Source organism: Virgibacillus oceani (assembly GCF_014638995.1).
In the GTDB taxonomy this organism is placed as follows: Bacteria; Bacillota; Bacilli; order Bacillales; family Amphibacillaceae; genus Virgibacillus_E; species Virgibacillus_E oceani.
Window position 1 is genome coordinate 1 of record NZ_BMFR01000018.1, and the last position, 57,671, is coordinate 57,671.

At 38.1% G+C, this 57,671-nt stretch carries 64 protein-coding genes and 1 pseudogene (1 of these 65 running past the window's edge); 20 read left to right on the forward strand and 45 right to left on the reverse strand.

The window, feature by feature from the left end; all coding sequences use genetic code 11:
* Window positions 1-92 precede the first annotated feature (92 nt).
* The 3 genes from IEV74_RS16220 to IEV74_RS16230 form a co-directional block, all read right to left on the reverse strand.
* Window positions 93-932, reverse strand: coding sequence for a glycerophosphodiester phosphodiesterase (locus IEV74_RS16220; protein ID WP_188456416.1), 840 nt, complete (start codon window positions 930-932; stop codon window positions 93-95).
* Between the two features lie 534 nt (window positions 933-1,466).
* Complete coding sequence (gene clpP, locus IEV74_RS16225) at window positions 1,467-2,045, reverse strand: ATP-dependent Clp endopeptidase proteolytic subunit ClpP (RefSeq protein ID WP_188456417.1); 579 nt, start codon at window positions 2,043-2,045, stop codon at window positions 1,467-1,469.
* 15 nt (window positions 2,046-2,060) lie between these two features.
* Window positions 2,061-2,873: an RNA polymerase sigma factor gene (locus tag IEV74_RS16230; RefSeq protein ID WP_188456418.1), complete on the reverse strand. Its 813-nt coding sequence runs from the start codon at window positions 2,871-2,873 to the stop codon at window positions 2,061-2,063.
* Window positions 2,874-3,206: 333 nt separating this feature from the next.
* Here IEV74_RS16230 and IEV74_RS16235 point away from each other — a divergent pair, with 333 nt between their 5' ends.
* Window positions 3,207-4,745, forward strand: coding sequence for a multicopper oxidase family protein (locus IEV74_RS16235; protein WP_188456419.1), 1,539 nt, complete (start codon window positions 3,207-3,209; stop codon window positions 4,743-4,745).
* Between the two features lie 88 nt (window positions 4,746-4,833).
* On the opposite strand, the gene IEV74_RS16240 is transcribed toward IEV74_RS16235, so the two are convergent.
* Window positions 4,834-4,995 carry a hypothetical protein gene (locus IEV74_RS16240; protein ID WP_188456420.1) on the reverse strand — a complete coding sequence of 54 codons (162 nt, stop codon included), beginning with the start codon at window positions 4,993-4,995 and terminating at the stop codon, window positions 4,834-4,836.
* 112 nt (window positions 4,996-5,107) lie between these two features.
* On the opposite strand from IEV74_RS16240, the gene IEV74_RS16245 reads away from it, so the two are divergent.
* Window positions 5,108-5,284, forward strand: coding sequence for a hypothetical protein (locus tag IEV74_RS16245; RefSeq protein ID WP_188456421.1), 177 nt, complete (start codon window positions 5,108-5,110; stop codon window positions 5,282-5,284).
* A gap of 109 nt (window positions 5,285-5,393) precedes the next feature.
* Here the strand turns inward: IEV74_RS16245 and IEV74_RS16250 are convergent, their stop codons facing one another.
* The 5 genes from IEV74_RS16250 to IEV74_RS16270 form a co-directional block, all read right to left on the reverse strand.
* Window positions 5,394-5,828, reverse strand: a complete 435-nt coding sequence (locus IEV74_RS16250) for a CBS domain-containing protein (RefSeq protein WP_188456422.1) — start codon at window positions 5,826-5,828, stop codon at window positions 5,394-5,396.
* A gap of 45 nt (window positions 5,829-5,873) precedes the next feature.
* The gene (locus tag IEV74_RS16255) at window positions 5,874-7,517 is read right to left on the reverse strand and encodes a hypothetical protein (protein WP_188456423.1); all 1,644 of its coding nucleotides are present in this window, start codon (window positions 7,515-7,517) and stop codon (window positions 5,874-5,876) included.
* Entirely contained in the window at window positions 7,510-8,310 is an 801-nt protein-coding gene (locus IEV74_RS16260; RefSeq protein WP_188456424.1) for an ABC transporter ATP-binding protein, read from the reverse strand. Before IEV74_RS16260 ends, IEV74_RS16255 begins: the two co-directional genes overlap by 8 nt.
* A 46-nt stretch (window positions 8,311-8,356) precedes the next feature.
* Window positions 8,357-9,139, reverse strand: a complete 783-nt coding sequence (locus IEV74_RS16265) for an ABC transporter ATP-binding protein (RefSeq protein WP_188456425.1) — start codon at window positions 9,137-9,139, stop codon at window positions 8,357-8,359.
* A 132-nt stretch (window positions 9,140-9,271) separates the two neighbouring features.
* On the reverse strand, window positions 9,272-10,273 hold the full coding sequence (locus IEV74_RS16270; RefSeq protein WP_188456426.1) for an ABC transporter substrate-binding protein: 1,002 nt from the start codon (window positions 10,271-10,273) through the stop codon (window positions 9,272-9,274).
* A 145-nt stretch (window positions 10,274-10,418) separates the two neighbouring features.
* Here IEV74_RS16270 and IEV74_RS16275 point away from each other — a divergent pair, with 145 nt between their 5' ends.
* Complete coding sequence (locus IEV74_RS16275; RefSeq protein WP_188456427.1) at window positions 10,419-11,471, forward strand: NAD(P)/FAD-dependent oxidoreductase; 1,053 nt, start codon at window positions 10,419-10,421, stop codon at window positions 11,469-11,471.
* Between the two features lie 80 nt (window positions 11,472-11,551).
* On the opposite strand, the gene panF is transcribed toward IEV74_RS16275, so the two are convergent.
* From panF to IEV74_RS16295, 4 genes are all read right to left on the reverse strand, one after another.
* Entirely contained in the window at window positions 11,552-13,015 is a 1,464-nt protein-coding gene (gene panF / locus IEV74_RS16280) for a sodium/pantothenate symporter (RefSeq protein ID WP_188456428.1), read from the reverse strand.
* Complete coding sequence (locus IEV74_RS16285; protein WP_188456429.1) at window positions 13,012-13,308, reverse strand: YhdT family protein; 297 nt, start codon at window positions 13,306-13,308, stop codon at window positions 13,012-13,014. Before IEV74_RS16285 ends, panF begins: the two co-directional genes overlap by 4 nt.
* 198 nt (window positions 13,309-13,506) lie before the next feature.
* Complete coding sequence (locus tag IEV74_RS16290) at window positions 13,507-13,722, reverse strand: WYL domain-containing protein (protein ID WP_188456430.1); 216 nt, start codon at window positions 13,720-13,722, stop codon at window positions 13,507-13,509.
* Window positions 13,723-13,826: 104 nt separating this feature from the next.
* Window positions 13,827-14,093: an atypical membrane-integrating protein (Mistic protein) gene (locus tag IEV74_RS16295; protein ID WP_188456431.1), complete on the reverse strand. Its 267-nt coding sequence runs from the start codon at window positions 14,091-14,093 to the stop codon at window positions 13,827-13,829.
* Between the two features lie 104 nt (window positions 14,094-14,197).
* On the opposite strand from IEV74_RS16295, the gene IEV74_RS16300 reads away from it, so the two are divergent.
* Both IEV74_RS16300 and IEV74_RS16305 read left to right on the forward strand, forming a co-directional pair.
* Complete coding sequence (locus IEV74_RS16300; protein WP_188456432.1) at window positions 14,198-14,530, forward strand: ArsR/SmtB family transcription factor; 333 nt, start codon at window positions 14,198-14,200, stop codon at window positions 14,528-14,530.
* Window positions 14,531-14,609: 79 nt separating this feature from the next.
* A complete protein-coding gene (locus IEV74_RS16305) occupies window positions 14,610-15,134 on the forward strand; it encodes an SRPBCC domain-containing protein (RefSeq protein ID WP_188456433.1) in 525 nt (174 codons plus the stop codon).
* Between the two features lie 41 nt (window positions 15,135-15,175).
* Here IEV74_RS16305 and IEV74_RS16310 read toward each other — a convergent pair whose 3' ends face one another.
* From IEV74_RS16310 to IEV74_RS16340, 7 genes are all read right to left on the reverse strand, one after another.
* Window positions 15,176-15,490 carry a putative quinol monooxygenase gene (locus IEV74_RS16310; protein WP_188456434.1) on the reverse strand — a complete coding sequence of 105 codons (315 nt, stop codon included), beginning with the start codon at window positions 15,488-15,490 and terminating at the stop codon, window positions 15,176-15,178.
* Window positions 15,491-15,608: 118 nt separating this feature from the next.
* Window positions 15,609-15,923: a DUF3892 domain-containing protein gene (locus IEV74_RS16315; RefSeq protein WP_188456435.1), complete on the reverse strand. Its 315-nt coding sequence runs from the start codon at window positions 15,921-15,923 to the stop codon at window positions 15,609-15,611.
* 50 nt (window positions 15,924-15,973) lie between these two features.
* Window positions 15,974-16,711, reverse strand: coding sequence for a YkgJ family cysteine cluster protein (locus IEV74_RS16320; RefSeq protein ID WP_188456436.1), 738 nt, complete (start codon window positions 16,709-16,711; stop codon window positions 15,974-15,976).
* Window positions 16,712-16,723: 12 nt separating this feature from the next.
* Entirely contained in the window at window positions 16,724-17,908 is a 1,185-nt protein-coding gene (locus IEV74_RS16325; RefSeq protein WP_188456437.1) for a peptidase, read from the reverse strand.
* 153 nt (window positions 17,909-18,061) lie between these two features.
* Window positions 18,062-19,240, reverse strand: a complete 1,179-nt coding sequence (locus tag IEV74_RS16330) for an HD-GYP domain-containing protein (protein ID WP_188456438.1) — start codon at window positions 19,238-19,240, stop codon at window positions 18,062-18,064.
* A gap of 159 nt (window positions 19,241-19,399) precedes the next feature.
* Window positions 19,400-20,266, reverse strand: coding sequence for a hypothetical protein (locus tag IEV74_RS16335; protein WP_188456439.1), 867 nt, complete (start codon window positions 20,264-20,266; stop codon window positions 19,400-19,402).
* 12 nt (window positions 20,267-20,278) lie between these two features.
* Window positions 20,279-20,962: a hypothetical protein gene (locus tag IEV74_RS16340; RefSeq protein ID WP_188456440.1), complete on the reverse strand. Its 684-nt coding sequence runs from the start codon at window positions 20,960-20,962 to the stop codon at window positions 20,279-20,281.
* Between the two features lie 205 nt (window positions 20,963-21,167).
* Here IEV74_RS16340 and guaC point away from each other — a divergent pair, with 205 nt between their 5' ends.
* Together guaC and IEV74_RS16350 are read left to right on the forward strand one after the other, a co-directional pair.
* Window positions 21,168-22,151 (forward strand): GMP reductase, encoded by a 984-nt coding sequence (guaC, locus tag IEV74_RS16345; RefSeq protein WP_188456441.1) that lies wholly within the window; start codon window positions 21,168-21,170, stop codon window positions 22,149-22,151.
* A 198-nt stretch (window positions 22,152-22,349) separates the two neighbouring features.
* The gene (locus IEV74_RS16350) at window positions 22,350-23,489 is read left to right on the forward strand and encodes a CAP domain-containing protein (protein WP_308419009.1); all 1,140 of its coding nucleotides are present in this window, start codon (window positions 22,350-22,352) and stop codon (window positions 23,487-23,489) included.
* 110 nt (window positions 23,490-23,599) lie between these two features.
* Here the strand turns inward: IEV74_RS16350 and IEV74_RS16355 are convergent, their stop codons facing one another.
* The 4 genes from IEV74_RS16355 to IEV74_RS16370 all read right to left on the reverse strand — a co-directional run bounded on the left by IEV74_RS16355 (window position 23,600) and on the right by IEV74_RS16370 (window position 27,274).
* A complete protein-coding gene (locus IEV74_RS16355) occupies window positions 23,600-24,304 on the reverse strand; it encodes a LutC/YkgG family protein (protein ID WP_188456443.1) in 705 nt (234 codons plus the stop codon).
* Window positions 24,304-25,728 (reverse strand): LutB/LldF family L-lactate oxidation iron-sulfur protein, encoded by a 1,425-nt coding sequence (locus IEV74_RS16360; protein ID WP_188456444.1) that lies wholly within the window; start codon window positions 25,726-25,728, stop codon window positions 24,304-24,306. Before IEV74_RS16360 ends, IEV74_RS16355 begins: the two co-directional genes overlap by 1 nt.
* Before the next feature lie 33 nt (window positions 25,729-25,761).
* The gene (locus tag IEV74_RS16365) at window positions 25,762-26,481 is read right to left on the reverse strand and encodes a (Fe-S)-binding protein (protein WP_188456445.1); all 720 of its coding nucleotides are present in this window, start codon (window positions 26,479-26,481) and stop codon (window positions 25,762-25,764) included.
* Window positions 26,482-26,566: 85 nt separating this feature from the next.
* A complete protein-coding gene (locus tag IEV74_RS16370; protein ID WP_188456446.1) occupies window positions 26,567-27,274 on the reverse strand; it encodes a FadR/GntR family transcriptional regulator in 708 nt (235 codons plus the stop codon).
* A 318-nt stretch (window positions 27,275-27,592) separates the two neighbouring features.
* Here IEV74_RS16370 and IEV74_RS16375 point away from each other — a divergent pair, with 318 nt between their 5' ends.
* Entirely contained in the window at window positions 27,593-28,219 is a 627-nt protein-coding gene (locus tag IEV74_RS16375) for a metal-dependent hydrolase (RefSeq protein ID WP_188456447.1), read from the forward strand.
* Window positions 28,220-28,280: 61 nt separating this feature from the next.
* Here IEV74_RS16375 and IEV74_RS16380 read toward each other — a convergent pair whose 3' ends face one another.
* Both IEV74_RS16380 and IEV74_RS16385 read right to left on the reverse strand, forming a co-directional pair.
* The gene (locus IEV74_RS16380; RefSeq protein WP_188456448.1) at window positions 28,281-28,847 is read right to left on the reverse strand and encodes an NADPH-dependent FMN reductase; all 567 of its coding nucleotides are present in this window, start codon (window positions 28,845-28,847) and stop codon (window positions 28,281-28,283) included.
* Between the two features lie 12 nt (window positions 28,848-28,859).
* A complete protein-coding gene (locus IEV74_RS16385) occupies window positions 28,860-29,918 on the reverse strand; it encodes an LLM class flavin-dependent oxidoreductase (protein WP_188456449.1) in 1,059 nt (352 codons plus the stop codon).
* Window positions 29,919-30,173: 255 nt separating this feature from the next.
* Here IEV74_RS16385 and IEV74_RS16390 point away from each other — a divergent pair, with 255 nt between their 5' ends.
* Window positions 30,174-30,521, forward strand: coding sequence for a winged helix-turn-helix transcriptional regulator (locus IEV74_RS16390; protein WP_188456450.1), 348 nt, complete (start codon window positions 30,174-30,176; stop codon window positions 30,519-30,521).
* Window positions 30,522-30,634: 113 nt separating this feature from the next.
* Here the strand turns inward: IEV74_RS16390 and IEV74_RS16395 are convergent, their stop codons facing one another.
* The 3 genes from IEV74_RS16395 to IEV74_RS16405 form a co-directional block, all read right to left on the reverse strand.
* Window positions 30,635-30,790 carry a hypothetical protein gene (locus tag IEV74_RS16395; RefSeq protein WP_188456451.1) on the reverse strand — a complete coding sequence of 52 codons (156 nt, stop codon included), beginning with the start codon at window positions 30,788-30,790 and terminating at the stop codon, window positions 30,635-30,637.
* Window positions 30,791-30,886: 96 nt separating this feature from the next.
* Window positions 30,887-31,885, reverse strand: a complete 999-nt coding sequence (locus tag IEV74_RS16400; RefSeq protein WP_188456452.1) for an LLM class flavin-dependent oxidoreductase — start codon at window positions 31,883-31,885, stop codon at window positions 30,887-30,889.
* Between the two features lie 176 nt (window positions 31,886-32,061).
* Window positions 32,062-33,213 carry a PstS family phosphate ABC transporter substrate-binding protein gene (locus tag IEV74_RS16405; protein ID WP_188456453.1) on the reverse strand — a complete coding sequence of 384 codons (1,152 nt, stop codon included), beginning with the start codon at window positions 33,211-33,213 and terminating at the stop codon, window positions 32,062-32,064.
* A 387-nt stretch (window positions 33,214-33,600) separates the two neighbouring features.
* Between IEV74_RS16405 and IEV74_RS16410 the strand changes: the two genes are divergently transcribed.
* The 3 genes from IEV74_RS16410 (at window position 33,601) to IEV74_RS16420 (ending at window position 36,377) form a co-directional block, all read left to right on the forward strand.
* Window positions 33,601-34,164, forward strand: a complete 564-nt coding sequence (locus IEV74_RS16410) for a tyrosine-type recombinase/integrase (RefSeq protein WP_188456454.1) — start codon at window positions 33,601-33,603, stop codon at window positions 34,162-34,164.
* Window positions 34,165-34,225: 61 nt separating this feature from the next.
* Complete coding sequence (locus tag IEV74_RS16415; protein WP_188456479.1) at window positions 34,226-35,719, forward strand: DUF1538 domain-containing protein; 1,494 nt, start codon at window positions 34,226-34,228, stop codon at window positions 35,717-35,719.
* Window positions 35,709-36,377, forward strand: a complete 669-nt coding sequence (locus IEV74_RS16420) for a P-II family nitrogen regulator (protein WP_188456455.1) — start codon at window positions 35,709-35,711, stop codon at window positions 36,375-36,377. Before IEV74_RS16415 ends, IEV74_RS16420 begins: the two co-directional genes overlap by 11 nt.
* A 251-nt stretch (window positions 36,378-36,628) precedes the next feature.
* Here IEV74_RS16420 and IEV74_RS16425 read toward each other — a convergent pair whose 3' ends face one another.
* From IEV74_RS16425 to IEV74_RS16475, 11 genes and pseudogenes are all read right to left on the reverse strand, one after another.
* Entirely contained in the window at window positions 36,629-38,062 is a 1,434-nt protein-coding gene (locus IEV74_RS16425) for a DUF6179 domain-containing protein (protein WP_188456456.1), read from the reverse strand.
* Complete coding sequence (locus IEV74_RS16430; RefSeq protein ID WP_188456457.1) at window positions 38,062-38,532, reverse strand: DUF6323 family protein; 471 nt, start codon at window positions 38,530-38,532, stop codon at window positions 38,062-38,064. The genes IEV74_RS16425 and IEV74_RS16430 overlap by 1 nt, the downstream gene beginning before the upstream one ends.
* Window positions 38,533-38,802: 270 nt before the next feature.
* Window positions 38,803-39,552: a GNAT family N-acetyltransferase gene (locus tag IEV74_RS16435; RefSeq protein WP_188456458.1), complete on the reverse strand. Its 750-nt coding sequence runs from the start codon at window positions 39,550-39,552 to the stop codon at window positions 38,803-38,805.
* Between the two features lie 97 nt (window positions 39,553-39,649).
* A complete protein-coding gene (locus IEV74_RS16440; RefSeq protein WP_229683221.1) occupies window positions 39,650-41,329 on the reverse strand; it encodes a methyl-accepting chemotaxis protein in 1,680 nt (559 codons plus the stop codon).
* A 330-nt stretch (window positions 41,330-41,659) separates the two neighbouring features.
* The gene (locus IEV74_RS16445; protein WP_188456459.1) at window positions 41,660-42,109 is read right to left on the reverse strand and encodes a YrvL family regulatory protein; all 450 of its coding nucleotides are present in this window, start codon (window positions 42,107-42,109) and stop codon (window positions 41,660-41,662) included.
* A gap of 209 nt (window positions 42,110-42,318) precedes the next feature.
* Complete coding sequence (locus IEV74_RS16450) at window positions 42,319-42,498, reverse strand: hypothetical protein (RefSeq protein ID WP_188456460.1); 180 nt, start codon at window positions 42,496-42,498, stop codon at window positions 42,319-42,321.
* 96 nt (window positions 42,499-42,594) lie between these two features.
* Window positions 42,595-42,751, reverse strand: a pseudogene (locus tag IEV74_RS16455) (PEP/pyruvate-binding domain-containing protein); the annotation flags it as partial.
* Window positions 42,752-42,965: 214 nt separating this feature from the next.
* Window positions 42,966-43,544 carry a peptide deformylase gene (gene def, locus IEV74_RS16460; protein ID WP_188456461.1) on the reverse strand — a complete coding sequence of 193 codons (579 nt, stop codon included), beginning with the start codon at window positions 43,542-43,544 and terminating at the stop codon, window positions 42,966-42,968.
* A gap of 48 nt (window positions 43,545-43,592) precedes the next feature.
* On the reverse strand, window positions 43,593-43,790 hold the full coding sequence (locus tag IEV74_RS20035) for a DUF2197 domain-containing protein (RefSeq protein WP_188456462.1): 198 nt from the start codon (window positions 43,788-43,790) through the stop codon (window positions 43,593-43,595).
* 150 nt (window positions 43,791-43,940) lie between these two features.
* Window positions 43,941-44,336, reverse strand: coding sequence for a VOC family protein (locus tag IEV74_RS16470; protein ID WP_188456463.1), 396 nt, complete (start codon window positions 44,334-44,336; stop codon window positions 43,941-43,943).
* Window positions 44,337-44,426: 90 nt separating this feature from the next.
* Window positions 44,427-45,146: an MOSC domain-containing protein gene (locus IEV74_RS16475; protein WP_188456464.1), complete on the reverse strand. Its 720-nt coding sequence runs from the start codon at window positions 45,144-45,146 to the stop codon at window positions 44,427-44,429.
* A 236-nt stretch (window positions 45,147-45,382) separates the two neighbouring features.
* Between IEV74_RS16475 and IEV74_RS16480 the strand changes: the two genes are divergently transcribed.
* Both IEV74_RS16480 and IEV74_RS16485 read left to right on the forward strand, forming a co-directional pair.
* Complete coding sequence (locus IEV74_RS16480; protein ID WP_188456465.1) at window positions 45,383-45,904, forward strand: DinB family protein; 522 nt, start codon at window positions 45,383-45,385, stop codon at window positions 45,902-45,904.
* A gap of 357 nt (window positions 45,905-46,261) precedes the next feature.
* Entirely contained in the window at window positions 46,262-47,818 is a 1,557-nt protein-coding gene (locus tag IEV74_RS16485; protein ID WP_188456466.1) for an ABC-F family ATP-binding cassette domain-containing protein, read from the forward strand.
* A 56-nt stretch (window positions 47,819-47,874) separates the two neighbouring features.
* Here IEV74_RS16485 and IEV74_RS16490 read toward each other — a convergent pair whose 3' ends face one another.
* Together IEV74_RS16490 and IEV74_RS16495 are read right to left on the reverse strand one after the other, a co-directional pair.
* Window positions 47,875-48,267: a hypothetical protein gene (locus tag IEV74_RS16490; RefSeq protein ID WP_188456467.1), complete on the reverse strand. Its 393-nt coding sequence runs from the start codon at window positions 48,265-48,267 to the stop codon at window positions 47,875-47,877.
* A gap of 89 nt (window positions 48,268-48,356) precedes the next feature.
* A complete protein-coding gene (locus tag IEV74_RS16495) occupies window positions 48,357-48,938 on the reverse strand; it encodes a vWA domain-containing protein (protein WP_188456468.1) in 582 nt (193 codons plus the stop codon).
* 95 nt (window positions 48,939-49,033) lie between these two features.
* Here IEV74_RS16495 and IEV74_RS16500 point away from each other — a divergent pair, with 95 nt between their 5' ends.
* Window positions 49,034-49,531, forward strand: a complete 498-nt coding sequence (locus IEV74_RS16500) for a hypothetical protein (RefSeq protein ID WP_188456469.1) — start codon at window positions 49,034-49,036, stop codon at window positions 49,529-49,531.
* A gap of 75 nt (window positions 49,532-49,606) precedes the next feature.
* Entirely contained in the window at window positions 49,607-50,449 is an 843-nt protein-coding gene (locus IEV74_RS16505) for an aldo/keto reductase (RefSeq protein WP_188456470.1), read from the forward strand.
* A 55-nt stretch (window positions 50,450-50,504) separates the two neighbouring features.
* Here the strand turns inward: IEV74_RS16505 and IEV74_RS16510 are convergent, their stop codons facing one another.
* Window positions 50,505-51,500: a M23 family metallopeptidase gene (locus tag IEV74_RS16510; RefSeq protein WP_229683224.1), complete on the reverse strand. Its 996-nt coding sequence runs from the start codon at window positions 51,498-51,500 to the stop codon at window positions 50,505-50,507.
* A 238-nt stretch (window positions 51,501-51,738) separates the two neighbouring features.
* Window positions 51,739-52,968, reverse strand: a complete 1,230-nt coding sequence (locus tag IEV74_RS16515; RefSeq protein WP_188456471.1) for an SGNH/GDSL hydrolase family protein — start codon at window positions 52,966-52,968, stop codon at window positions 51,739-51,741.
* A 288-nt stretch (window positions 52,969-53,256) separates the two neighbouring features.
* Here IEV74_RS16515 and sigV point away from each other — a divergent pair, with 288 nt between their 5' ends.
* The 4 genes from sigV (at window position 53,257) to IEV74_RS16535 (ending at window position 56,319) form a co-directional block, all read left to right on the forward strand.
* Entirely contained in the window at window positions 53,257-53,748 is a 492-nt protein-coding gene (gene sigV, locus IEV74_RS16520; RefSeq protein WP_188456472.1) for an RNA polymerase sigma factor SigV, read from the forward strand.
* 30 nt (window positions 53,749-53,778) lie between these two features.
* The gene (rsiV, locus tag IEV74_RS16525; RefSeq protein ID WP_188456473.1) at window positions 53,779-54,666 is read left to right on the forward strand and encodes an anti-sigma-V factor RsiV; all 888 of its coding nucleotides are present in this window, start codon (window positions 53,779-53,781) and stop codon (window positions 54,664-54,666) included.
* Window positions 54,667-54,741: 75 nt separating this feature from the next.
* On the forward strand, window positions 54,742-55,653 hold the full coding sequence (locus tag IEV74_RS16530) for a polysaccharide deacetylase family protein (protein WP_188456474.1): 912 nt from the start codon (window positions 54,742-54,744) through the stop codon (window positions 55,651-55,653).
* A 24-nt stretch (window positions 55,654-55,677) separates the two neighbouring features.
* Window positions 55,678-56,319 carry a YkyA family protein gene (locus tag IEV74_RS16535; protein WP_188456475.1) on the forward strand — a complete coding sequence of 214 codons (642 nt, stop codon included), beginning with the start codon at window positions 55,678-55,680 and terminating at the stop codon, window positions 56,317-56,319.
* Between the two features lie 345 nt (window positions 56,320-56,664).
* Here the strand turns inward: IEV74_RS16535 and IEV74_RS16540 are convergent, their stop codons facing one another.
* Window positions 56,665-57,671: the 3' portion of a trans-sulfuration enzyme family protein gene (locus IEV74_RS16540; RefSeq protein WP_188456476.1), read on the reverse strand. The gene runs 199 nt beyond the window's last position; only the last 1,007 of its 1,206 coding nucleotides appear in the window; the start codon falls outside the window, past its right edge; its stop codon occupies window positions 56,665-56,667.

Consider the following 57,671-nt stretch of genomic DNA (forward strand, 5'->3'; position numbering starts at 1 on the left):
ACATTATCTCGGATTTTAAGCTGGATTAATTTGATATTTGATGTCTGGGATAATGTGCTGATTTACATCCTTTAATAGATTACAAGATTCACTTAGCCATTTTTCACAGGATGATCATATACATATTCTGGAAAGTCGGTTATGATCCCATCTACCCCAAGTTCGAATAAATGATCTGCCTGTTCCTGTGTTCTTACCGTGTACGGCCAAATTTCCATTCCAGCTGCATGAATTCGATCTACAAGTTCAGGTGTCAGCAGATTCATATTTGGGTTAAAGTAATCCGCATATGCTGCAAATTCAGCCAGTTCTTCATCTGTAACATCCGCCCAGCTCATGCCAGCAAGTACACCATGGGGAACAGTTGGCAAAAGGGCTTTCGATGTTTGAACAGATTCATGGTTAAATGACTGAATAATAATTTTATTGTTTTTCGGTTTATCCATATTACGTTCCCTTAAAGCATCGGCAACTTTCTCTTCCACACCCGGATATAGTTCCGGTGATTTAAGCTCTATTAATATACCAATTTTCCCTCGAAACGCGTCAATTACTTCTTCAAAGGTTGGGATTTTCTCACCTGCATATTCTTCACTAAACCAACTGCCTGCATCCAATTGTTTGAGCTCTTCAAGCGTATAGTCCCCAACACTGCCTGTCCCATTTGTCGTACGATCCAGGGTCGTATCATGGATGATGACCATTTCACCATCCTTTGACAGCTGCACATCTATTTCAATATAATCGGCTTTCATCTCAAAAGCCTTCTGAAATGCGGCCATCGTATTTTCAGGAGCGTGTCCGGATGCCCCCCTGTGTGCAATCGTAACAACCTTTTTTGAACCTGTTTCATTATTTTGCGCGAACGCAGTAACTGTGAACATTGACATACAAACAATGATAATTAAAAATATCGAAAAAATTCGTGCCATAACGTAACCTCTCCTTTGAATTCTTATTTACCTCTATTATATGGTCCGCATATTAAATAGAGTTAAATAGTAGATTAATAGATTGTAAATACGAGAATGGCAGTAACCCTTTCCCTCCTTTGCAAAGATGTAGGTACAGATTTTAAACCATGCTAATTGTAGAATCTACGCTGTAATTGTAACTATATCGAATTTCTGAAAAAAATAACGTCGAATTAAGTCGAAACTTTATGTAATTTTCAAAATTGATAAATAATAACCATCATACAAATTTATCGTAAAGACTAATGAACCATCCACTTACCTGATTACAACAATACATATTGCATTTATAGTGAATTTGGCTAAGGGACCTTACAGCCATTTACGATTTAGTACATAAAGATAAACCGAATTGCCTATTTATTTGCTGAAGCTAGCCGAGGCAGATTCGGTAGTTTAGTTATCCATAGCATTCAAATTTTGGAGTTTTCCTAAACGACAAAAAACCACGCCAGAAGCTTCCCCACAGGCGTGGTTAGTGGAACTGATGTTTTAAATAATTTTGTCAATGATCCCATATTCTTTTGCTTCTTCCGCAGTCATAAAATGATCACGGTCTGTATCCTTCTCGACCTTTTCGAATGGCTGGCCAGTACGCTCGGAAAAGATTTCATTAATTTTCTTTCGCATTTGAATAATCCGTCTTGCACTAATCTCAATATCACTTGCCTGACCCTTTGCGCCGCCATGTGGCTGGTGAATCATAACTTCACTGTTCGGCAATGCAAATCGTTTTCCCTTTGCCCCAGCTACAAGTATTGTTGCTCCAAATGAGGCGGCAAGTCCCGTACAAATCGTTTGGACATCAGGCTTAATAATTTGCATCGTGTCGTAAATTGCAAATCCTGCAGTTACAGATCCGCCTGGACTATTAATATACAATGAAATATCCTTTTTTGAATCCTCCGCCTCTAAAAATAATAACTGGGCTACAATATTATTTGCAACAACATCATTGATTTCTGAACCCAGAAAAACGACGCGATCCTTTAACAGCCTTGAATATATATCATACGAACGTTCCCCATGTTTCGTTTGCTCAACCACATAGGGTATAGGAATTGTGGACAATGAAATTACCCCTTTCTATGCAACTGCTGAGAATTCCTGCTGCCTAAACATCGCTATCTGTGATAACACTGCAGACAATTCACTTCGATAAAATGGCATATACAGAATTCCGCCATCTTTTGTCAGAATGGATACAAGCACATAAAATGTATTGCCAGAGCCAAAGGATTGGAATAGTGGTGATACGCTTTCCTTGCCTTCCATAGACGACATCACTGGAGAATTATCTCCATTTTTATACAGCTGGATAACCGCGTCTGGATTTCCGTTGCGTAATGCAGTTATATATGTCGGCGATTCGTCATCTTCCGGATAATAGTTCTCAATAAACCCGGAATTGGCTTTTAGCTTTTTACGGGCACGGTGGAGCAAAGCTTTAATAGAGCTCTCTGTTACAGAAAGCGCATTTGCTGTTTCCTTTAGTGAATAGCCAAAGCCTTCCACGAGTATCAGTACAATTCGCTGTTTTAATGTGAATTCATTCAACAGGATGTTTATCACTTGATGAACAGTATCATTAGCTGGTACACCCTCATGTCCTAAATCATTCATATCCTCATGCAAGCGCTCATCCAATTCTCGTTTACGGTGTTTGTCGATCCACGTATTGGAGGCAATGCGTAGTAAATATGCTTTGGCAATAGGTTTTGGCTTTTTCTGCCAGCCTTTATATGCCTTAATCAGAGTATCCTGCAGTAAATCCTCTCCATCCCATTTTGTTTTTGTCAAGGACAGGCAGTACTTTCTCAAGTCGTGCATGTATTTTTTTATGGTATCTTCAAATTCTTGATTCATTGCAATTGGAGTTTTATTAACAAGCGGCCGCATGTTTTCCCTCCTTAAAATTTGTCTTTCACTATTATAAACGAAAAAGGTTTATGTAAAGATACGGGGTAAATGAATTAATTATGATTTTCTTTTACTATACAATAAATAATATTATTCCTTGAATAAAAATGCTTGTATATCTTTAGCTAAAGAGCAAGCTTGCTGCAGGTTCCAGTTCGGATTTTTACCAAACTTTAAAAATGGTTAAGCCACTGTTTGTAAGATGTCCATTATCCTGTATTTGAAAAAAATTACATTTCCGTTAAATACGCCCTACCATTTTCCTTGTGTTTATCATCTACTGTACTAACACCTAATGCGGGAGTTGAGCCTATGAAGCTAAGAAAATTTGTTGACCGGTTACCGATCATGGAGACGTTAAGACCAAAGTCAAAAAATAATAAAGGAGCCTATTATGAAGTCCGAATGGAGGAATTCACACAAAAACTGCATAGGGACCTAAAGCCTACACGTTTGTGGGGATACAATCGCCAGTTTCCAGGTCCAACAATTGATGTTAATCAGGGAGAGCCAATACAGGTTAGATGGATGAACAACCTTCCACATAGACATATTCTTCCAATCGATAAATCCATACACGAGGTAGCACATCATCCAGAAGTCCGCACAGTTACACACCTACATGGAAGTGAAACGATGTCTGTAAGTGATGGCTATCCAGAGGCGTGGTTTACTAAAGGTTTCAGAGAAGTTGGACCATTTTTTGAACGAGAAATATATGAATATCCAAACCATCAACGAGGTGCAACACTTTGGTACCATGATCACGCGATGGGAATTACAAGGCTAAACGTGTATGCCGGACTCACTGGCATGTATATTATTCGTGACAAACAAGAAAAAGGATTAAATCTGCCAAATGGCAACTATGAAATTCCGCTTGTTATCCAAGACAGGTCATTCCATGAAGATGGGTCACTAAAATACCCAATACAGCCGGATGACCCAGCTGCTAATCTGCCTAATCCCTCTATTACACCATTTTTTATTGGGGATACCATTGTCGTGAATGGAAAGGTATGGCCATATGTTGAAGTTGAACCGAGAAAATACCGCTTCCGAATACTTAACGCTTCAAATACTCGAGCATATCAGTTACAACTTGATTCAGGCCAGCCTTTTTATCAAATCGGGTCGGATGGTGGTTTATTACAAAATACAGTAAAAATAAACAAACTAGCAATTGAACCGGCAGAACGGGTAGATGTTATACTTGATTTTTCAAAATATGAAGGAGAACGAATTATTTTAAAAAATGATCTCGGACCAAATGCCATCCCTGAAGATGAAACGGATGAGATAATGCAGTTTAACGTGAATTTGCCCTTATCTGGAAAAGACAATAGCAGCCTTCCGAAACGATTATCCACCATCCCTTCCCTAATACACAACGAAATTAGCACAATCAGAAATTTAAAATTAGTTGGTTCAACCGATAAGTATGGACGTCCATTACTTTTATTGGATAATAAAAAATGGAAAGATCCAATAACGGAAAAACCCAAGCTAGGAACAACTGAAATCTGGTCATTACAAAATATTACCGGATTTACCCATCCAGTTCATATTCATTTAATCCAATTTCAAATTTTGGATCGACGCCCATTTGATTTAGATCTCTATAATAAAGATGGAAAAATAGTATATACAGGTGAAGCCAAACCTCCGGAACCAAATGAACGCGGATGGAAAGATACAGTCGCAGCCCCGTCTGCGCATATCACGCGCCTTATCGTAAAATTCGCTCCATACACTGGCGATTATGTTTGGCATTGTCATATTCTGGAACATGAGGATTATGACATGATGCGGCCGTTTACAGTGATTGACCCTGATAGGGATGGTAAATAATCTAATGTGGGTGGTACAAAAGTTGTTATGCAACATTTTGTTTTGCTCCAGACTATTGTTTATACATTTTGGACCTAAAAATACATCACTAGTATTCAATTTCATCAAAATCTTTTGGCTGCGGAGTGGGCTGTCTTTCTTTTAATTCAGGCTTGGCAGCTATTTCATCAGATATTTCCTGAAACGATTTTCCTTTAAAAGATTGCTCATGCATTGTCTTTTGCTTTTTTTCATTAAATTGATTATCCATTAATTTTACCTCCATAATGTATATTGTTTCCTCAATTTTGTACTATTTATTGAAATGTATACATGCTTTAACAGTAATTAAGCAAACTAAAATAAAATGGAGGAATCATACTATGACTAAAAAGAAAAGAAACGAACGAATTGCAGACAGCATTGTCGCCCCGGGCATTGACCCGGAAGCTTCTTATGGAGATGATGCAACACAGTCCGATATTGAAAAGGGTGATACTACCACCGTTACCAGACTAATTTATGATGAATATGATCCAAGTGAAAAAAACGATACTTAATCCTGGATATATAGAGAAAGGCTGCCTATTTTCATTTATTTTTTCCGTAAAGCTGATAATTTTTTGAAACTAAATATCCTTCATGCAACAACATGAAGGATATTGCTACCTATTTTTGAGGTGCAGAAGGGGCAGAAATAGTAGAAAGCGCTTGGTCCGCACCATCCTTTTGATTATCTGTAGCAAGGTCACCTAATGCAACCATTCCGACAATTTGACCATTTTCAACAACTGGCAGACGGCGAACCTGCTGCTGGGCCATCAGCTGTGCTGCCTGCTGTGCATCCATTCCAGGGTCTGCCTGTACAATTTGCTGCGCAGTCATTACCTGGGACACAGGTGTTTGTGCATTTTCCCCTTGAGCTGTGGAGCGAAGTGTAATATCACGGTCTGTAATCATCCCAACCATTTGACCGGTATGATCAACAACTGGAAGTGAGCCAATATTTTTTTGACTCATAATAGCTGCTGCCTCTTGAATCGATTGTGTATCCGTTACCGTCGCTACATTCTGTGTCATGATATTTCTAATTTGCTGGTTCATATATAACCTCCCCTTTCTAGAATAGGATTGGTTAATTAGGACATTTTATTTGCGGTAATTATTTCTTTTCCAAACAAATTTCCAAGCAATTATTGTAGCGATACTTAACACAACAAGGTAAATATAAACTCCATATTCCATTTTTGACATGAAATAGTGTATTGCCGCAAACACGCCTACCAGTGCCATTAGTATAAACAGCACAGCCGTATTTCCACCCTGCATCTGCATGGATTCAATCGGTTTTGTAAAGGCAAAATCATCATTATTCAGCAATTTATAAGAAATAAGTGTAAATAAGATAACAGTAACAAGCACAATTACTAAATCCGGTAAAATTCGCACCGAAAAAATCGAAACGAAAATAACAGACAAAAGAATATATACCGGCAGATACAATTTAACAATAAATGCTTTTAAAGTAGCTTCATACATTGTGGACGGATTGTGTATAGGTGCTACATAAAAAATCCATCCACCTTTATAATTCTCCGAAAACTTCAGCATGTAAACGACTGAGCCTATCATGATACAGGAAAAATAAATATTAAAATATGCATTGCTCGCTGCAAGTTCAGCAAATGTACCATTATTCAGCTCATTGAACAGGAAGATGAATGGAAATATGAAGGCCATTCCAAGTGATGGGTAAACCTTCAATTTGAAATCCCTTTCCTGTCTCATCATGGCAGATGAAAACCGGAAGAACAGTTTTTCCTCTTTACTGGAGCATAATAATTTTTCAAAGACTTGCTCTGCCAGCCGCTTCCTCCTGCCTGTTTTTGCTGTAGAATCGAGGAGCTTTTGCAAATTCCGTTCAAATGCAGGCATCATCCGGTAATAAACGGAAATGGATAAAAACGGTATAATAACCGCACATAATGCTAAAACAATGATGGAAGCGGCAGAATTTCCATTTATAAAAAATTCAAATGGTGCTGCGAACCAAGCTGGAGGAAGCAAAAGATGCCAATAGCTGAATTGATAGCCAATATCAAATACATCGAAATCGAATACACGAATAACAATTTGATAACCGACCACGATTCCAACAGAGAGTAGTATTTGCACATAATTAATGATATCCTTCAGTCTGTCACCACTGAAAAAACGCAAAATAAAAATATAAATCAGCGCGGTAATAGCAATAATAAATAAAAGCAGAAAGACCATATCTATAAGGAACACTAAAAAATAAAGAATTCCCTGTGTAAACAGCATAACGATTGCCGGAATTCCAATAAAAGCACCTGTCAGCATGGACATGTAAATCATAATATGAATCACTTTTGCAGTATTAATCGTTCGTGCGTTTACTGGTTTCGTGTTCAATATCGCCTTATCTCTGACATCCAGCAGCACCGCAGAGAAATCCGAAATCAATGATGTCATTAGAATAAACATTGCAATGCCAAAGACAATGCTCATCTGAAACATATAATTATCACCGATAAAAAGAAATGGGATAAGCACCAGGCCATATAATGCATAAATCCCTAATGACTTAAGAAATTGGTTCCCTTCTTTTCGCTTTTTAGACATATCATTGCTGAAAATAACCGGAACTCGTCGTTGATCCATTAGAAGCTTCATTTCAAGAATTTTTCGCATTACACTGTAATCAATATGTATCGATCGAAATAATGATTGAAAAAGGTCCAAAAACTTCAACGAACGGAATTCATGCATGACTGTCACCCTCTGAAATAATGCTGACAAAACGTTCGGCAGTGTTTTTATGTTCATCGAAGCCTGTCAATTGATTGAAAATATCCTCCAGAGACCCTTTTTCATTCGCTTTTCGCAATTCTTCAAACGTGCCATCAGCGGCTATTCTTCCATCCTTTAGCAGGACAATTCGGCTGCTTATTTTCTCAACAACATCCATAATATGAGATGAGTAAAATATCGTTTTTCCTTGCTTAACTAATTTTTCTAAGATATCTTTGATAACCATAACACTATTTGCATCCAAGCCGCTTAATGGTTCATCAAGAAATATTAGATCTGGATCATGCAATAAACTCGAAATGATAATTACCTTTTGGCGCATCCCTTTGGAAAATGAAGAGATCCTTGTATGAAGGACATCTTCCATATTGAACTCTGCCATCAACCTTTCCGCTTTGTTTTCAGCGGCTTCTCGGTCCATCCCGTACAATTCACCCATGAAGGACAAATATTCTGCTGCTGAAAGATTTTCATAAATCTCTGCATTTTCGGGAACATAACCAATTTTCCGTTTATAAGCATGATCGCTCTTTTTAATATCTTCACCAAAAATCTCTACATTTCCGCCATATCCGTCAACTAATCCAAGCATAATTTTTAATGTCGTACTCTTGCCGGCGCCGTTTGGACCAATGTATCCAATTATTTGCCCTCGGTATACATCTAGATCAATCCCTCTTAAAACAAAATTGCCATTAAAATTCATCGTTAAATCTTGTAATGATAATATCTTTTCACTTGTAAGTTCCATCAAATCCCCCATTTCATTCATCCGGGACATAGGGACAGGTCAGTGTTTAATCCTGTAATGTCAACCACGCCCGATCTTTATGCCATTCAATCCCAACAGATATATCAAAAAAACGTGATAAATTCTCGGCGGTTAACACATCAGCTGTTTCACCTTTATCAAATACAGTTCCCCGTTGCAGCAATATAGTGTGTGTGAAAACAGGGAGAATTTCCTCTAGATGATGTGTAACAAAAATAATGGTTGGTGCATTTTTTTGCAATGCCAGCTGGTTGATAGCAAACATTAATTCTTCCCGCGAAATGAAATCTAATCCATTACACGGTTCGTCTAGAATAAGCAATTCCGGTGAATTCATTAGCCCTCTAGCAATTAGAATTTTTTGCCTCTCACCTTGAGAACATGTTTGATAGGTGCGTCCCGCCAATTGCCCACAGCCAAGTTGATTCATCAATTTTAATGCCTTTTGATAATCCTCTTCAATTGGATTTTCATATAAACCAATTGATGCATATTTTCCACTTACGACAACATCCTCTGTAAAATCCGCTGTTTTAACCTTTTCTTGTAATGAAGAACTGACCCATCCTATCGATTTTCGCAGTTCTCTGATATCTGTTTTACCAAATGCTTGATTTAAAACACTGATTTGCCCGGCAGTTGGCCAAAAATAACCGTTTACCATATTCAGCAAGGTCGTTTTCCCGGATCCATTCAGTCCAAGTACAGCCCAATGTTCACCTTTCGATACCTGCCAGTTTACATTAGATAAAATCAATTCCTCCTGTCTTTTCCATGAGACATGCTGCAAATCGATAACGTGTGACAATACGTTTCGCCTCTTTCATGTTTACAAAACTATTAACCTTACTTTACTAGATATCCTATTAATTTCCAATGGCATTTGCAAAATAAAAAGCAATAAACCTAAAAAGATTCATTGCTTCACATTTATTTGTTATTATTTCTTTTCCAACATAGAATCAATAAGTTCATTTGCTAAGACCTTTGCGGATAATACTCCGCCAAATACTGGTGTATCTCCTGGAATCTGATGTGTATTTCCTGCTTTTACAAAGCTTAATTCTTCCCATACAGGATTTCCTTTAAGCTGATTTTCGAAAACATTATCATCACCTTGCACAATATAGAGAAATTGCAGGTTATCTTTCTGGAAATTTTGCAGTGTTTCCACTCCAGCCTCGCTAAAACCATATTGTTCCACTTTATCTGATTCAAATGCGTTTTCAAATCCTAGTCTGCTCATCACCTGTGCAACAATAGAATTGTCCGTGTACAATCGTAATACTGGCGAGTTTTGAGTGGTAAATGCCAATGTTGCAATATATTCCGACCCTTTTAAACCGGCATCCTCCACGCGTTGCTTTTGCTTCTCATAAAATTGGTCAAGGTCATTGATTGCTTTATCAGCCTTTTCCTCTTTATCAACTATTTTTGCAACAGTTTTAAATTCATTCATCATTTCCCCATACAGATTTTTCTGCGCTTCTTTGCTGTAAGGTGCAAATGTTACAGTTGGTGCAATTTCTTTTAACTGCTCCAAAATATTCTCATGTCTGAATTTAGCGGCGATAATCAAATCAGGATCCAAACGGGAAATCGCTTCTAAATTTGGCTCCTGCCGAGTACCGACATCCTGCACACTTTCGGCTAATTCCGGTTCAATATTTATCCAGTTATTATATTCATCGATGTTTGGAACACCAGCAGGCTGCATCCCTAATGCCAGTAAGTGTTCTGCAAAAAACCACTCCAGAACAACGATATTTTTCGGTGTCCCCTTAATTTCCTGTTCACCTATTGCATCTTCAATTGTAATCGTCCTGTTTGTTTCGTTGTCATCCTTACTGGCATCGCCCTTTTCATTATTGCCAGCGCCCTCCCCACAAGCAGCTAAAAATGACAGGGTGATTAAACTAATCATCAAAATCCATTTCTTCATATGTACTTCCCCCAACTTTATTTTTTTAAAAAACAGTTGATAATGATTATCAGTTTCATTTACAATGTAACTATAATCATATCCGTTTTTAAAGTCAACAGCTTATTAACATAGAATCCTTTGAAAAATGAATGGAGTGGGGAAATTGACACAAAATGAATGTTTTGATGTAACGATTATCGGTGGCGGGCCAGCGGGATTGTTTTCAGCTTTTTATAGCGGATTAAGGGAAATGAAAACGAAAATAATAGAATACCAGCCAGAGCTTGGAGGAAAAGTTCATGTTTACCCGGAAAAAATTATATGGGATGTTGGTGCATTAACACCGGTATCCGGTTTACAATTAATGAAGCAGCTGGTTCAGCAAGGTCTAACATTCGATCCAGAGGTTGTTTTACAGGAAAAAGTAACGTCGATTTCTAAAAATGCGGATGGATTATTCGTTTTAGATACAGCATCTGGGCGAAGGCATTTCTCCAAAACAGTTATTTTGGCAATAGGCGGAGGTATTCTTAATCCAACGAAAATCGAGATTGAAGGTGCTGAAAAATTTGAAGTAACGAACCTGCATTACACAGTAAAATCGCTAGCACGTTTCCGCGGAAAAAAAGTAATCATTTCGGGAGGCGGAAATACGGCAATTGACTGGGCAAATGGGCTTGCTTCAATAGCTGAGAAAGTATATCTTACATATCGGAAGGATCATTTAACTGGACACGAGGCTCAAATCTCGAAGGTTCTGAACAGTTCTGTTACGTGTATGCCCAATACAGCTATTACGAGGCTGATTTCGATTGAAAACCATGAATTGATCGAAAAGGTGGAGCTGACCAACCATGATAGTAAAATGAAAACAGAGGTACCTATTGATGAAGTCATTGTTAACCATGGCTATGATCGTGATATTGGTTTGCTGGATAATAGTGAAATAGCTGTGGAAAGAATGAATGATTACTTCGTTGCGGGTAACCCAATGAGTGAAACATCGGTTGACGGACTTTTTGCTGCTGGAGACATCCTTCATCATGAAGGCAAGCTTCATCTGATTGCTGGTGCATTTCAGGATGCCGCAAATGCTGTAAATAAAGCGAAACAATACTTAGAAGCTGATGCAGAGGTAACAGCCATGGTGTCCTCGCATAACGAAATTTTTAACGAGCGCAATCGGGAAGTTATTCAGCAGATGATGAAAATTTGAATGGATAAATCCCAAGTTTAGACCACAAATGGTTTACCTTGGGATTTTTTTTGAAGATAATAGAATAGTATATTTCCTCTTCAAGCCCCTATTTTCCGATGTGGAAAAACATAGGCTTTCTGTTTTAATAGCAAACTGACAGCTACGAACACGATTAGTGATAGAATAACAGGGATAGTCACGGTATGAACACCAAATAGGTTTCCATATGCCTCATTATAAAAATGTATGCCAATATAGGCACCTATCCCAGTAATCATGGAAGCAATTGCACCATATTTATTAGCAAATTTCCAGTAAAGTCCCAATACAATTGGCCAGATAAATGCTGCCTCCAACCCGCCAAATGCAAACAAATTCAAAAAGATTAACAGCTCTGGCGGATTGATTGCTAAGATAAATGCCACAATCCCTACAATTGCTGTAACACCCATACTCACATTTTTCACATGGCTATGTGAGGCATTTGGTTTCATATAGTTTAAATAAACATCCTTCACAACAGACGAACTGACCATTAATAATAACGAATCTACCGTTGACATCATGGCAGCAAGCGGAGCCGCCAGCACAATTCCAGCTAGCCATGATGGCAAAACATCCAACGCAACAAGCGGAATAACCCTATCCGCCACTTCAATACCAGGTAAAACCGGTCTTGCGAAAACACCAATTAAATGCATATTCAGCATGATAAATCCAACAACAATTGTGCCTATAATCAGTGCGCGGTGCATCGATTTGGAATCCCGATAAGACATAGCCCTTACCGCCACTTGGGGCAATGCGACTACACCAACTCCTACTAGTATCCAAAAGGACGATACATATAACGATGACAATTGCCCGTCCTGCCCATATGGTGTGACAAGGTTGGGGTTTTCAGCTATCAAATCAGAAAAAATAGCAGATACCCCACCACCCGCAACCACAATGGCAATCAGCAAAATTAACGTACCTGTGAACATGACAACGCCCTGAATCGTATCAGTTAAGGCAACAGCCCGGAATCCGCCAATAATTACATAGATTAATACAGAAACAGTAAAAATAAACAGTGCCGATGTATAGGATATGCCTGTTACCGTTTGAATAAGATACGCACCGCCAACCCATTGTGCCGCCATAGCAGAAAACAGAAAAACGATAATACTTAACGCTGAAAGCAGGACAACGGACTTGCTCTGATACCTTTCCTTCAAAAAATCAATCAGTGTAATAGCGTTATAGCGTCTTGTCACAATCGCAAATTTCTTACCAAGTATTAGTAATACAAAGTACCCTGTCGCAACCTGCGTCATGGCAAGCAAGACCCAGCCAAGTCCGATTGAATATGCCGCACCTGGTCCCCCGAGAAAACTTGACGCACTTCCATATGTGGCAACCATCGTCATTGCCAGAACAAGACCGCCTAATTCCCGGTTTCCTATAAAATAGTCACTGATAAATGATGCTGAACCTGACATTTTTCGATTCGACCAAATTCCTGCCAGAAATACGATAACAAGAAAAATGAATAACGGAATGACAACACCCCAGTTCATACCGAATCCACCTCGTCTTCCTCCCCATCATCCGTGAACGGCATTTCTTTTAATACAAATTTCACGACAACAGCAACTAGTACTGCCATTACAATAAATCCGACAATACAGCTGTAAAAGAACCACGCTGGAAAACCGAATATATATGTATACTCCTCAGGGGATTTAGAACCCATTCCATAGGCAAATCCATACCACCATAGGATATTGAACGCTGCCAATAAACAGCCAATGATTGCTTCCCGATTTGCAATGGAAAACCGCCGATCAGGTTTTATCTTTTTATCTTTCATTTCAATGTTCTCCCTCCATTTAAAAAGAGATTTCTATATTAACACATTTTGTTATATGTACAGAACATTTATAATTTACTTTACATAGTATAATACACACTGCGTCATGAGACATTCAACTATTTAAAACAAAAAAATTCCCTGTCTTATATTAAGTGACAGAGAATCATCTGTTTTACTATATACATTTATAACCTGCTATGCCCCTAAACGCTTCCTAACCGATCCTGCAGATAGAATATTATCCAGTTTAAATGTTCGCACTTCCTTCTTAGAAAAACAATAAGCAAGAACCGTGTCATCTTTTACCCTAATTACCTTAATGACTCGCTGTGAAAGCTGGTTATGATCAGACAGGTAAATAATTTCAAGTTTTTGATTGGTTTCAACCGAATTTACGAGTAATCGCTTCATGTGGAATACCTCCATTCGGAACGTTTGTTCGTATTATATCACAAAGTTTTTATAACATACAATATACTATATACTATATATGGTAAATAGTATTAATTTATGCTTTATGTGTCATCTTCTTCCTCATTATTTCCTTCTTCCTCCCCGTCAATATCGTCCAGATCAAGCCAGGAAAGCATTTCACGTACAACCGTATTTATTTTCTCATCAACCATATCATCTCCATACTTTTTCTTTGCACGCTCAATATTTTCAATAACATCATCACCAAAATGGATAATCGGATCATCACGTTCAAGGTTATTAAATAGGTCAAGAATTTCATCCAATGCCTTATCAAACCGCTTTGTTTCTAATTCCGTTGCTTTCATTTTCATCACCTGCTATTAGCGTATCCATATTTTCATACGTTAACCGATAAATTTTTTATAAATATTCCTTTGAAAGAATATTCCTTATGGTGTATATTAGATACATGAAAATAATTAGAGTTCTTTCCGAGCCAAACAGATTACACATTGTCGAATTATTGCGCGATGGACCACTCACTGTGGGAGAAATCGCAGCTAAACTTGGGATGCGTCAGCCCCAAGCCTCTAAACATTTGCGTGTACTTAGTGATGCCGGGCTCGTTGAAGTGCATCCAAGCGCCAATCGACGTTTCTACAAGTTACGGTCTGAGCCATTCAAAGAGCTTGACACGTGGTTAAATTCATTCCGTTCCATTTGGGAAGATCGATTCGATCGTTTGGATGATTATCTTCATGACATACAACAGCAGGAAAAAAATCAAAGCAGCAAGAAGTAGTTCCATATTTCACTTATAAAAAGGAGGATCGTTCGGTATTAAATCGTTAAATAAATAATTTTTTAGGAGGAGTTTTAAAATGACTGAAAACAACACTACAAGCAAGGTGACATCTTATGCTGAAGGCAGAGACCTGATTATGGAGCGCACATTTGATGCTCCAAGGGAATTAGTATTTAAGGTGTTTACAGAACCAGAGCATCTGGAACAATGGTGGGGACCAGAAGGATGGCAGACAACAGTTAAAAAGTTTGAATTAAAGCCAGACGGCATATGGCACTATTGCATGCGCTGCGAGGATAAGGACCAAGGGGATTTCTATGGTCAGGAATCATGGGGCAAATCTGTCTATCATGAAATTGTGGAACCTGAAAAAATTGTCTATACCGATATGTTCTCTGACGCGGAAGGAAATACGAACGAGAATATGCCAGGAATTAAAATTACAATGACTTTTATTGAACAGTCAGGAAAGACAAAAATTGTAACACGTTCAGAATTCCCTTCAGAAGAAGATCTTAAAAAAATTATGGAAATGGGAGTTGTTGAAGGTACAGCCTCCCAGTATGAATGTCTTGATGATTATTTGAAAGAAATACAGTAAAAGGAACAATGGCCCATTCTCTAAAGGATGGGCTTTTCATATTATCCCTCTTTTAAACCCTTTCCACCTATTGGGGATATGGTACTGATTCTTTCCGTTCCAGCTATTATCGGTTTGGCATGTTGAATTAATGTCTGTGTTGCTTCCAGTGATAATGAGGCCTGATGTGCTTTTTCATCACTCCATACTTCATAAACATAAACCGAGTCAGGATCGGTATTATCTATACTTACAACATATAATTCACATTCATTTATTTCCTCCATAGCTTTCGACGCCTCAACCAATATTTCTACTAAAGTATCACGTTTTCCATCAGCAGCAGTAAATTTGCCATACAAACCGAATTTAGTCACCAGCAATCACCCTTACGTAATTTTTTTTACACTATTTAGTAATTTGACATTATCTTTAATAATCCTTTATTTTTAATAATATGTAAAGCCTGCACACTACTGCACAGGCTATGGGCATCTAAAAACTCTCCAAATTGTCCAGGTTGTTCTCCTTCACACCATCCGGTTCACTGCGAATAATATCCCTGCCATACTTATGAAACACATCCACATGTGCCAGCTTGCCAGCTTTTGCTTCATCCAAGGCCGTCACATAGTCCAGTTCCCTGCCGCTTTCCGTTTTTAAAGCAATGATATCACCATCATCATTTTTTCGTACAGCAACAATCTGTTCTTTTCCTTGTGCAGCCGCATTTTCTACCTCCGACTGTGCTTGACTTTCACCTTGATTCTTATAATCATTATAAATTTCCTCAAAGTTTTTATTATCCATAAAAAAACACCTCCCAAACATATGTTTAGTATGTTCGGAAGATGCGGTATTTATGTGATGCGTTCGTAACTCCTGAACCAATTTGGCAAATAATCATGCCTGTAGATATCATCCGGATAATGGATAAAAGCTGTATCACCCTGATCATATAGGAATTGAACAAATTCATTTAACGCTCCCATATATTCTCGATACAAAAACTCAAAGCTGATGGTTTCCTTTGGCATTGGATTTTGCTCACAAACCTTGGGATCCGTATAATTAACATATGTCCGGCATGGGATTGGACGAATTTCATAGGCCATGCATTGATTCGTTTCCGTATTTAACATGATACACGGAACTTGACTCATCTTATAGGTATATTTGAAGTCACCATCCGCCTCAAAGTCTAAAGCTGTAATCTGATCCAGTTTCTCGCCATATTGTTCAAAGTACTTTGTAAAATGTGCCTGTAATTCTTCCCTTCTTTCATCTGGAAAATTCTTAATTGCCTTTTTCATTAATTTTGCTTCCATCTCATTTATGATAATGGGAAAATAACAGCAAAAAGCACAGCCTAAACCACAGGTGGGCTTCATATCTACTGCAGCTTCCATTCCAGAAATCTCATCGCTTACTATCTGTAATAACTCTGAAAAACTAGCTACCAGCTTTTTTTCAATGGAAACTTCGCTGTCTGCCCACTTTTCTGCAATCTGAAAAAACTTTTCCTCATCTATTTGATATACTTCATTTAATTGTTCACACTTGTTTTGAATTTCTTCAAAGCTTAGAAAATTCCCCACTGCAAAAGCTCCCTACAATGAATTGTTAACACGGTTTTTCCACTTAGAATAACATAATAACCCTATAATTACGATGGTTTGCCCAAGAAAAACGATCGCATCCCAGAAGTAAGGATTTCCAACAGGATGCAGTAATTCCGGCAGTGTTTTGGAATATGCATAAAAAGCCTGTGGTACAAAATAAACAATGAATAACCCAAACGTTAACAGTACTCCACAAATATAAAACACACTATACAGCCGAACAAATTTCGCCTCATTCTCAAATATCTCAGTCGTCTGATCTGTTTTCATAAATGGAATCCACCTGCACAGAAATTGTTTTCCGTTTTCCATAAGATTATAGCACCCTGTCACATTTTCACAAAGATAGTAAAGATCTGTTTTCATGTAAAAGCAGCATTGGTAAACCGTTTTGATACTAATATCAAGGATAACGATTCCCGCTACTCCTGCAAAAAGTGTATCACCTGCAGGCAAAAACGTTTTAACGCTAAATGCCAGAAATAGTATCAGCTGGTCGAAACAAATACCAGCTAAATATAACACATTCCGTTGTTTCGGCTGCAATTTCCACGCTGTCGACAAATCCGTTTCAAATACAACCAAAAACAGGCGGTTGCCAATATCCAGCTTTGCAGGCAACCCATATGAACGAACAGCCAAAATATGTCCGAATTCGTGAAACAATATTAAAGACAACGTGATCACTGTATATGTAAGGACATTCAGCATCATCGCATCAAACAAAAATAAGTCTTGATACGATGGAAATAATTGCGGATTGACGATAACCAAAAGAATGTTTAGGCATATGAGAGCGATAAAAAATTTGGTGGTTACTTTATTGAAAATGACGCGTGCTGCTTTAGTTGGAATCCAAGTAAAACCGCTGGGAGATTGACTTTTTTTCTTGACCTGTATCTGTTCACCATCGACAGCTTTAACTAGACCCAAATCAAGCAGCTGTTCAGCGAAATCTATTAGGTTCACATCTTCATCTGGATACGTACACTTCAATTTCTGCTCAATGTACTCAAGTGTCTTCCCACTATTTATTAATTGAATAGCATCAACACAAATCTTGGGCATTTCAAAAAAATCACCAGAAAGGGTCTCTTCTACTATGTAGTGTTTTTTATCTTGACGGATTGTTAGAGGGTATAAAATTAGTTGAGATTTTAAAGATAGATTCATATTTTGCACCACCAGTGAAGTAAATGGAATAGGATGCTAGGGAGCTAGCATCCTAAGTTTTTAAAATTATAAACGACCAATCCAACTGCACCACCAACAGGTAACTTTTATTTTTTTTAGCTTACGTATTTTCATATGTATTTCACCCCCTTTTTAATATATTGCTGCATCCTTATCAATACTTGAATTTTGCGCATAATAATTTCTATGAAAATCTACCCATAACGGATAAATTTTTTTAAATGTAGCTTCTAAATTAGGATCGAATTGGGTTCCCATCCCTTTTATAATACGTTTATACGCCTCCTCTAAAGGAAGAGCTGACCGATATGACCTGGAAGAAGTCATCGCATCGAATGCATCTGAAATTGCGGTAACTCTTGCAAGGAAATCAATACCCTCAGCTTTTAACCTATCTGGATATCCATTACCATCCCAGCGTTCGTGATGATGGCGAATCACATTAATATTATCCGCGATTCCCTCAACCTGTTGTACTGCTTTTGCGCCAACATCGGGATGTGTCTTAATTACATTAAACTCCTCTTTAGTTAACCTCCCAGGTTTTGTCAATATCGAATCTGGAATATGGATTTTTCCAATGTCATGCAATAGACAGCTATAATAAAAAGACTTTAGCTTTTCTTCCTTAAATTTCCCTGTTTCCCTCGCTAAAATCATTGCATAATGAGCAACCCGTTCACTGTGGCCACGAGTATATGGATCCTTAAGCTCTAACGTAGCAATAATGCCCTTTACAATACCCTCTAACTGTTTATCATAAGAATATTTAACAGCATCAATGTAATTCAAAAAACGGTGAAGAAAAATGTATCCTATCATTGCCAAAATCACAATTATAAGTAAAGGGAATGAAACAACAGGATCTTGCAGAATCAAGCCTATAAGAAGGTATTTTAGGATTGTTCCTACAGAGACCAAAGTAAAGAACCTTTTGTTTACAAATATAGGTGAAAACATTACGATAACTAATTCTACTACATTTCCATTACTATAAGTAGCATCATATCCATAATAAATCCATATGTCATTAATAATATTTAATGATGTATACGTTATAAAGTAAACGTATTTTACTAACCAAGTCTTGTTAACTTTTATTAAATAAATGGATAAAGGTAACAGTCCAAACATTATAAAATACATCCAAATATTTAAACTAAAACTACCAATTCCTGATTCCCAGGAAAATCCGGGCAATATGTAATAAATTATATCGTATGCCAAGTATATAGTATAAAATATCCATAAAAACCATATAGTTGTCCTTTTTTCCTCATTCAATAACGATGTCTTAACACGTTTCTGCATGGCAATTCCTCTCTAATTCTATTATTCTTTCTATACTATATAATAAAATTCATTTTTTTGAAAATGTTTCCTATCCATAGTCAATTTTACTTATTTTTTTCAATAAAAAATCGGAAAGTAATCTAGATACCTTCCGAATTTGCTTTCTCATTATTTTTATTACGATTCCCTATAATAAACCTTACTCTCAGCATCATCCAGGGTCATCGGTACAATTGAGATTGTTCCGCCAACCTTGATTAGTCCATTTTCATCAAATTCAGCATCAGAATTTAACACTACTGAAAAAGAAGGCTTTCCCTGATCCTGATCAACCTGAATTACAAGTGAAAAAATCCCTTGCTGTTCCGTATCCTCAGCATTGTAATAAAACAGCTTGCCATTTTCTGCGTATACTATTTCACCCATATCATACATGAAGTAATTATCAGGGTTGCCTTTTTCCAGCCATTTGCCATTCAGACTGGGTGCTACATATTGATAGCTGATGTAATCCGATTTTCTATAATTAAAAGCATTTTGCTGTAAAGTACCATTATCACTAGCCTGATACGTAACAACAGCAATGTCTCCACTAACCCAGTTTATTTTGTACGTTTTTTCTTCGATCGTTTTATATTTAGAGCTTCCAGTTAATGTAGCTGTTTTCCTGCCAAAGATAATTCCTCTTCGCTTTAGTCTGACAGTCTCCGTTTTCATCTTTTGATGCTCTTTGAGAATTAGTTCATGCTGATTATCTGGTGACTTGGAAACTATCACATTTACATCACCCATATAATAGAAAAATGTTGTATTGGCCACTAATAATAGTAAGCCAATAATCCATTGAACCCATCTTACATAACGGTTCTTCGTATAGATAATGCATATTAAAATGATAATTGCATAATTAATTCCATAAAAGATCCAATCATAAATAAGGTAGTACCCTTTTGGGGCCGCAACTCCTATGCATAAACCTTGAAAAACAATTAGTAATACTGCCACTGCACCAAGCACTATTTTCACTTTCTGATTCTTAACCATAACAAACATCTCCTACAATCCAAACCTGTTCATAATCTCGCCATAAAGCGTATCCCGGTTTTCGATATGATCCCATGTCACACCAGAATTCACACTCCGAAAAGCTAAAGGAGCTTCATCATTACGAATTGCCGCAATATATCCTGTTTTGCCATCATCAATAAAGTCAATGTACAGTTTGTCATAGCCTTTTTGCAAATCATGCGTAGCCGTCTTGGATATGCTGCCAACACTCCAAACCTTACCATCGCTATCTGTCGTTATAATGCTGATGTTTTCAGAACCGCGCCCGCCATATACAATCGTCAATTCTTCATTAGAAGTGTATACATTGCTTTGTGTAACAGTATCTATGTACTCACTAATCCTTGCATACCCCACTTTATCATCATCAGGAACCATGAGCCATGACTTCCCTTGATTATTTGTCACGTAAAGTTTTCCTTCATATACAATAAAGTTTTTATCTGACTTTACAGGCAAGGTTGTCTTGCCTGTACCTTTCACGATATGCGAAATCAATTTGTCAATATCTTTTGGCGGTGTAACTTTTTCCTGTGTTTTCTCCTTAACAAATGGAGTTTCAGGAACATAATCGAGGTTTTTATTGTCTATTATTGTTTTGCTGATTTTGAATGTGAAAAAACATGCAGCCATAATGATTATACATGTTGATATTATTTTTAATAGTTTCATTTAAACCCTTCTTCCCTGGGTACACTAATTATGTTAGGTTTACAAACTTATTTTAAACTAAATGGAAGTGTTATCCAAGCCTTCCCGATTAATGAAATCACAATCCTGTATCCTTTGACATCAACACAAAAACAATGTATATTACCAATAGACGAACATTTTAATTAAACTATACTTTAATATTCGTATTTTAGGAGTGTTAAGAATGGAAAATGTATTTGATTATGAAGATATTCAATTAATTCCGGCTAAATGTGTAGTAAATAGCCGATCAGAATGTGATACAAGCGTTACATTAGGCGGATATACATTCAAATTGCCGGTGGTACCTGCAAATATGCAAACGATTATTGATGAAAAGATTGCACTCCATTTGGCGGAGAATGGTTATTTCTACGTTATGCATCGTTTCGAACCTGAGACTAGATTGGCTTTTATTGCAGATATGCATTCTCGGGGATTGTTCGCTTCTATCAGTGTTGGTGTTAAAGCAGAGGAATATCAATTCATTCAGCAACTTGCGGATGAACAGCTTTCACCGGATTACATTACCATCGATATCGCTCATGGACATTCAAATGCCGTGATCGAAATGATCAAGCATATTAAGAAGCTTCTGCCAAATAGTTTTGTAATTGCCGGTAACGTTGGAACTCCAGAGGCTGTAAGGGAATTGGAGAATGCAGGTGCAGATGCGACAAAAGTTGGCATTGGACCAGGTAAGGTTTGTATTACGAAAATTAAAACCGGGTTCGGAACTGGTGGCTGGCAGCTCGCAGCACTTCGCTGGTGTGCCAAAGCTGCAAGCAAGCCAATCATTGCGGATGGTGGAATCCGTACACACGGCGACATAGCGAAATCCATTCGTTTCGGTGCTTCCATGGTTATGATTGGATCCTTATTTGCAGGTCACGCGGAATCTCCAGGTGAAAAAATTGAGATAGACGGAAAGCTTTATAAAGAATACTTTGGTTCAGCATCGGAATTCCAAAAAGGTGAAAAGAAAAACGTAGAAGGCAAGAAAATGCATGTTGCATACAAAGGTCCATTGCAGGATACGTTGAATGAAATGGAACAAGATCTGCAATCCGCTATTTCTTATGCTGGAGGAAGCAAATTAGAAGCAATCCGCAATGTTGACTATGTTGTAGTTAAGAATTCTATTTTTAATGGCGACAAGGTATATTAAGTTTGTATAAAGCTTTAACTCTAAACGCAAGTACTATTTCGTTAATAAATAGTATTTGCGTTTTTTATTGTATTGGTTCCCATTTTTAAAAAAGTATTACATTATCTACCAGACTGAATTTGTTGTTTCAGCTTTGTTCATACTAGTAATACTTGCTACAATTATAGTAGATTGCTTAATCAGTAAGAAGTAACAGGAGTGTTGTTTTTGCGAAAAATACGAACTATCATCATTTTATTACTTGTCGCAGGTACATTTTGGCATTTCTATGGTGATGCATTCAACCGCTCTGGTATACATGGTGTTTTTGAGGAAGCCAGATCAGATGTTCATGCATTAAAAGAGAACGTGAATATACCTGCTGCAATGGATAATATTAGTAAAGAGTTTCAGTTATTAATTGGTAACGTAAAAGAAAAAATAGATAATAACGAACAGCCAAATCAGCCTTCCCTTAAGAAACCGCAATTAGATAACCCTTCCGAACACTCATTTTCTGTATATAATATTGAACTTGGTGACGATCGTTCAGAAGTGGAGCAGCAGGTTGGGCAACATAAGCGATCATCATTAAATGAATATGGTGTTGATTGGGTTGCCTATCATGAAAACTATCAAAACTTTTTAATGGCTGCATACAATGACGAAGATAAAGTGGTTGGATTATATACAAATCAAGATTTGCTGGCGTCTGTACAAGGAATCGATTTTACTAGTTCAAGAGAAGCGGTTCTTACCACGTTGAAAAAACCGCTAAACGGAATACGAAAAGGATTAGTAAAATACCAAACGAACAACAATAACGAATATGATACATTTCTTATCAACAACAATTATGTGACCATATTTTATGATAAACATGAGGACAATACTGTTACAGCAATTCAAATTATCAGTGGTGAACTTGAGAAGCAAAAAGAAACGTTTTACCCTGAACCAAGTGAAGATTTAAAAGAAGGGTTTGAATACCAATTATTCGACCTGACTAATGCTTCCAGGGCTAATCATGGTCTTCCTATTCTAACCTGGGACAAAGCGGCAAGAAAAACAGCCCGCAGCCACAGTAAAGACATGGCAGTGAACAATTACTTCAGCCACACAAATCTGGAGGGACAATCCCCTTTCGACCGCATGGAAGAAGATAATCTTGCCTTTCGCATGGCTGGGGAGAACCTTGCTGCAGGCCAATTAAGCAGCATCTTTGCCCACGAAGGTTTAATGAACTCGCTTGGTCACCGGGAGAATATTTTACAAAAGGATTATGAAATGCTCGCTATTGGTACAGCTTTTAATAAAGAATCGAAACCATTTTATACAGAGACATTTCGAACAAAATAAAGCATGCTGAAACAAAGGGACAGAATTTTGTCCCTTTGTATGGTTATAAAGTTTTATTTATCGAACGACATGGTACATGCGATTTTGTTTTTCATGATCAACTGATCAAATTAATCATCAACAACTATATACGTAACCTCAACTGGCCCATGTACACCTACAATCAAGTTCATTTCAATATCAGCACTGTTGCTTGGACCAGTTACAAAGCTTACACACGATGAAACGGCATTGCCTGATATATGAGCCTCGTGAAGTTGCCTTGTTGCCTGGGTCATTCTTGGCACAATTGTATGTTTCGGTATAATGGCAATATAAGTCCTTGGCATCAGACTGATTGACCTGCCATTGTACTTATTATTGAATAAAGTTACAGTACCAGATTCAGCAAGGGTGATGTCTGAGAAAGTGATTCCAACGTCAGCACGTTCAGCAAAGACTTGGTTTTCTTTCCACATTGTTTCGTCCCACAAATGAACATCGAAATCTTCTGCAGCACTTTTATAAAAGTTATCCAAACCATATTCTTCGTTCCGTGAGTCACTGGATGCAACGATTACCTTCCCATTGTAACCTTCAATTGTTTCCCTTAGAACTTTCACAAGATCTGTACGGTCCGTTCGTTTAAAATCAGTATGAATTACCTCGCATTGCTTTTTTAGAACATCAATCAGTTCATCTTTTGATGCCTGGTTCAATACCTCAAACTGCGGGCTCACGCTCCACTTAGGGCGCTCAATTCCTTGTGTTCGGCGTGGGCGCCCAAGGTTTGCTGCAAGGCTATCTAAGAAAGAATCTCTATTCTGGATTGCCATTACACTTCCCTGCCTTTCTGTCTATTTTTATACCAGGACCGAAAAGTTTGCTTTGCCGGAGCAGGAAAATCACGATTGATCGTCCATCCTTTTAATGGACCTGGACCGCTTTTGATCATTTCATTTTTTGACCATGGCTGCAATGCCGGCCGTGCTGCAGCTGCACTCAATTTGTATGCAGCAGGACTTGAAGCCCACTTGGCAAATCCTTTCATCGCTAATTTTTCCATTTTATTTCCTTTGTTTTCTCGCTCCACAATGATTTGACGGTGACGAATCAACTGCTCATGAAGCGGGATTTTAACAGGACAAACCTCGGTACAGGCACCACATAATGATGATGCATATGGAAGTTCTTTGTGATCCTCATAACCATCAAGAAGCGGCGTAATCACTGCACCAATCGGGCCTGGATAAATCGAACCATATGCATGACCACCAACGTGACGATAAACTGGACAAACATTGATACATGCCGCACATCGAATACAGTGGAGTGCTGATTGAAATTCAGTTCCTAAAATTTTGGAACGTCCATTGTCTACAATCACCAAATGGTATTCTTCCGGCCCGTCACTTTCCCCCTCCAACCTGGTTCCAGTAATGGATGTAATATAACTTGTTAATTTTTGGCCAACTGCTGCCCGGGTTAATAGGCTAACGAGAATATCCAGCTCTTCCCATGTCGGGACAATCCGCTCCATTCCCATAACAGATATTTGTGTATCTGGAATTGTTGTCACCATCCGCGCATTTCCTTCATTCGTAACAAACGTAACTGCACCAGATTCTGCCACAGCAAAGTTGCATCCGGTAATTCCGACATCGGCTGCCAGAAACTCCTGTCGTAATTGCTGACGAGCGAATGATGCTAGCTCCTCAGGTTTATCCGATTGTTCATACCCTTTTTTCACAGCAAATGTTTCCCGTACCTGTTCTTTATTCTTATGTAGTGCAGGTGTTACAATATGTGATGGGAGATCTTCATCCAATTGCAGTATCCATTCACCTAAATCCGATTCAACAACCTCTGCGCCGACTTCCGCCAATGCATCATTTAAACCAATTTCCTCTGTGACCATTGATTTTGATTTAACGACTTTTTTTGCGTTTTTCTTTTTGATTATATGTTGAATATACTCGTTTGCCTCTTCGGCTGTTTTGGCAAAAAATACATTGCCTCCTCGTTTGGATACATTTTCACTTAGAATTTCCAGATAATAATCAATGTTCCTAAGCGTATGTGTACGTATTTCCTCCCCCAATGTTCGCCAGTCTTCCCAATTCCCAAGCTCGTCAGCCTGCTTTTGCCGTCCGCTTCTGAATCGTCCCTGCGCAGATGCTACTGCCTTGCGCATGAAATCATTTTTAACGCCTTCCTGAACCCGCTCATTGTACGGAGCATTACTAATTTTTATACTCATCAATTCTCCCCTCCATTTGATTAAAATGCCGTTTTATTGATGATGGTTTAATATTTCCGTTATATGTGCGATTTTCACGTTCTTTCCTTCTCTTGTCATCCGTCCGCCAATATTAAGCAGGCAAGCCATGTCGCCTCCAACAAGGTATTCTGCTCCAGTCTCACTTACATGGAGTGATTTTTCCTTGACCATCTCTCCGGAAATAACTGAATTTTTAACTGCAAACGTACCACCAAAACCACAGCAGTCTTCCTTGATTGGAAGCTCAATCAAATCGACCCCTTGAACATGTTTCAATAGAGTGTACGGAGCATCCCTTATTCCTAGTATTCGTGTCATGTGACAGGATGGATGATAGGTTACTTTACCTTTAAATGTGGAGCCTATATCCGTAACGCCTAAAACATCAACAAGAAATTGCGTAATTTCATATGATTTTGCGGCGAGGTTATTAGCTTCCTTTTCCCACTCTGGATCACCTGCGAATATTTTTGGATATTCACGCAGCATCCCGACGCAAGAACCCGATGGGCCAACTACAAACTCTGAATCTTTGAAAGCCCTCATCATTTGTTTCATTGCCTTTTTGGATTCTTCGAGATAGCCACTAGTAAATGCCGGCTGCCCGCAGCATGTTTGAGCATCCGGAAAATCTACTTCACATCCTAAGCGTTCCAATAGTTCTACCGTATCCTTACCTACATTTGACGTGATGATGTCACACATACATGTAATAAACAGGGAGACCTTCAATCTGTTCACCTCCATTAATTTTAAAGAACAGGTCATCCTATAATTTATTCTAAATAGAAAGTCCTTACGTGATGAAAATTATTAGTTAAACGATATAATCTGCTAGAAGACGCTCTACTTCTATCAAATGATCCAGCATTGCCTTTTGCGCTTTATCAAATTGTCTAGCTTTAACAGCTTCAAAAATCCGTTGATGTTCATTTAATAATTGCGCTGTTCTTTCCTCAGAATACAAAATTAGCCGACGTGTCTTACGCATTGTTTCAATCATTAGATCGGAAACACTTCCCATTAAATTGATTAACATCTTGTTGTGTGTTGCATTTACCAATGCCAAATGAAAATCCAAATCTGCCCTTTCTCCCAGTTCACCTTTCCCCTTAGCATCCTTCATTGCCTGTAAAGCCTCTTCCATTGGGATTAGTTCAATTTCATTATGATTAACAGCAGCAGCCCCTGCCGATCCAACCTCAAGAATCTTGCGTACCTCCGACAATTCCTTTATATCCTCCCGCTTCATAAGTAATGCAGCAGTAACAGGCAGCGAAAACCGTGATGCATCAAATTGTGTAATATATGTACCTTCACCCTGACGCATTTCGATTAACCCCATTGCACGTAACCCGCTCAATGCTTCTCGAATTGCTGAACGGCTAACATCATAACTTTTCGCAAGCTGTTCTACTGAAGCCAATTTTTCCCCGGGAATGAGTTTCCCTGTCTTTATCATCTCTATTAATGAGTCCGAGATTTCTTCATAAATTTTTTTAGTTCTAATTGGTTTAACGTTCAAGTTAATTCCACCACCTTACTTTTTCCGGTTCACCCAAAGCGGTACGTTCAAATTAATGTTCAAAATTTAATAATCTGGTCATCTGATGATTAGATAATTATCAGTCTATACTGAATTTTGAATCTCGTCAATATCGCCTGAACTAATTCCTTAAACTATATTTTATATCAGCGGGACACGGGGTCAGGTCCACTGTCCCGGGACAAGGGGACTGACCCTCTGTCCCATGATTTCCCCTCTAAACAGAACATACATTTTGTTGTAAAATATAGTATGGTGTCAAAAAAACATAACATTATTTGCGAAGGAGTTAATAACGTGAATGGTACAGCACATGCAGCAGTTGGTGCAGCAACAGGATTTGTCGTTGCAAATAATTTTCAAGCAGACCCTGCTACAACATTTTTATTCGTTGGACTTGGAACCGTATCGAGTTTAATTCCCGACCTTGATATTGATGGGAAGCTTCGTGGAAAAATCACCTTATCTTCTAAACTGTTCCAGGCAGTCGGTCAATTGATCGGTATCCTGATGATCGCTTACAGTTTCTACGAGGGGACGGATACAACGAGATACCTTGGTATTGGTATTGGACTTGGATTGATAATCATTGCTTCCTCTATTAAGCAAAAGCATATGCTGACAATTACTGGAATTGGGGTTATAGCCGGTGGAGTTAACCTTCAGGAAATTTGGCTGATACTGCTTGGGGTATATATATTCATTGCCTCATTTACTGCACATCGAAGCTACACACATTCAATAATAGGAGCAATTTTCTTCGGATTCATTGCTTCTAAGCTAGAGTTATCCCTCGGGGTCGAAGGGGTCTACTACACTTGCTTAATCGGCTATGTCAGTCATTTAGTAACAGACAGCAAACTATTACCGTTTAACAAGCGCGGAATTAAACTGTTCCTGCCAATTTGGTCAAAAGAAATATAGCGGGACACGGGGTCAGGTCCACTGTCCCGGACGAGGGGACTGACCCCTTGTCCCGCTTTGTTTAAAACCCATATTCCGCTTCTTTTGCTTCACGAATTTTCGTATACGTTTCGGTTAAGACTGCTGTATCTTCAACCAAGCGATTAATACGAAATAGTACATCATCATTAGTGATTTCTTTTTGATAGAAATCCTTTTCCTCGATAAATACATACGTCTGAACAATCTGCGCTTTCATATACGTCAAAATAGGTTTTAATTGCTGTTCGACGATTAAGTAATGCTTTGCTGAACCCGCTGTTACAAGTATGCTGACAATTTTATCCTGGAATGCATTTATGGGAAGCAGATCAAAAATATTCTTCAGTGTAGCTGGAATGGATGCCTGAAAAATCGGTGTTCCAATAATGATGGCATCTGCTTCCATTAATGTCTGGGCAACATATTTTGTATCCCCTTCATATTCCAAAAAATTACGTCCATCACTAAACTGAACATCATATTCAGCAAGGTCAATCAGTGCCACTTCTATATCTGGATATTTCTGTTTAACTGTTTGTATTGTGTAATCTATAGCCGTTCTAGTTTTCGAGCCGACATTTGAACCCGATAATCCTACAATTTTCATATTCACCGTCTCCTATTTCTTTCTAGTATATTTCTTGATTGCTGGCAAAATTTCAGTACCGATCAGTTCAATATTTTTTCTTAATTTATCAAATGGCATTCCACCAAAATCGATTTGCGCAATGTAACGCTGGTGACCAAATAACTCATGCTGATAGAGAATTTTTTCAATGATTTCCTGTGGACTGCCGATATTCATAATATTATGCGGATCTATGCCTTGTGCAAAGTGCTGTTTTGGGAAGCCCTGTCCATTCGTTATCTTCATCCCTTCATTTATATGCGGATACAGTTCCTTAAGCGCTTGCTGTGACGTTTCAGCCGCATAAAAGAAACCAGCTGTTGCAACCGGAAGCTGGGTTGGATCATAACCGCGATGAACTAATGCCTCTCGATAAGCGTCAATAGTCCGTTTAAAAATGGATGCTGGTCCACCTAAATGTGCCATAAACATCGGTACACCTGCGTAACCTGCCTTGATTGCACTAGCAGGTGTTCCACCAACAGCACGCCATATTGGCATTGAACCATTTTGCGGACGTGGAAGAACCTTGGCGTTAGTTAATGGTGGTCGGAATTCCCCACTCCAATCGATAATTTCCTCTTCATTAATCTTACATAACAAATCAAATTTTTCCTCAAATAATGCTTCATAATCACGAAGGTTATAGCCCAATAAATCATAGAGCCCCACTCTTGATGCACGACCTGCTATAATCTCCGCACGTCCATTTGAAATTAAATCCAGCGTTGCAAAATCCTCATATACACGTACAGGATCCGATGTGCTAATAATTGTAGAAGAACTTGCAATCTTCATCTTTTTTGTCGCCTGTGCAATAGCTGAAAGAACAACAGCGTGCGCCTGTGTAGCAAAATACTCCTGATGACTTTCACCTACACTAAAAAAATCTATACCTGCCTGTTCGGCAAGCTTAGCATATTCAATAATTTCATGAATTCGTTGTTCCGCGGAAATTCTCTCACCTGTTGAAGGATCTGGCAGATGGTCGCCAAGTGTATATATACCAAATTCCAGACCATCGCTTTCATCGATACGATATTTCTTCATATACAGTCACCTATCTCTCTCATTGTTCAAGAGCCTTGCCGGGACAAAGAAACAGTCCACACGGCACGTTGGGACAAAGGGTCTGACCCCTTGTCCCACTCCCGGTTCACTTACTAGTTATAACCAAACGATTAATATACTAATTCATTTAAAACTTTCACACACGATGTTAGTATAGTTTATAATCATCATAAATAGAAGTACGCACTTTTAAGGTATATAGTATACAAAAAGATACTATTGGAGGAATTAAGGATGAAAATAGAACCGGAATTATGTAAGGTAGAAGACGCTTTAGGTATTTTAGTCGGGAAATGGAAGCCGATAATCCTGCTAAATCTGTTAAAAGAAGGCACGCAGCGATTCAGTGAACTTAAAAGAAGTATGCCAGGAATAACCCAGAAGATGCTGACAAAGCAATTACGGGAATTAGAAAAAGAAGACATCATAGATCGCGTCGTCTATCCGCAGGTACCCCCAAAGGTAGAATATTCTATTTCGGAATACGGAAAAAGCCTTGAACCAATATTAGCAGCCATGCATGAATGGGGAATGAAGCATACGTTGCATAAACGGAAAAAAATGGAGCAAAAGATCCAGTAATTTGGGACAAGGGGTCTGACCCCTTGTCCCATGACCCCTTGTCCCAAAAAAAGAAGGGAATTCAGGCCCCCTTCCTTCTTTCATAAATTAAAAGATATTTCTTGCGGCCATAATCACTCAGCACCACGCATTCGTTCATTCATCAGTTGCCTTTTAGTACCTGAAGCATTTTTATTATCTCCCTGTTTTTCATAATAATTTTCCTCTGGGTTATATAACTTTGTTTCATCCGTATTATCTTTTGCTTTATTACGTTTTTCATTTCCCATTTTACTTCACCTTACCGTTCATTTAGTTTCCCATTAGTTTGTGAATATGTCCTGAAAATAATGCATTCAGTAAAATGTAAAACGTTAGTAAGGCGCCTAATGAAGATCAAACGCTTCCGCAAGCAAACGATAGGAATGTACCTTTGCTTCAAAGTCATATATGTTTGTTATGATCATGAACTCGTCTGTTTGATACAGATTGCTGAGACGGATTAATTCATTTTTTACTTTTTCTGGTGTACCAATAATACATCGATCGCGATTTTTTTCAATTTCCTTCATTTCCACATTACTGAAATTTCTCCTCTTTACTTCTTCAATTGAAGGTATCTTCGTATCCGCCCCTTTTCCCACACTTAACAGCCACTTATCCTGACTTAATGCAAGTTCTTCCGCTTCATCCTCCGTATCTGCACAGACAACAAAAATACATACCATGCTTTTCTGTCGATCTGGACCCGCTGATCGTTGAAAATGCTTGCGATAAGCTTCCATGACTGCTTTACCGTTATTTGGATTGATAAAGTGACCAAATACAAACCCCATTCCCAATTCAGCAGCATTTATGGCTCCTCGTTCTGATAAACCCAGAACCCACATAGCTGGAAATGCAGCTATTCTTGGTGCTGCTTTTACCAATCGAAATTTATGATCTCTCGGTAAAGTATTATGTAGAAACCCTTGCAAATCAGCGAGCTGTCTTGGAAACTCACGCAAACTTTTATCCACACTGTCAGTTAACGCAAGGCGGGTAATCTGTGATCCACCAGGAGACCGGCCAACTCCCAAATCAATTCTTCCAGGGAAAAATGCCTCCAGCGTTTTGAAATTTTCCGCCACTTTAAACGGACTGTATTGGGGCAGTAAAACGCCGCCGGAACCGACACCGATGGAATCTGTTTGGGAAGCAATCCGTGTCATCAGTATTTCCGGTGATGTACTTGCCAGCCCGTTTGTGTTATGGTGTTCTGCCACCCAGTACCGGTTATATCCCAATTCTTCCGTAATTTTCGCAAGCTTTAATGTGTTATTCAAACTTTGTACCGGATCAGATCCCCGTGAAATTGGCACCTGATCCAACACACTTAACTTCATTTGCAGAACCCCTTTCTATAAATTAACGTTTGATGGTTCTTTAGCTTATTTATTATAAAAGATTTAATCGTGGAAGTGAAAAAATCGACTTGTATGAAATAAAAATAAACCTATCTACATGTGTGTCAACACAAAAAGATAGGCTTTCTCCAAATAAATTAATATCTGGCAACATTCTATTTCACTGGGACATATCCAGTCTTATTCACAATTACTTGTCCTTGATCGGATTGCATCCACTCAATAAACTTCTTAACATGAGGATTATCACTGTTTGCTGTCACCGCATAAAATTCTGCCACGATTGGATACGTATTGTTTTGAATTGTTTCTTTAGTAGGGAGAACACCATCTATGGCAACGTGCTTTATCTTACCATCCTTAACCATTTCCTGAGAAAAATACCGAAATGAAAAACCGATTGCATTGCTGCGATTTTGATATTCGGAGGTTTCTCTTATTATTCCACCCATACCAGATACAATTTCTTCCTCGGGCGGTTCCATTAACGGAATACCATCCATAAAACGGATCAGGGCTGATTGACTTCCGCTTCCCTTAGGTCGCTGATAGGCACGGATTTCTTCATCATCACCTCCAACTCCATTCCAATTCGTAATCCCACCAGAATATATTTTCTGAATTTGATCAACTGTTAGCTTATCGACCGGATTATCTTTGTTGACAAAAAACACAAAAGCTTCCCGGCCAATTGGTGTCAAGGTTAGCTCAACTCCCATTTCTTCGGCATGATTCATTTGTTCTTCAGATGGGTGGGCGATAAATGCGATGTCCGCTTCCCCATTAATTAATCGGATAAATGCATTACTGGTTTGGCTAGATACGACTTCACTTCGGCTGCCATCAAGCGGATATTCTTTCTCCGGATAAACCGCACGTGCAAATGCGGCATAAACAGGATATAATGCGGTTGCCCCATCCAGTTTTGGTAGGGAATCGGTTATGGTAAATGTCGACGCCTCATCCAATGAAACCGCCTTTGTATTATCAGCGAACGGGCGATATTGCGTTAAGTCTACATCCTGTGTACTCACAACTTCCAAGCTTTTTATGTATAATTGATACCCTTCATAGCTTCCAAGAGAAATTACCACCACAGCAGCAAATACAAGCACACCTATCCTTACTTTTTTCAGCTTGAATTTCCCATAGATTACTAGAATATTGACGACGATAAGTCCAGCTGCAGTCACAAGAATAAAAGGAACATAAAAACCCGCTTCTCCCGACAATAATGCAAAGAATGCCGCAACAAGACCGATAATACCTATCGAAACCGACAAGAAAACCATAGCTGCTATCTTCATTTTTAAACACCTCCTATAATCGGATTCAAATTTCCGGCTTAATTACTAAAGTACTTTTTATATTTGAATCCGCCTCTGCTTTGTTTTCAGTTCCTGTATGAATCTTGTTTTCTGACAAATTAAAGTTCTATCAAGGATAACCAATCAATAGCATAGACGGTTTCTACAGTTGGTCCATGCAATGACTGCTATTCCGTATAATTATATGGTTCATTTACCATTTCGTAAAGTACAAGTATTGGATCAAGGACACACATATATTTCCCCTGCTTCACCTTCTTTTTGAACACTTTCAAACAATTTTAAAGAATACAAGCAAATTCATTGTGATGTTACTTAAATTACTATATAATACAATTAAGTAACATTAGAGTCGGAGGTGAAACAATGGAGTTTGTCGAGCCAATTAAAGAAATAGGAGATATTAAAGCAATAAAGGCAATATTACGGCAGCATTCACAACGCGATGTTCTGTTTTTCGTCCTTGGTATTAACACTGGGATAACCATTCGTGATTTGCTTTCCCTAAAAGTAAAGGATGTATGGGATGGGAACGAACCGAGGAAATTTTTAAATATTACGGAAAGCCATACCTTTCGGGAAAAAGCTTTCTACCTCAACCGCAGTGCAGCAAGAGAATTAACAACCTATCTTTCCAACAGTAATGCTGATCAGAACGATTGCTTGTTTAAATCAAAGAAAAACAATAATCCGATCACCCGGCAGCAGGCTTATCGGATCGTAAATCAGGCGGCAAAAGATGCTGGATTGACTGGTAAAATTGGCACTCATACACTGCGAAAAACATTTGCGTACCACGCTTACCAAAAAGGGATTGCCATTTCGATTATCGCCAAAATTTTAAATCACCATTCCTCCTCTGAAACGTTACGTTATATTGGCATCGATAAACATGAAAATAACACAGTAAAGGTGGATGTTAATTTGTAACTAGACAGGCTGCCATTTTCCGCTTTTCAAAACTATCACAAAGAAAGGAATGAAAATCATTGTGAATGTATTGGTTTCCAAATTAAAGGAAGTATTATATGCAGTTCTTCCAATCACCATTATGGTTTTAATTTTAAGTTTGACGTTAGCCCCTCTTGAACCCACTTTATTATTTCGTTTTATTATTGGTGCTGTTCTAATAATTATTGGTTTATCCATCTTTTTATTTGGTGTCGACATTGGAATAACGCCAATTGGCCAGACCATTGGTTCATCAATTGCGAAGTCGAATAAGATTTGGATTGTTATAATAGCAGGTTTATTGCTTGGATTCTTCATCTCAATAGCGGAACCTGACCTTCATATTCTTTCAGGACAGGTCGAGATGGTGACATCAGGGCTTATCAGCAAAACAAGCCTTGTAGTTGTCGTATCTGTTGGAATTGGGTTATTGATCGCAACTGGACTGGTTCGAACCGTTTATAACTTTCCATTATATAAACTGTTAACTATTTTGTATCTGATTATTTTTGCACTTGCGATTTTTACATCACCTGAGTTTTTAGCAATTTCCTTTGATGCGTCGGGAGCTACCACAGGTGCATTAACGGTACCTTTTATTCTCGCACTAGCTTTGGGTATTTCCTCCCTTAAAAAAGACAGTAAAGCTTCCGAAAAAGATAGTTTCGGACTGGTCGCCGTCGCTTCAACTGGAGCCATCATAACTGTCATGATCATGAATATCATTATGCAAACGGATGAAATGTCCGGCAATTTAGAAACAGCGCACACAGATACGAATTCAATCATCAGCCCGTTTCTGCATGAATTTCCAACCATCACATTTGAAATCATTGTGGCTTTGTTACCGATTTTGATAATTTTCCTTGTATTTCAGAAAATATCCTTTAAACTATCTAAGAAGGCGGTACGAAAAATTTTATTAGGTACGCTGTTTACTTTTATTGGACTTGTCCTGTTTCTAGTCGGCGTAAATGCCGGATTTATGGATGTTGGAAGTATGGTCGGGTATAGTATCGCTTCTCTGGACAATAAAGCATATATCATTATAATTGCATTTGCCTTAGGTGTTGTTACCATCCTTGCTGAGCCGGCAGTGCATGTCCTTACTAACCAAATAGAAGATGTAACAAGCGGCTATGTGAAACGATCTGTCGTATTAGGGACCCTGTCGATTGGTGTTGGGCTGGCAGTACTTCTATCAATCCTTAGAGTTCTAATACCTGACCTTCAATTGTGGCATTATTTGCTGCCCGGATACCTGATCGCAATTGCACTGACCTATTTTGCTCCAAAGCTATTCGTTGGGATCGCTTTTGATTCAGGCGGTGTTGCATCCGGTCCGATGACAGCAACCTTTATTCTAGCATTTGTGCAAGGTGCTGCCGAAGCAACAGATGGTGCGAATGTTCTGGTTGACGGATTTGGCATGATTGCCCTGGTTGCCATGACACCTTTAATTGCGTTACAGCTATTGGGACTTGTCTTTAAACTAAAATCCAAAAAGGGAGGAGTGAAGCGTAGTGTCGAGTAAAACCGAAATGAAGGACCTGGAATTGGTTTGTATTATCGTAAACAAAGGGTTGGGCAGTAAAATTATGCAAACTGCTAAAAAGCACGGCATCTCGGGCGGAACGGTGCTGGTTGGTAAAGGTACCGTTAATAACAAAATCCTTGAAATGTTAGCCTTAAACAATGTAAAAAAAGAAGTTATTTTAATGGGCTCTAATAAGGGAATAGCCAGTCAAGCGCTTGAGAAACTAAACGAAAAATTTAAATTCAATAAGCCAAATCACGGCATAGCCTTTACTACCTCTATAAATAAGATTTTTGGTGCAAGCAGTTTTAAACAAGATCGGATAATTGAAAGCGGAGGTGCGGATAGCAATATGTATCATGCCATTACTGTGATTATTGAAAAGGGAAATGCGGAAGATGTAATTGATGCAGCAACTGAAGCCGGATCAAAAGGTGGTACGATCATAAATGCAAGAGGATCGGGAATTCACGAAACAAGCAAAGTATTTTCGATGGCCATTGAACCAGAAAAAGAGATTGTATTAATTCTTTCGGAACAAGAAAGTACAGATGCAATTGTTTCTTCCATCCGAAAAAAACTTAAAATAGATGAGCCGGGAAATGGCATCATTTTTATTCAGGATATAAATGAAACTTACGGCTTGTATAAATAACAGCAATCGAGCAGCTCACATACCACATGTAAGCTGCTTTTGCTATATGGTACGGCCGCCTATTCTTATTTCAGATTTGGCGGCCGTTTTTGTATAGCAAACAAGGAGAATGTATATTTTATATGCCGTATCCATATGGACGAAATTGACTGCTAAAAGAAACCTATTCATGATTCAAACAGCATAACAGCCCTTCCTTATTTTGCTCGAACTGGATTAAATCAGCTTTAATGAAAAGACAATACAATAAATTAGTAAAAATTAATTTCCTCATAATCAATATCATTTACATATTTCTCGATTGCTCTCTTTTCCTCTGTATCCATGTTTGTGATAAAGGCAATAAATTGAACCTTCCATTCCAATTCTGCCTGCTTCTCCTTTATTGCCGTGGATGATAAATCAACGGCATCATCCCGAAATTCCTCATAGAACACCATTTTCACCAAAATCGCCAGCTCTATATCACCAAAAGTCCTAAAAAGTGCCGCATAATCATCAGTCAGCAAACAATTGCTGTTCATTAAGTCAATATAATCATAAAGGGAATGAAAATTTTCCAGAATCATTTCAACTTTGTCTGTCGTATCTTTACACCCCATGATTTTTTCGGTTACTAATCTAAAATGTTCATCACTCATTCTATCTGATGCATTGAATGCAGTTACAATGGATTTTGATTTTATTTCCTTTTCCATGATGACTGCCGTTTGCAAGTTATCATGATTGGAAGCGTTTATAATCATTTGGATAAGATCGATCCCACACTGTTCCATATACACTTTCATTTTAGATTCACCTATATTTAAGTCACAGCCCACTTGGTCAATTGCTTTATATATAATAGAATGAGTCTGAGAATCATTCAGTTGGGTGAAAAGATGTTCTAATTGATTATATTGATTTTCGGATATTCTTAACCGATTGGCATTCCCACCTGATAAAATAGAAAATACAGCATTATTAAATACCAGCCTAAATATATTGAAAAGCTCGATACGATAATCAAACCTGCATACTTTTCCATAGTTAGTTAACAGCATTTGAAGATCTACTTTGCTGAACAACCTGCAAAATTCTGTTTCTATTCTTAAATTCGTTAAATACTGTTTGATATAAAAAACCCCTTGAACACCCATATCGTCAATTGCTAAAGGATAATCAATGCTTGCCATTGTATTAGGAGCGTCAAATATACTGTCATACTTTCTTAAAAACACAGGTATCGATTCGCTGATGGTCAGGTTGTAAGCTTCTACCGCCACATCCAATTGGTTCATATGGATCTTTTTGTAAAGTTGTTCCGTTTCCCTGAAGCAATCATGAACCAATCCAAGCCCTTTCTCATAAATACTGTTTATCCTTGCTGTTTTTAAGTAGATAACAGCTTCTTTAGGATCATCAAACTGAGACGTATAAGCATCTATGGCATACAAAATCGAAGCAAAGATCCCTTCTGCCGTATCAGTACTAACGGAGGAACTTTTACCTCGTGTATATTGTCCAATCAACTTTTTCAGAATAACCAGCAATTGGCCTTGTATGCCATATACTTCGTTACTATTCAGCATTCCGGATCGTAATGCTTCATTTAAAAGTGACAGCGTGTACTGGTTGTGTGATAAATAGGATTTTCGAATGTTTCCGCTCGCCGCTAATGATTGAACACTTTTTTCTGAATCCATTAAAGTTCATCCCTTTCAAGCACAGATTCCCTAAATTGAGCATCGCTCCTGAACTGCTCCTGAAATTCTTCTAGAAAGCTTTTTAACATTTCGATAGAGCCATTGCATGTATCATCAAAGTTTTCTTTCATAATGCCTATAAGCAAGGAATCACTTATCCTGTCTTCTGTCTCATTTTTTACATAATGAAAAATTTCCTGAAGTTCATTTAATGTTGGGACAAAATTTACATTCTCTACATATGGGGATGTACAAAAAACCTCAGATAATTCTTTAATCACCTCAACTCCTAGTTCCACACGGCCATGGTCCTTTAACACCCGGTCTCTGACAAGTATCATGTTTTTAATTTCATCACGAGTTAGGATTAGACCATATTCTGTTGTTTTTTTATTTACCTTCAATAATTCATCTATATATTTTTCCAGCATGAAAACATCCATCGTACCCAGCAAACGAGGTAAAAACATAAAGTATTCCTCCCATTCCACATTTCAGGATTTATTACTTGACTTTTATAAATTAATATGATATAATTAAATATTATAATTTTATACAATTAATTATTATAATCTTCCACTGAATATTTGTCAATTCTATTTATCAAGGCTGATTTACATATAACAAAAGCCTAAGAGAATTATTTTTTCTCTTAGGCTTTTGTTATTTTGTATTTTCCATGCGAAGCAGCGCTAGATTGCATTATTTATGATAGCTATGGAATTAAAATCACTTTCATCCTATACCAAATGATGCTTCATCCATACATTTGGTTCAATGTAAATGCCCTTGTCAGCATTCTTATCTATCTGTAATGGTACTAACCCATCTTTTATGGTATAGCTTCCCGATGCCGGCAATTTCATATTGGTCCACTCTTCCCACTCCTTGATGGAAGCAGGAATGATCATAGATGATTCCGCCACTTTCATGATCGATGCGCCCATTGTAACATGGGTTCTTATCCAAGGATCAAACGGGGTTCCGTCTTCCCTTTTCCAGCTAACGTATTCTTGTATAGGTATAAGCGGGTATTTGCTTTTTAACGAAGGGCGAACAGGTGCTACCATCTTTTGTAAATTGTTTTTAATAGCTAACCCCTTCATTTCCCTAACCATTAGCTTACTAAGACCTTTACCTCTAAATTCCGGATGAATAACAATAGCTAAGGCTGACAACGAATTTGGTTGTACGTTATTTTCATAATCCAGTATTCCTTTTTCAAAGACTCCATCCCATCCTGTTGGCAGGCTGTCTTCATTGCCATTCCAATCAAAAGAAATTGCATTACCACAAGCCATAGGTTGGTTTTTTTCGTTTAGAATAAGATATTGAAATTCAGGAAACCTGGTAAATAATTGATTCCAATACTTTTCCGCTATAGGGTCCTCCCTCATATAGGTAACCCATCCAATGCTATGCAAATTATTTAATTCATTTTCTAAATCCGGACGTTCTTTTAATGTAACCACGGTGTATTTTTCAAGCATTAACACATCCCTCTCTGTCTTTTTAGTGATTGCCGGAAGATAGACCAAATGCTGCATCACCATAGAAGTAATTTTATTTTATTGCTATTCAGCCGTGTTATAGTTTAAATTTTCCTATTTTCTCATTAAGTTCTTCTGCCAATTTTGCAAGCTGTGCTGAACTTCCAGCTATTTCTTCCATTGAGCTGCTGGACTGTTGTGCAGATGCTGCTGTTTCCTCTATCCCTGCAGCTGCTTCCTCAGAGACGGATGCTATTTCTTCGATCGAACCATTCATTTCACGACTATTGGATTCAATTTCAGATAAATTACCTGATACTACTTTAATACTTTCCACCATCTCAGTAACAGAATGACGAATATCGTTAAACATTTCATTAGTAGATTCCATTTGAACTGTTCCCTGTTCAACCGCAGAATACCCATCCAATAAAGAATCCGCTACAATATTAGATTCAGTTTGTATAGTTATTACGATTTCGGTTATATCCTTAACCGATAACGCAACCTGCTCTGACAGTTTTCTTACCTCATCAGCAACAACAGCAAATCCTTTACCATGCTCACCTGCTCTAGCTGCCTCAATTGCCGCATTCAGTGATAAAAGGTTTGTTTGTTCGGCGACATCCTTAATGATTGATACAAGTTTGGAAATTTCCTTTGATTGATTATCCAAATTTTGTACCTTGTCAACAGCATCTTTAACAATACCGTTAATGTTATCCATTTGTTCTGCAGACGCATTCATTAGTTGTCCGCCCTTCGTTGTCATCTGTAATACTTTTTCAGAATTGTTTAGAATCCGTTCCCCATAATTATTTGCTTCTTCAACTTTGTTCGTAAAAGTTCCCATAATATTGGCCATGTCACCTGCACTATTAGCCTGTGTTTCCGAACCGGAGGCAAGTTCTTCCATTGTTGTTGCAACCTGCCCCGTTCCAGCTCTAACCTCATTTGCGGCCTGTGTTAGTTCTTCACTTTGACTTGAAACTGTTCCAGATACCTCATTAATTTGATTTAATAAACTGCGCATATGCTGATTCATGTCATTTGCAGCATGAACAAGTTGTCCTATTTCATCTTTTGACGTTGTTTCTAATAATTCTTGTCTAAGATCACCCTCCGCTATTACCTTCATCCTATTCTTAACTGTCACGATTGGTTTTGATATATGTGATGCCGTTTTAATTGCTGCTATAATTGCCATTACAGCGATAATAATGGATATACCTATATCAATTAACAATGATGTATTACCATAGGAGGTAATATCTTCCCCGGCATGTGATTGAACAGTCTCTTGTTCTGCTGCCATTGCTTTGAAACCGTCCAATATTTCCCGTTCCAGCGGCTTTACTTCTGAAACCATAATTTCCATTGCCTTTTCCTTATTTCCAGTGTCATATTCCTTAAACACCGAATTTATCGCTTCTGCCCAGACAATCTTTTTCTCAACTAAATCTTTAACCCCATCTGAATCATCTAATTTCAAGACTTTATTTTCAAGCTGAATACTTTCATCTGTAAAACTATCAAATTTCGTTTTTAAATCCGTATCTCCATATAAAAGATATCCCCGTACTAACGAAGTTCTTTCAGACATATTTAAAGCTATTTTTTCACTGGTTATCAGAAGCGGTACTTGATCATCCACAATTTTACTAATGTTATCATTTATCGCTTTTATAGCTAAATAGTTATAAAATCCCAGCAAAATGACTAAAAGTACGACGATCGAAAATCCAAACAATATTTTTCTTTTAATACTATTAAACATTATTATTTCCCTCAATTCCGTTAATTTAATTCTATACAGAACCATGTTAACCAGCAGTATCTGCCAAACATTTTATACTAATAGTTGGATCAAACTACTTTATAATTATTATCGGTTCATTAGTTTATTTGATATATGATTTCCATTAAAGTTGTAAGATTAAATATCGTTAAAAAATATTGAAATATACGATAAATCAGGATCGGGAATCATTAAATTGAGAAGAGTATGACGCAAGCGTAAAAAGATACTAAGATTAGTGGGCAAAATCACCCGTCGATGACCTTATCCACTAATCTTAGTATGTTTAAACAATGCCCGTTAATTCCCCTACTCTTTATCATCGAATACAATTTCCAGTACAGCCAGCAGCAATGCACATATGATCTCTGCTTTTAAAGAAAGGGTGATGCTTTTCATAAACTCATCCACAGTAAAGAGACATAGCCAGTTTGATGAACCCTTCATACTGATCCGGATAAAGAACACGTATAATTTTGCAGTTATATTCCGGATAGACAGTACAAAAACCGCTTTGAAAAATAATTCAGCAATTACACTCAAAACAAAAAAACTGATTACAAAAACAATCAATGACCAGACAGATTTATAGTGAACGTCGAGCAGCTCAAAAATCCCCGCCAGCCCAAAAAAGTAAATGCCCAAAACAAAGCTGCCTACTAGTAGAATGAGAAGGATTATCCCTGCAACAACTGCTGTTTTTTCCTTTATCTTCATTTTGTGAAATGTATCATCGTCATTATCATTATGTACAGGCATACGGGTGCGACTCTCCTTTAGCCATTTTCTCTTGTCATCATGTAATCAAAAATAGTATATCAATCTTGAATAGTTTGTAAAGCTTCAAAGACATCCCTTTGTATCAATTAAATCTATTGAAATTAGCTAGTCTTGCTAATTTAAAAGCGCAGATCCTTACTTCGGAAATGCGCCTGATGATTGAATATCCCTTTTCATTTCCCCATTTTTTATTTTTGTAATTTCGTTGCCCTGCTTACCCCTAAACCCATCAATACTATCGATAAAACGACAAACAGAACCCAGTAACTATTGCTGCCAAATGCTAGCATTACCCCTATGACGGCGGACAAAATTGATGTTATTTGAAATGCTATCCACCTTATATCTTTTAACACTGGCCAGTTCACTACTACACCCCCGTATTTCACTTTTTATAGCTTAATTCACCTGACGTAAATACAAGAGAATATCATCTTCATTCAACTTTTTTAAATTGTATTTGCGAATCTTGCTATCTGTTCGAGAGCCATTTGATAAGCTTCTGTCGTAACACAAAAGCCTTCTGGTACTTGTATACCTTGAATTTTTGATAATTTCCCTAAGTTTAATCCTTTTGCTGCTTTTTTCCATTTCCCGAAAACCAAGAACCATAGAACTCATTATTTACCACTCCTAACTAATAGCGTCAATTGATTTTAGCAGTAGTAAGCGGGAACCAACAGTCTATAATTACCAATTTTTATATGCTATAATTAAATTAGGAAAGGGATAATGTGCAAGTTGCTAATCTCCCGATTCCGCATGCGAAAGCAGCTAAATTTATTTTATTATCACTCCGCTTATTTTCTTCAAAATACCTTGCGAAAGAAAGTAATTAATACAAACTTTTAATTTCAACATTGTCCGGCAGCTTGAATGGATTTTCTTTATTTGTTCTGTCATAAAACATTATCCCGTTTAAGTGATCTATTTCATGTTGAATAACAATGGAACCGTACCCTTTAAATTTGAAAATTACTTCCTTACCAGTTATATCGAATGCCTTTACCTTGATTCTCTCATATCTCGGAACAAATCCATTTACTTCCCTTTCAACCGAAAGACATCCCTCTCCTTGAGGCAAATAAATCATATGAGGAGAATGGCTTATGATTTTTGGATTAATTAACATATATTCGTTAACCTTTCGTCCATCTTCAAACAGTGCCGCAAACATACGTTTATCTAATCCAATTTGATTTGCTGATAATCCCGATCCAGGACGGAGCTTATATTTTTTTGATATATTTGGGTCTTGGCTGTTTTTTAGAAAGTGAAGCATACAAAGCAACGCATCTTTATCTTCATCAGAAATAGGAAGATTAACTTTCTCGGTCTTTTTTCGCAATATTGCGGAACCTTCTTTTACAATATCTTTCATTTTAATTATATAGTCGGGGGAAAACCTATTCATAAATAAACACCTCGTCAATTCTACGGTTTAACACTTTTGCAATAGAGTCTATCGAAAAAATTTATCATATTTATCAATGTCGTCCGGATTTAAACCTGTATTGGATTGGGCTTCCTTTTGCATAGATTGGTTGCAGTTTTTACACACATAAAACGACTCCGGATTTTTTTTGATTTTGTTATACTGCTTATCCGTATGATTAATTGTAAATTTCTTTTTGCAAAACATGCAAATAGTATTCAGCATACTATCCTAACCTCCCAATTATCTGTACTAATTATATCGCTTTTCGTTTTCTGGCCAATGAACCTGTCAAATATTGGCCCAAATATGGTGTTGCCAAAGATGAAGGATTAAGTTGCCTATTCCAGTATTTCTTGACATTCCATTGGCAGACTATTTTTCAGGCAATTCCTCTCTTTTACAAACAATATGAATAGGATTACCATCTGGATCCTGTACGTAGCCAGCCCTTAAGTTTAAAAAGTCGTGCGGTTGGGAAACCACTGTGACACCATTTTCTGATAGGTATTGAATTGCTAAATCCGTATCCTCAGTCCACAAAACGATTTCACAGCCTTCATTTTTACCCGGATTTAAACCATGGACCTCCTTTAGGGATTCCTTAGTTGCCAAGCCCACTACAAAACCATCTAATACTAATTCGTGATGTGTTGCTTTACCACCGATTTCCGCCGTAAATTGCAATTCAAATCCAAGTTTTTCGTAAAATTTTCTTGATAGTTCCAAGTTATCTACATAAAGATTAATTTGCGGTGTCATGAATCTCATAAACATGCCTCCTTATAATGTCCTTTAGGTTTTCCATTGCTTATAGAAGATGAACTATTGTTATTTAAAGATAAAAATTTGAATTCCTCTTTACCCGTGTTTGTTAACAGTATGGCCAACCTCCACGTGCCCGCCGGCTTCTACTTTAGCTAAAACTCCAAAAATCGCATCATGATTTGTTGCCAAAGTGCGGAGCATATGATCATCTTTAGGTAACTCCTCTTGCGCAAAATTAACCATTACACAACGTTTTAATGGAGCGACAACTCTAAGCATGACATCTGATCCAATTTGGATGACATGATTTAACCATTTCTCCTCGATGAACCCCTCATCCTGTACGTCAATAAGCAGATTTGCTCTAAACCGTCGTGGGTCTACAGGCTTTCCCAATTGCTCACTCAAAGCACGAATTGATGAACTTGTTATGATGCTTATCGGACCCTCGTCAAAGTGTGAAATAGCTTCTTCGCGTGCTAAAGTCACTGGATATCCCGCAAAATCACTCAATGCCATATGGATAGTTGGATCATCCCCGCGGTAAACAGAACCATCGTGCATCGTTACAACCGGGACAGAGCCTTCATATCTTGCCTGGAGTTTAAACAACCCATCTATTCGTTTAAAACGCCTGGTAGTTTTCCCGCTTCCAAATTTCCCTTCACGATTTTGAATTGCCCACAAACGATCACCAATTAGACCTCGCTGATCCACCTGAATTGCTGAAAGAGACTCCCCTAAAAGGGATTTTACAGGGAACCGACGAATTTCCTTTACCTGACCTACCGGATGATTATCACGATATTCCATCCTTTAATCCTCTCCATTTCTTTGGTTGTGTTAGCATATATTATATTGTTATAAATAGACTTTCACCTACGCTTACTATGATTTCTACTGTTTTCCCGGATAATCCTGCAAAATCCCCAAAAATTATAGTAAAGTGTTATAGGCAAGGAGCTAAATAAAATGAAGGATAAGGATGACTATAAAATATAAGCATATACATGTTATTAGAAATAATATCAACAGAAAGGGATGAGTGGATGAATTTCAATATAGAGGAAGCAATTGATCTATTGGATCGCACACCACAAACATTGGAATACTTTTTAATCGGATTACCTGATGGATGGCTGCAATGTAACGAAGGTGAAGGAACGTGGAATGTCCCAGAAGTTATTGAGCATTTAATTGAAGGAGAAAAATATAACTGGATTCCGCGGTTAGAGACCATACTTCAGGAAAGTAAACATAGGTCCTTTCCCCCATTCGATCGTTTTTCCCACCTAAACAAAGCTGAAAGATCGATGGAGCAAAAATTTCTTGAGTTTAAAACAGTTAGAACACAAAATATAATTAAACTACAGTCGCTAATCGATCCGGAATTGCACCTTGAACGAACTGGATACCATCCCGAATTCGGTGTCGTAAAATTAAGAGAATTACTTTCCACATGGGTCGTTCATGATCTGACACACATTTCCCAAATAGCCCGGATAATGGCGGAAAGATATAGAGCAGATGTGTGTCCATGGATAGAATATTTAGGTATTTTGAAAAAGTAATGGGGCAAGATCTTTTGAATTTCCCCATTTGGATATATTGCCTTAAGTATGTATTAACTAATCCAACAAATATCGTTTCTTGCTTTCTATTTTATTTTCAAAGTCTTCCGTCAAATTTGATAAGTCTTCCTTATTAATCGTGACCGTTACGTTATTACGCGACCGAAAAATTGTTTAAGTTCCTGCACATCATCCATTTTAGGTCTTCTTATCTCACCTTTTAATAGCCACATTTCCTTTATAAATACAGTAAAGAAATTAATATCCTTTATCAGGAATTAAGTTCCTACCCTATCCATTTCTTAAATTGCCCTTTATAATAGATAAGATGAATCTTAAAGTAAAGGTGTTTCAATCATGAGCTTACTAACAGTCAAAAATTTAAGTCACGGATTCGGAGACCGGGCGATTTTCGATGATGTTTCGTTTCGATTATTACAGGGAGAACACATTGGACTAATTGGTACCAATGGTGAAGGCAAGTCCACGTTTATGAATATTATTACAGGCAAACTGGAGCCTGATGCTGGAAATGTCAGCTGGTCGAAGCATGCAAGGGTTGGCTATTTGGATCAGCATGCTGTCTTAAAGCAAGGCATGACAATTCGAGATGCGCTTAGGACTGCCTTTCAATATTTGTATGATATGGAAGCAGAAATGAACCAACTCTATGCAAAAATGGGAGATGTTGACCCAGATGAATTAGAGGTTATTTTAGAAGAAACTGGCCGAATACAAGATGCACTCACAAATAATGACTTTTATATTATTGATGCAAAAGTTGAAGAAGTTGCGAATGGTCTTGGTTTAGATGACTTTGGATTAGAGCGTGATGTAAATGACTTAAGTGGCGGACAGCGCACAAAAGTATTGCTTGCTAAGCTGCTGCTGGAAAAACCGGATATTCTGTTGCTTGATGAACCGACAAATTATCTTGATGTAGAGCATATTGAATGGTTGAAAAGTTATCTGCTTGCGTATGAGCATGCTTTTATTCTCGTCTCACATGACATTCCATTTCTCAATAGTGTTGTTAATCTAATCTATCATATGGAAAATCAGCAATTATCAAGGTACCCGGGGGATTACAACGAATTTTTACGAGTGTATGATATGAAAAAACAACAGCTGGCAGCGGCCTACAAAAAGCAGCAAAAAGAAATTGCTGATTTAAAGGACTTTGTAGCGCGAAACAAAGCGAATGCAGCGACAAGCAGAATGGCAATGTCCCGCCAAAAGAAGCTGGATAAAATGGATGTTATTGAATTAGATTCCGAAAAACCAAAACCTGAATTTCGCTTCAAACTGGCAAGGACACCTGGCAGATATCTCTTTGAAACAAATGGGCTTGTAATCGGATACGACGAACCCCTTTCCAGGGAGCTTCATTTGACAATGGAACGCGAGCAGAAAATTGCCTTATCTGGTGCTAACGGTATCGGAAAGACTACTTTGCTCCGAAGCATACTTGGAGAAATTCCATCCTTATCAGGTTCCGTTCAATTAGGGGAACACGTGCATATCGGATACTTTGAACAGGAAATGAAAGAAACAAGCAAAAACACATGCATAGAAGAAATTTGGGATACGTTCCCCCACCTTAATCAATATGAAGTTCGTGCTTCTTTGGCGAAATGCGGTCTTACAACAAAGCATATTGAGAGCAAAGTTCAAGTATTAAGCGGCGGTGAAAAGGCTAAAGTCCGCCTATGTAAATTAATCAATCAAGAAACAAATCTGCTTGTTCTTGATGAGCCTACCAATCATTTGGATCACGATGCAAAAGAAGAACTAAAACGCGCACTGAAGGACTATAAAGGCAGCGTTCTCCTCATCTCACATGAGCCAGCATTTTATGAAGGAATTGTCACGGAAGTATGGAATTGTGAGGATTGGACAACGAAAGTATTTTAAACGGTGCAGGGGAACGATTGCATGGTATCATAAAGCATAGGAACCGTCCCCCTGCTTCACCTCTCGTCCAATATATCCTTAATTATTTCTATATGAAATGCTGCCCATGCTTTTTCTTTAAAATGAAAAATAGCACTTATTGTTAGAATAATAAGGTACAATGAAACGAAAATGGTCCAGATCAGCATGTTTTCAAATAAAAACTCCTGGATTTTGTTTGAAAACAAGAATAAGAGCCAGGGAATTGCTGTAACGAAGATTGGTATAATGCCGGTACCATTTTGTTCTTTAATCATTCGATAATAAATCAATTGGAGTGTCTTACTGTCAAGGGTTTCATAGAAGGATTTGATTTCGGCCGTTTCTTTTAATTCCTTGTTAGAATCAATACCTTTTTGTTTTTTTACCATCAAATAAATTTTATGTGCATCTCCACGAAAAGTAAACATGATGTCCTCCTTTTCACATGTCTAACCTTATCCTCCCTCTTTTTTCACCTTCTATGTAAATGGGACATAGGATCTGTCCCCACTTTCCGCTATTGCCTTTTCTCTGTGACCGTTTCGTTTACCCGACCATACATTTTTTCTACGCCGGCTGAGGATGCTTCAAAATCAAATGCATTTTCTGCTAAAATTCCCATGCGATTAGCCTCCCTTCCAGCATCTATATTTGCACCAAGAAAAATAAAGTCCCAATGGTGTTTTTCCTGCTGGTTCGCAATTAATGTCTTTACTTTATCATAGGTAAATTCACGGCTGGCATTCTCTAAACCATCTGTAGTTATTACAAAAATGACTTTGCCGGGATGTTCTGTTTCATGGCAATCGGCTAACCTGTGACTGACATCCAGAATAGATTTACCCACTGCATCAAGCAATGCAGTCATCCCCCTGACATAGTATTCCTTATTTGTAAGTTTTACATGATTTCCATCAATTCCGTTCCACAAAAGTTCATACTTATCATCGAAAAGAACGGTTGTTACAATGGTTTCACCTTCCAGCTTATTCTGCATTTCCAGAAAAGCATTAAATCCGCCAATTGTATCACTCTCAAGCCCGCCCATAGAGCCGCTCCGGTCAAGCAGAAAAATTATTTCAGTTCGGTTTTTATTCATCTTCCCATCATCCTTTCGTTTTTAATCATGCTATAATGATAACGAAATGGACATATGATTTGGTCGCCTGTGAAGCGACATTTGGAGGTTCAGAAATGCTAAAGGAAAAATTGTTACTAGAACTGCAGAAATATCTAGATGAAAACCGCGTCCAGTTTGAATTTAGCTTATATGAAACAGAAAGGGCATTTCCCCATGTAAATGCCGAACCGTCAGAGTTGGAAAATTATATTATCACCAATCGTAAAGCTTCATTCGCGGAAACGTTATTTAATTTTATCGATCAAAAAGGATTAAGTGACGCGGATGTGTACAAAAAGGCAGGAATTGACCGAAGACATTTTTCCAAAATACGATCCAACCCTGATTACCGGCTTGGCAAAAATGCAGCAATTTCCCTTGCCATAGCCCTTCAGTTAAATAGTGAGGAAACCGATCAACTGTTAAGTGCTGCTGGCTATTCACTTTCAGACAACGATACGTTCGATTTAATTATTAAATTTTGCCTGGAGAAAAAAATATACGATATCGATGATGTTAATCAGGCATTGGAGCATTTTAGTATAAAGCCGTTAATCCGTGCTGGAGTTTAATTAAATCAGATAGTTTGAACAATTTTTCCTATAGGTGATAATCTTAAGATATTAATATCAAAGGAGTGATGAGTTATGCGATTTCCTATTCCAGAAACTACATTACATGATGGTCTAACGCTTCCAGTTATCGGTTTTGGTACATATCGTTTAAAAGGAAGTGCTGGAGTCAATGCCATAAACAATGCAATAGATTTAGGCTATCGGTTAATTGATTCTGCTTATAATTATGAAAATGAAGGAACTGTAGGTGAAGCCGTTCGTCGCAATTCCATTAACAGAGAGAAATTACGAATTACTTCCAAGCTGCCAGGGCGTTACCAGGAGTATGATAATGCTATAACAACGATTCAGGAATCCTTATATCGGGCAAATTTAGATTATTATGATTTATACCTTATCCACTGGCCGAATCCAGTACAGGATAACTATGTGGAGGCATGGCAGGCTTTGATTGAAGCTAAAAAGAGAGGGTATATCCGTTCCATTGGTGTATGTAACTTCCTTCCAGAACATATTGAACGGCTAAAAAAAGAAACGGGCGTTATTCCAAGCATAAATCAGATCGAACTGCATCCCTTTTTTAACCAAGAAGAACAAAGAAAGTGCAATACTGAATATGCTATTAAGACCGAATCATGGAGTCCATTAGCGAGGGCAAATGAGGTAATGCAAAATGAAACCTTGAGGAAGATTGCTGTGGATCATAAAAAAACTATTTCCCAGGTAATTTTACGCTGGCATTATCAGCTTGAAGCAATAGCAATCCCTAAATCAGCATCACCCGAACGTCAACTGGAAAACATTTCTATTTTTGATTTTTCCCTAACAGAGAAAGAAATGAACACCATTTCAGGATTATCCCAACCAGACGGAAGAATAAAAAACCAAAACCCTGCGACCTATGAAGAGTTCTAAACTGGGACAAGGGGTCATGGGACAAGGGGTCAGACCCCTTGTCCCAACAGCCTGCCTATCTGACAAAGTCTCCTTGTATTGGCTCCTCCCCTATTTCAAACTGGATGCGAATCGAATTTCCTTCAAAAACGTTTGGTGAATCCATTACTTGAAAATGAATATGCGGTTCGCTGGAATTTCCCGAATTGCCGCATTGACCAAGCAATTCTCCCTTTTCAACATGGTCACCCGGTTTAACCACAATTGAATTTTTCTTGAAATGGGCAAGCAGGCTATACTCCCCATTTTCATGTTTGATTATTACATGATTTCCAAGAGGCTTTTCAGAATTCATCCCGCCTGGTATATTATCGTTGATGTCATTAACTACTTCTATGACCTCCCCGTCTGCAGGCGCTAATACCTCTTCCCCAAATGCATAGTAATGCTTGTTCATTTTTGGATTCCCATGATGGGTACTGCCGTTTTTCATCATTACCAAATCATAAGCATACCGTTGAGTGGCCGTTACATAATGATAATTAATGAATTGATTTGTCCCTCCCCAGAATACAAACCATTCATCATTGATTGGCATAGAATATTTGTTATCAGTATATAGTTGATCCGTTTCGGGATAGGATGCCAGGGGCGCCAATTGCAGGAGCTGAATCGTTCCGTGTTTGCCGAAAACGACCTGAACGCCCCTCGTTTCTGCCCCATCAACCCAAACAAAGCGTTTCATATGCTTGTTCATCCTGAAACTTGTTTCCAGATTGTATCTGGTTACACCTTGATTAAAGGATTCAGCAAGCTGTTCAAAATCATCTAATGAAACGTTCTGCTGAAATTGTTCTGTTGTTTGCCGATAAATTCTGGAATAATCCCCCTGCAAAAACACTTCATTGAATTCTTCCGGTAAAATCCTGTCTTTTTTCTTAACCTTTTGTACGTCCGTTCTTTGACTGATTTCGATTGTTCCAGTGTCTCCCATCAGGTTAGCAGACTGACCTGACATTGCAGAGAATGGAAGAATACCCGCTGCAATCAATGCAACTATACTGCTTTTCACCTTCAAAACTAACACTCTCCTCTATTTTTTGATTAATCTGTCTACTTTATTTACGAATATACCTTAATAAAGTTCCATAGTACACATTAAAGGTGCTGAATTAAATCTTCATAGTATGCTTTTAAGTGCTTTTTTAACGACACAGGTTCTATAATTTTTAACGATTTTCCATAGCTGGCCAGATACGTAATGATAAATTCAATCTCTTTTGGGACAAGGGGTCTGACCCCTTGTCCCGCTATTTAAAGCTGGAAAGATCGATTGCTTCTGCCATTTTCTTGTATCCAGCATCGTTAGGGTGCAGATGATCTCCCGCATCATACTTGGAGAGATAGCGTTTAGGGTCTTTTGGGTCCCTTAGTGCTTTGTCAAAATCTATCACTCCATCGAATTCTGCCTTATTCCTGATCCAGTGATTTACCTCCTGGCGAGTTTTTTCCCCTTTTTCTGTGTACATTCCTGAATCCTTGAATGGAGTTAATGTCCCACCGTATATTTTTAGTCCCTGTTCATGGGTAGCTTTGATAATTTGTTTCATTCTCTCAATAATTTTTTCTGCACCATAATCCGGGTGATGTCTAATATCATTCAACCCTTGATGCAGGATTACTGCCTTAACACCTGTTTGACTGAATACATCCCGCTCAAGCCTTGCCAGAGCGTTTTCCCCTTTATCAGGCTCACTGTTGATTAGCTGATTGGCTGAGATTCCAGCGTTCAATACAGACATTTTGGTAGCTGCATTTTCCTGCTTCAATCGTTTCGCCAGATAATCCGGCCATCGATGGTTCGCATTCACTGTCGAATGATTTCCATTCGCAATGGAACTCCCCATTACAACAATTGCACCGTTTACGGAAGGATCTGGCATAACGTCCACCCCAGCCAGCCAAAACCATGCTTCTTCATTTGTTTTAAAAGCTTCGGTATTGGCGTCCGATACATGATTTCCATTTGAAATATAGGTCGTTTGCATAGAATGCGGATGCCATGTAGCAGGTCCTGTTTCGTCACTAACGTAAAGACTGACGGCAAGATTTTTACCACGGTTGACCTTAAAAGAGATTGGATCACTAAACTTTTCCTTCCCAGGTGGAATGGTTACTGATTGATCACCACCAAACGTAACCTGTTGGTCTGTACCGGGAACAATCTCTGATCCACTTTTAGAAACCGCCACGTGTATCTCCTCAATAGATAGTGGATCTTTACCAAATGTATTCGATAGCCGAATCCGCATTTTTTTGCCATCTAAATGAGGATGAATAATTTGCCGGACGGTACGATTCTCGAATCCTTTTTGAGAAATGCCATCTTCATAAGGTGCTTGCATACTTGCATTCCAAGCTCCTGTCCAATTTCCATTAATCTGTTTTTTGTCATTGGAAGCTATCCACTCCCTAACTCCAAACACAATAAAGATGAGGATAATCACAATTGCAATCATCACATATAGTACACGCTTCATTATTTTTCTCGCCCTTCATGTTGTTTGTATTGGCTCTATCAGCACCTAAAATTAGTGTTAGAATTTTCTTTTAGGGTATACTGCCTTCTGTCATCGTGAAACTATAAAATAACAAAAAGTATTATACAAAGCTACTATTACACATATCTCCTGTTCTGCTGACCTGGGACAAGGGGTCTGACCCCTTGTCCCATGACCCCTTGTCCCACTGGTTTTTTTGGACTTAAAACTTTTTAAGCATGGTGTGCGTCTATTTAGTGTACCTGAATTTAAAGGAGCTCTTTCTTCATGAGGAAAACTAAAGCAGAGGATAACGTAATTACGTTTATAATAGAAAATCAGGAAAATTTTTATCGTTTGGCGTTCAGTTATGTCAAAAATGCCCAGGACGCTTTGGATGTTGTTCAGGAATCGATCGAGAAAGCTATTCGGAAAAAAGATTCAATAAAAGATAACCAATCCGTGAAAAGCTGGTTTTACCGGATTGTTGTCAATACATCGCTCGATTTTTTGCGAAAGAATAAAAAAATAGCTTTAGTTGATGATGATACACTGGACTATTTTCGATCGGGCAAGCAGGATACATACGAAGACATCGACTTGCAAAGGTCACTTGAGCAACTTCCCATTACATACAAAAGCATCATCATCCTAAGATTTTTTGAAGATCTTAAGCTGGATGAGGTTGCCGATGTATTAAATGAAAATACGAACACGATTAAAACACGCTTATACCGGGCATTGAAATTGCTTCGTGTGGAAATGAATGAAATGCAATGAACCATCATACACATTGGGGGACTGAATGTAGTGGATAAAAAGCTGAAAAAATTAAAAAATGAATATAAAAACACCCCTATTCCAGAAGATTTGGATAAGGTGGTACAACAGGCAATCAAACAAAATAAGAAAAAGCGGCTGCATCCTAATTCTAAATGGTTCATCGGATTAGCAGCAGCAGTGATTATTTTCATGGTAAGCATCAATACGAGTACTGCCGTTGCACAAAGCCTGTCAAAAATACCTGTTGTCGGCTCGATTGTAGAGGTTTTGACAGTACTGGAAATCCATGTGAATGAGGATAATTTTAATGTAAATGTAAAGGTTCCACAGTTAAACAATCTGGAAAACAAAGACCTCGAAACAAGTCTTAACCAAAAGTATCTGGAGGAAAATAAAGAACTGTACCAGTCATTTTCCGAAAAAATGAAGGAAATGAAAAAAACTGGTAATGGGCACTTAAGTGTAGATGCAAGCTATAATGTACTGACAAATGATGACGTTATATTCTCAATCAAACGAACGGTTGTGGAGACACAGGCTTCAGCATACACGACCAACAAATTCGATACGGTTGATAAACAAAAACAAATCATGCTGACACTGCCAATTTTATTTAAAAATGATCATTATATTAACGCAATTAGTGAAATAATAAAAGAACAAATGCGTGAACAAATGAAAAATGATCCAGGTGTCATCTATTGGCTAAGCAATGCGGGTAATGAAGAATTACCTGCCGAAGAGCTGTTTAATCAGATTGACGCGAACCAGAATTTCTACATTAATGATCAGCATAAATTGGTTATTGCATTTAACGAGTATGAAGTGGCTCCAGGCTATATGGGGGCGGTTGAATTCGTCATTCCAACAGAGAAAATCGAAAATCTCTTAGTCGGTAATAAATATATACAATAGACGTTTTCCATACGGCCACAATGGGAAATAACCAATCATAGACAACAATGGCAAAAACATCCGGGGGAATTTTTGATGAGACAACGAAAACATTTAAATCGCAAAGGAAAATGGCTGGTGTTTGCGATTATGACAATAACGGCATTTATTATTGCGGTATTAGTAGGTGATCATGAAGCCACAAAAGCGAAACAAAGCAGTGAACCCATTTCATCGCTATCCGCTGCACCGATCATACCTACATTTGAGTCTAAGGAGGAATTTTCCAACTCCGCCTTAAACCAGTCAATTAAAGAAAAAAGTTTGGAGGAAAAGGAAGCATTAATTGCCGAAAAACGAAAAGATCAGCGGGAAAAGGAGCAGCAGACAAAAGCAATCTATTTAACATTTGATGATGGACCGACATCGCATACGGACCAGCTGCTGGATATCCTTGATCAATATGAAATGCAGGCAACCTTTTTCATGCTTGGTCCAAATATAAAGCAGTATCCAGATGCAGTGAAGCGGATGGCGAATGAGAAGTTTGGACTGGGGTTGCACGGGATATCACACAATATTCATGACATCTACCAAAACAGTCAATCACCTACGAAAGAAATGAAAGAGGCACAGCAGATTTTAGAGAACGTTACTGGTATTCATTCGCCATTAATTCGCCTCCCCTATGGAAGTGTGCCATATTTGACAGAGGAAATGCGGTATTCACTATATCAGCATGAATTTACCATATGGGATTGGAATGTTGATAGTGAAGACTGGGAACTTGGTGATGCGCGTTATGTGCAAACCACCATAAAGGAAATCGAGGAGCTTGAACAATCCGGGCAGACTCCGGTTGTGCTATTGCATGATAAAAAGGAAACGATAACCCATTTGCCGAAACTGTTGAGCTACCTAAAGAATAATGGTTATCATACAGAAAAAATTACAAAGGAAATACCCGCATTAACGTTTACATGCAATGGAAGATGTTATGCGATTTAAACTAGATTTTAGGGGCGTATAGAAGTGTTTAAAAAAGTACTTGCACCGCCATTTATCATTTTGATGGCATCCTTTGCGCTGTCAGGGTGCAATCACGATGCAGAATTGGCGGAAAAAATTCATACAAAACTGGAAAAATCGGCACAGCTTGAGAAAGCATTTACTCAGGATCAGCAAAATCTTTTAAAGCTTAGTCAGAAAGAAAAGCTAACCTATGACGAAATCGGTTCGCTCACAATCGCTCAGGACCGTGAACTAAAGAGAAAAATAGATGAAGCAGAAGAATATAATGCAAACATGACTCAGCTTTTGCAAGACACAAAGGAAAGCTTTGATGAGGCATATCGGCAAGTTTTAACTATCCATCCAGCAGTTAATAAAATAGAACAGCCGGAGGAAAAGAATCAAGCGAATAAGCTGATAAAATTAATGGAAAAACGCCATGATGAGATGGGACACTATTACAAGCAATACACAGAACTTCTACAGCTAAACCACGGCCTTTATGACTTAATTAGGGAAGAAGAGGTTAATCCAGATGAAATTGATGACCAAATCGCAGCAATCAATCAAGCAAATAATGAAATGCTAAAGACAGAAAAACAATTTAACCAATACACAAACAAATACAACAAAGCTAAAAAAAAATATACCTATAAATTGTAACAAGGGATCCCATTGTCACGCTATATCTCCTTTAAAAAGGCAGCAGCATACTAGTGGAACTGCTCTATTGGTTGATTATTTAAGGGTATAATCGCGAATCTGCCGTGTATGACTTTCTGTCGGCAAATTTCTTTTGGAATTATTTGCGGATCTGCCGTGGGTGACGCTCTTTCGGTTGATTTCTTTTGGATATAAAGAACCCCTGTTAATCTTGTGTATGTGATAAAAAAGACAATACTCAGCAAAAATAAACCGCATGAAACCAAACTAATACACTTGATTCATGCGGTTGTATATTAACAATTTGTATTTAATTCCATTTATTTTCCACCATGCATCTTGTTGTTATTTTAAATTCTCCACTTGAAGATCTGCTTCCACTTTATCCAACGCCAGTTTCAAGTCCTTTATTATATCCGTACTATCTTCAAGCCCAACGGATAGCCTAATTAATCCGTCCGTTATGCCAAATTTGACTCTTTCCTCCGGCGGGATTGCTGCATGTGTCATCGAAGCAGGGTGCTGGACCAATGTTTCCGGGTCACCTAAGCTGAATGAAATCATTGCAAGCTCTAGATTATTTATTAAAGCTTTTCCCGCTTCGACTCCTCCTTTCACTTCAAACGAAACAATCCCCCCCATCCCTTTCATTTGTTTCTTCGCTAAATGATGTTGTGCATGTGAAGCTAAACCAGGATAAAAAACATTTTGAATCATTGGATGTGATTCAAGAAACTCGGCTGCTTGCTGGGCATTGCTACAATGTTTATCCATACGTAATCCAAGCGTTTTTAATCCACGGATTATTAAATAAGCATCCCAAGCATTTAGATTTTGCCCTAAATTCCCCATAAATTTTTTACGCATTGTTTGTATAATATTTTTATCACCTACAACAAATCCTGCCAATACATCTCCATGACCGTTTATATACTTTGTTGCACTGTGCAATACAATATCCGCTCCATATTCCAGAGGATTTTGCAGATAGGGGCTCATAAACGTGTTATCAACAATCAGCGGAATTTCAACAGATTTGCAAAGTGTAGCGATTTCTTCTATATCAAGTATGGTAAGACAAGGGTTAGACGGTGTTTCGATATAAATTGCTTTCGTGTTTGGCCGGATTGCATCGTGTATTTGCTGAACAGATGTACAATCAACAAAGCTTGCTTCAATTCCGAACCGTGGTGCAAGCGATTCCATAAAACTATATGTCCCGCCATAGACATCCTTCGTGACAATCACATGGTCGCCATTTTGTAAAAACGTTAGCAATGCTGTTGATATAGCAGCCATACCGCTGGCCAGCCCCAAGCAATCTTCGCCACCCTCTAATAAGGCAATTTTCT

Bases quoted from the DNA above. Each gene is read 5' to 3' on its own strand.
- IEV74_RS16505 (WP_188456470.1), top strand. From the start codon at position 49,607: ATGCGATTTCCTATTCCAGAAACTACATTACATGATGGTCTAACGCTT.
- IEV74_RS16250 (WP_188456422.1), bottom strand. From the start codon at position 5,828: ATGAACCAGCAAATTAGAAATATCATGACACAGAATGTAGCGACGGTA.
- IEV74_RS16245 (WP_188456421.1), top strand. From the start codon at position 5,108: ATGACTAAAAAGAAAAGAAACGAACGAATTGCAGACAGCATTGTCGCC.
- IEV74_RS16490 (WP_188456467.1), bottom strand. From the start codon at position 48,267: ATGTTTACTTTTCGTGGAGATGCACATAAAATTTATTTGATGGTAAAA.
- IEV74_RS16380 (WP_188456448.1), bottom strand. From the start codon at position 28,847: ATGAAAATTGTAGGATTATCGGGTTCAAATGTCGGCTCGAAAACTAGA.
- IEV74_RS16330 (WP_188456438.1), bottom strand. From the start codon at position 19,240: ATGCAGAAACGTGTTAAGACATCGTTATTGAATGAGGAAAAAAGGACA.
- IEV74_RS16240 (WP_188456420.1), bottom strand. From the start codon at position 4,995: ATGGATAATCAATTTAATGAAAAAAAGCAAAAGACAATGCATGAGCAA.
- IEV74_RS16295 (WP_188456431.1), bottom strand. From the start codon at position 14,093: ATGAAAGCAACGGAATTAGAAACAAAGCGGTTTGATAAGGCATTGGAT.
- IEV74_RS16220 (WP_188456416.1), bottom strand. From the start codon at position 932: ATGGCACGAATTTTTTCGATATTTTTAATTATCATTGTTTGTATGTCA.
- def (WP_188456461.1), bottom strand. From the start codon at position 43,544: ATGAATAGGTTTTCCCCCGACTATATAATTAAAATGAAAGATATTGTA.
- IEV74_RS16270 (WP_188456426.1), bottom strand. From the start codon at position 10,273: ATGAAGAAATGGATTTTGATGATTAGTTTAATCACCCTGTCATTTTTA.
- IEV74_RS16340 (WP_188456440.1), bottom strand. From the start codon at position 20,962: ATGAAACTATTAAAAATAATATCAACATGTATAATCATTATGGCTGCA.
- IEV74_RS16355 (WP_188456443.1), bottom strand. From the start codon at position 24,304: ATGGCAATCCAGAATAGAGATTCTTTCTTAGATAGCCTTGCAGCAAAC.
- IEV74_RS16530 (WP_188456474.1), top strand. From the start codon at position 54,742: ATGAGACAACGAAAACATTTAAATCGCAAAGGAAAATGGCTGGTGTTT.
- IEV74_RS16400 (WP_188456452.1), bottom strand. From the start codon at position 31,885: ATGAAGTTAAGTGTGTTGGATCAGGTGCCAATTTCACGGGGATCTGAT.
- IEV74_RS16405 (WP_188456453.1), bottom strand. From the start codon at position 33,213: ATGAAGATAGCAGCTATGGTTTTCTTGTCGGTTTCGATAGGTATTATC.
- panF (WP_188456428.1), bottom strand. From the start codon at position 13,015: ATGAACTGGGGTGTTGTCATTCCGTTATTCATTTTTCTTGTTATCGTA.
- IEV74_RS16260 (WP_188456424.1), bottom strand. From the start codon at position 8,310: ATGGAACTTACAAGTGAAAAGATATTATCATTACAAGATTTAACGATG.
- IEV74_RS16515 (WP_188456471.1), bottom strand. From the start codon at position 52,968: ATGAAGCGTGTACTATATGTGATGATTGCAATTGTGATTATCCTCATC.
- IEV74_RS16480 (WP_188456465.1), top strand. From the start codon at position 45,383: ATGAATTTCAATATAGAGGAAGCAATTGATCTATTGGATCGCACACCA.
- sigV (WP_188456472.1), top strand. From the start codon at position 53,257: ATGAGGAAAACTAAAGCAGAGGATAACGTAATTACGTTTATAATAGAA.
- IEV74_RS16255 (WP_188456423.1), bottom strand. From the start codon at position 7,517: ATGCATGAATTCCGTTCGTTGAAGTTTTTGGACCTTTTTCAATCATTA.
- IEV74_RS16475 (WP_188456464.1), bottom strand. From the start codon at position 45,146: ATGGAATATCGTGATAATCATCCGGTAGGTCAGGTAAAGGAAATTCGT.
- IEV74_RS16470 (WP_188456463.1), bottom strand. From the start codon at position 44,336: ATGAGATTCATGACACCGCAAATTAATCTTTATGTAGATAACTTGGAA.
- IEV74_RS16335 (WP_188456439.1), bottom strand. From the start codon at position 20,266: ATGGTTAAGAATCAGAAAGTGAAAATAGTGCTTGGTGCAGTGGCAGTA.
- IEV74_RS16305 (WP_188456433.1), top strand. From the start codon at position 14,610: ATGACTGAAAACAACACTACAAGCAAGGTGACATCTTATGCTGAAGGC.
- IEV74_RS16500 (WP_188456469.1), top strand. From the start codon at position 49,034: ATGCTAAAGGAAAAATTGTTACTAGAACTGCAGAAATATCTAGATGAA.
- IEV74_RS16485 (WP_188456466.1), top strand. From the start codon at position 46,262: ATGAGCTTACTAACAGTCAAAAATTTAAGTCACGGATTCGGAGACCGG.
- IEV74_RS16290 (WP_188456430.1), bottom strand. From the start codon at position 13,722: ATGAAGCGATTACTCGTAAATTCGGTTGAAACCAATCAAAAACTTGAA.
- IEV74_RS16440 (WP_229683221.1), bottom strand. From the start codon at position 41,329: ATGTTTAATAGTATTAAAAGAAAAATATTGTTTGGATTTTCGATCGTC.
- IEV74_RS16435 (WP_188456458.1), bottom strand. From the start codon at position 39,552: ATGCTTGAAAAATACACCGTGGTTACATTAAAAGAACGTCCGGATTTA.
- IEV74_RS16445 (WP_188456459.1), bottom strand. From the start codon at position 42,109: ATGCCTGTACATAATGATAATGACGATGATACATTTCACAAAATGAAG.
- IEV74_RS16390 (WP_188456450.1), top strand. From the start codon at position 30,174: ATGAAAATAGAACCGGAATTATGTAAGGTAGAAGACGCTTTAGGTATT.
- IEV74_RS16285 (WP_188456429.1), bottom strand. From the start codon at position 13,308: ATGAAAGATAAAAAGATAAAACCTGATCGGCGGTTTTCCATTGCAAAT.
- IEV74_RS16230 (WP_188456418.1), bottom strand. From the start codon at position 2,873: ATGCGGCCGCTTGTTAATAAAACTCCAATTGCAATGAATCAAGAATTT.
- IEV74_RS16410 (WP_188456454.1), top strand. From the start codon at position 33,601: ATGGAGTTTGTCGAGCCAATTAAAGAAATAGGAGATATTAAAGCAATA.
- IEV74_RS16385 (WP_188456449.1), bottom strand. From the start codon at position 29,918: ATGAAGAAATATCGTATCGATGAAAGCGATGGTCTGGAATTTGGTATA.
- IEV74_RS16300 (WP_188456432.1), top strand. From the start codon at position 14,198: ATGAAAATAATTAGAGTTCTTTCCGAGCCAAACAGATTACACATTGTC.
- IEV74_RS16315 (WP_188456435.1), bottom strand. From the start codon at position 15,923: ATGGATAATAAAAACTTTGAGGAAATTTATAATGATTATAAGAATCAA.
- IEV74_RS16360 (WP_188456444.1), bottom strand. From the start codon at position 25,728: ATGAGTATAAAAATTAGTAATGCTCCGTACAATGAGCGGGTTCAGGAA.
- IEV74_RS16325 (WP_188456437.1), bottom strand. From the start codon at position 17,908: ATGAATCTATCTTTAAAATCTCAACTAATTTTATACCCTCTAACAATC.
- IEV74_RS20035 (WP_188456462.1), bottom strand. From the start codon at position 43,790: ATGCTGAATACTATTTGCATGTTTTGCAAAAAGAAATTTACAATTAAT.
- guaC (WP_188456441.1), top strand. From the start codon at position 21,168: ATGGAAAATGTATTTGATTATGAAGATATTCAATTAATTCCGGCTAAA.
- IEV74_RS16235 (WP_188456419.1), top strand. From the start codon at position 3,207: ATGAAGCTAAGAAAATTTGTTGACCGGTTACCGATCATGGAGACGTTA.
- IEV74_RS16425 (WP_188456456.1), bottom strand. From the start codon at position 38,062: ATGGATTCAGAAAAAAGTGTTCAATCATTAGCGGCGAGCGGAAACATT.
- IEV74_RS16495 (WP_188456468.1), bottom strand. From the start codon at position 48,938: ATGAATAAAAACCGAACTGAAATAATTTTTCTGCTTGACCGGAGCGGC.
- IEV74_RS16430 (WP_188456457.1), bottom strand. From the start codon at position 38,532: ATGTTTTTACCTCGTTTGCTGGGTACGATGGATGTTTTCATGCTGGAA.
- IEV74_RS16395 (WP_188456451.1), bottom strand. From the start codon at position 30,790: ATGGGAAATGAAAAACGTAATAAAGCAAAAGATAATACGGATGAAACA.